The organism is Erythrobacter sp. JB1-15, assembly GCF_057365035.1.
Genome location: NZ_CP200295.1, coordinates 110,913 through 165,978, shown reverse-complemented (window position 1 = coordinate 165,978; position 55,066 = coordinate 110,913). Strand labels below are relative to the sequence as shown.

The 55,066-nt window shown below is 57.7% G+C and carries 59 protein-coding genes and 1 other RNA gene (2 of these 60 only partly in view); 30 read left to right on the top strand and 30 right to left on the bottom strand.

The window, feature by feature from the left end; genetic code table 11:
- The 5 genes from AC0V6L_RS00895 to AC0V6L_RS00875 form a co-directional block, all read left to right on the top strand.
- Positions 1-1,176, top strand: the 3' portion of a protein-coding gene (locus tag AC0V6L_RS00895) for a circularly permuted type 2 ATP-grasp protein (RefSeq protein ID WP_486152274.1). It extends 276 nt beyond the left edge of the window; 1,176 of the gene's 1,452 nt are visible here — the last part of the coding sequence; its start codon lies off the left edge, out of view; its stop codon occupies positions 1,174-1,176.
- 16 nt (positions 1,177-1,192) lie between these two features.
- Positions 1,193-2,137: an alpha-E domain-containing protein gene (locus tag AC0V6L_RS00890; protein ID WP_486152272.1), complete on the top strand. Its 945-nt coding sequence runs from the start codon at positions 1,193-1,195 to the stop codon at positions 2,135-2,137.
- A gap of 11 nt (positions 2,138-2,148) precedes the next feature.
- Positions 2,149-2,973: a transglutaminase family protein gene (locus AC0V6L_RS00885; protein WP_486152270.1), complete on the top strand. Its 825-nt coding sequence runs from the start codon at positions 2,149-2,151 to the stop codon at positions 2,971-2,973.
- Complete coding sequence (locus AC0V6L_RS00880) at positions 2,970-3,704, top strand: proteasome-type protease (RefSeq protein WP_486152268.1); 735 nt, start codon at positions 2,970-2,972, stop codon at positions 3,702-3,704. The genes AC0V6L_RS00885 and AC0V6L_RS00880 overlap by 4 nt, the downstream gene beginning before the upstream one ends.
- A 291-nt stretch (positions 3,705-3,995) precedes the next feature.
- Positions 3,996-4,499, top strand: a complete 504-nt coding sequence (locus tag AC0V6L_RS00875) for a response regulator transcription factor (protein ID WP_486152266.1) — start codon at positions 3,996-3,998, stop codon at positions 4,497-4,499.
- Between the two features lie 227 nt (positions 4,500-4,726).
- Here the strand turns inward: AC0V6L_RS00875 and AC0V6L_RS00870 are convergent, their stop codons facing one another.
- The 6 genes from AC0V6L_RS00870 to typA form a co-directional block, all read right to left on the bottom strand.
- A complete protein-coding gene (locus tag AC0V6L_RS00870) occupies positions 4,727-5,431 on the bottom strand; it encodes an extensin family protein (protein ID WP_486152264.1) in 705 nt (234 codons plus the stop codon).
- Between the two features lie 113 nt (positions 5,432-5,544).
- Positions 5,545-5,946: a VOC family protein gene (locus AC0V6L_RS00865; RefSeq protein WP_486147193.1), complete on the bottom strand. Its 402-nt coding sequence runs from the start codon at positions 5,944-5,946 to the stop codon at positions 5,545-5,547.
- Between the two features lie 58 nt (positions 5,947-6,004).
- Positions 6,005-6,724, bottom strand: coding sequence for a cytochrome c biogenesis CcdA family protein (locus tag AC0V6L_RS00860; RefSeq protein ID WP_486152262.1), 720 nt, complete (start codon positions 6,722-6,724; stop codon positions 6,005-6,007).
- Positions 6,725-6,747: 23 nt separating this feature from the next.
- Positions 6,748-7,149 (bottom strand): thioredoxin family protein, encoded by a 402-nt coding sequence (locus AC0V6L_RS00855; RefSeq protein ID WP_486152260.1) that lies wholly within the window; start codon positions 7,147-7,149, stop codon positions 6,748-6,750.
- Positions 7,150-7,256: 107 nt separating this feature from the next.
- Positions 7,257-9,074, bottom strand: a complete 1,818-nt coding sequence (locus AC0V6L_RS00850) for a gamma-glutamyltransferase family protein (protein ID WP_486152258.1) — start codon at positions 9,072-9,074, stop codon at positions 7,257-7,259.
- A gap of 109 nt (positions 9,075-9,183) precedes the next feature.
- Positions 9,184-11,019: a translational GTPase TypA gene (gene typA, locus AC0V6L_RS00845; RefSeq protein ID WP_486152256.1), complete on the bottom strand. Its 1,836-nt coding sequence runs from the start codon at positions 11,017-11,019 to the stop codon at positions 9,184-9,186.
- A 351-nt stretch (positions 11,020-11,370) separates the two neighbouring features.
- Here typA and AC0V6L_RS00840 point away from each other — a divergent pair, with 351 nt between their 5' ends.
- Together AC0V6L_RS00840 and AC0V6L_RS00835 are read left to right on the top strand one after the other, a co-directional pair.
- Entirely contained in the window at positions 11,371-13,977 is a 2,607-nt protein-coding gene (locus tag AC0V6L_RS00840) for a TonB-dependent receptor (protein ID WP_486152254.1), read from the top strand.
- A 227-nt stretch (positions 13,978-14,204) separates the two neighbouring features.
- Positions 14,205-14,612 carry a DUF805 domain-containing protein gene (locus AC0V6L_RS00835; RefSeq protein WP_486152252.1) on the top strand — a complete coding sequence of 136 codons (408 nt, stop codon included), beginning with the start codon at positions 14,205-14,207 and terminating at the stop codon, positions 14,610-14,612.
- Between the two features lie 69 nt (positions 14,613-14,681).
- Here AC0V6L_RS00835 and AC0V6L_RS00830 read toward each other — a convergent pair whose 3' ends face one another.
- Positions 14,682-17,219 (bottom strand): ABC transporter permease, encoded by a 2,538-nt coding sequence (locus AC0V6L_RS00830; RefSeq protein WP_486152250.1) that lies wholly within the window; start codon positions 17,217-17,219, stop codon positions 14,682-14,684.
- On the bottom strand, positions 17,216-17,962 hold the full coding sequence (locus AC0V6L_RS00825) for an ABC transporter ATP-binding protein (RefSeq protein WP_486152248.1): 747 nt from the start codon (positions 17,960-17,962) through the stop codon (positions 17,216-17,218). Before AC0V6L_RS00825 ends, AC0V6L_RS00830 begins: the two co-directional genes overlap by 4 nt.
- Before the next feature lie 63 nt (positions 17,963-18,025).
- Here AC0V6L_RS00825 and AC0V6L_RS00820 point away from each other — a divergent pair, with 63 nt between their 5' ends.
- Complete coding sequence (locus AC0V6L_RS00820) at positions 18,026-18,748, top strand: arylesterase (RefSeq protein WP_486152246.1); 723 nt, start codon at positions 18,026-18,028, stop codon at positions 18,746-18,748.
- On the opposite strand, the gene recF is transcribed toward AC0V6L_RS00820, so the two are convergent.
- Positions 18,745-19,845 carry a DNA replication/repair protein RecF gene (gene recF, locus AC0V6L_RS00815; RefSeq protein WP_486152244.1) on the bottom strand — a complete coding sequence of 367 codons (1,101 nt, stop codon included), beginning with the start codon at positions 19,843-19,845 and terminating at the stop codon, positions 18,745-18,747. The two genes, AC0V6L_RS00820 and recF, sit on opposite strands and share 4 nt — an antisense overlap.
- A 244-nt stretch (positions 19,846-20,089) precedes the next feature.
- Here recF and AC0V6L_RS00810 point away from each other — a divergent pair, with 244 nt between their 5' ends.
- From AC0V6L_RS00810 to AC0V6L_RS00795, 4 genes are read left to right on the top strand one after another with little or no spacing between them, the layout of a single operon-like run.
- Positions 20,090-20,203 carry an enoyl-CoA hydratase gene (locus AC0V6L_RS00810; RefSeq protein ID WP_486152242.1) on the top strand — a complete coding sequence of 38 codons (114 nt, stop codon included), beginning with the start codon at positions 20,090-20,092 and terminating at the stop codon, positions 20,201-20,203.
- 33 nt (positions 20,204-20,236) lie between these two features.
- Positions 20,237-20,350 carry an enoyl-CoA hydratase gene (locus AC0V6L_RS00805; RefSeq protein WP_486152241.1) on the top strand — a complete coding sequence of 38 codons (114 nt, stop codon included), beginning with the start codon at positions 20,237-20,239 and terminating at the stop codon, positions 20,348-20,350.
- A 40-nt stretch (positions 20,351-20,390) separates the two neighbouring features.
- Entirely contained in the window at positions 20,391-20,537 is a 147-nt protein-coding gene (locus tag AC0V6L_RS00800) for a hypothetical protein (RefSeq protein WP_486152239.1), read from the top strand.
- A complete protein-coding gene (locus tag AC0V6L_RS00795; RefSeq protein ID WP_486152237.1) occupies positions 20,534-20,740 on the top strand; it encodes a PspC domain-containing protein in 207 nt (68 codons plus the stop codon). Before AC0V6L_RS00800 ends, AC0V6L_RS00795 begins: the two co-directional genes overlap by 4 nt.
- A 116-nt stretch (positions 20,741-20,856) precedes the next feature.
- Here AC0V6L_RS00795 and AC0V6L_RS00790 read toward each other — a convergent pair whose 3' ends face one another.
- The 6 genes from AC0V6L_RS00790 to AC0V6L_RS00765 are packed head-to-tail and all read right to left on the bottom strand — an operon-like array spanning position 20,857 to position 24,938.
- Complete coding sequence (locus tag AC0V6L_RS00790; RefSeq protein ID WP_486152235.1) at positions 20,857-21,639, bottom strand: SDR family oxidoreductase; 783 nt, start codon at positions 21,637-21,639, stop codon at positions 20,857-20,859.
- Between the two features lie 20 nt (positions 21,640-21,659).
- Positions 21,660-22,226: an NUDIX hydrolase gene (locus AC0V6L_RS00785; protein ID WP_486152233.1), complete on the bottom strand. Its 567-nt coding sequence runs from the start codon at positions 22,224-22,226 to the stop codon at positions 21,660-21,662.
- A gap of 25 nt (positions 22,227-22,251) precedes the next feature.
- Entirely contained in the window at positions 22,252-22,926 is a 675-nt protein-coding gene (locus AC0V6L_RS00780) for a TPM domain-containing protein (protein WP_486147158.1), read from the bottom strand.
- 3 nt (positions 22,927-22,929) lie between these two features.
- Positions 22,930-23,817, bottom strand: coding sequence for a TPM domain-containing protein (locus AC0V6L_RS00775; protein ID WP_486152231.1), 888 nt, complete (start codon positions 23,815-23,817; stop codon positions 22,930-22,932).
- Complete coding sequence (locus AC0V6L_RS00770) at positions 23,814-24,329, bottom strand: TPM domain-containing protein (RefSeq protein WP_486152229.1); 516 nt, start codon at positions 24,327-24,329, stop codon at positions 23,814-23,816. Before AC0V6L_RS00770 ends, AC0V6L_RS00775 begins: the two co-directional genes overlap by 4 nt.
- 6 nt (positions 24,330-24,335) lie before the next feature.
- Positions 24,336-24,938 (bottom strand): LemA family protein, encoded by a 603-nt coding sequence (locus AC0V6L_RS00765; protein WP_486152227.1) that lies wholly within the window; start codon positions 24,936-24,938, stop codon positions 24,336-24,338.
- Between the two features lie 163 nt (positions 24,939-25,101).
- Here AC0V6L_RS00765 and mscL point away from each other — a divergent pair, with 163 nt between their 5' ends.
- From mscL to AC0V6L_RS00745, 4 genes are all read left to right on the top strand, one after another.
- Positions 25,102-25,527, top strand: coding sequence for a large conductance mechanosensitive channel protein MscL (gene mscL / locus AC0V6L_RS00760; protein WP_486147150.1), 426 nt, complete (start codon positions 25,102-25,104; stop codon positions 25,525-25,527).
- Between the two features lie 33 nt (positions 25,528-25,560).
- Positions 25,561-25,905, top strand: a transfer-messenger RNA (tmRNA) gene (gene ssrA / locus AC0V6L_RS00755).
- Positions 25,906-26,279: 374 nt separating this feature from the next.
- On the top strand, positions 26,280-26,858 hold the full coding sequence (locus AC0V6L_RS00750) for a hypothetical protein (protein ID WP_486152225.1): 579 nt from the start codon (positions 26,280-26,282) through the stop codon (positions 26,856-26,858).
- An 84-nt stretch (positions 26,859-26,942) separates the two neighbouring features.
- The gene (locus AC0V6L_RS00745; protein WP_486152223.1) at positions 26,943-27,371 is read left to right on the top strand and encodes a hypothetical protein; all 429 of its coding nucleotides are present in this window, start codon (positions 26,943-26,945) and stop codon (positions 27,369-27,371) included.
- Positions 27,372-27,402: 31 nt separating this feature from the next.
- Here the strand turns inward: AC0V6L_RS00745 and AC0V6L_RS00740 are convergent, their stop codons facing one another.
- The 4 genes from AC0V6L_RS00740 to AC0V6L_RS00725 form a co-directional block, all read right to left on the bottom strand.
- Positions 27,403-27,651: a hypothetical protein gene (locus AC0V6L_RS00740; protein ID WP_486152221.1), complete on the bottom strand. Its 249-nt coding sequence runs from the start codon at positions 27,649-27,651 to the stop codon at positions 27,403-27,405.
- A gap of 126 nt (positions 27,652-27,777) precedes the next feature.
- The gene (locus AC0V6L_RS00735; RefSeq protein ID WP_486152219.1) at positions 27,778-29,028 is read right to left on the bottom strand and encodes an N-succinylarginine dihydrolase; all 1,251 of its coding nucleotides are present in this window, start codon (positions 29,026-29,028) and stop codon (positions 27,778-27,780) included.
- Complete coding sequence (locus AC0V6L_RS00730) at positions 29,025-30,041, bottom strand: arginine N-succinyltransferase (protein WP_486152217.1); 1,017 nt, start codon at positions 30,039-30,041, stop codon at positions 29,025-29,027. Before AC0V6L_RS00730 ends, AC0V6L_RS00735 begins: the two co-directional genes overlap by 4 nt.
- Positions 30,038-31,243, bottom strand: coding sequence for a hydrolase (locus AC0V6L_RS00725; RefSeq protein ID WP_486152215.1), 1,206 nt, complete (start codon positions 31,241-31,243; stop codon positions 30,038-30,040). Before AC0V6L_RS00725 ends, AC0V6L_RS00730 begins: the two co-directional genes overlap by 4 nt.
- Before the next feature lie 127 nt (positions 31,244-31,370).
- Between AC0V6L_RS00725 and AC0V6L_RS00720 the strand changes: the two genes are divergently transcribed.
- Positions 31,371-33,479 (top strand): malate synthase G, encoded by a 2,109-nt coding sequence (locus tag AC0V6L_RS00720; RefSeq protein ID WP_486152213.1) that lies wholly within the window; start codon positions 31,371-31,373, stop codon positions 33,477-33,479.
- Here AC0V6L_RS00720 and rsmA read toward each other — a convergent pair.
- From rsmA to AC0V6L_RS00700, 4 genes are all read right to left on the bottom strand, one after another.
- Positions 33,476-34,303, bottom strand: coding sequence for a 16S rRNA (adenine(1518)-N(6)/adenine(1519)-N(6))-dimethyltransferase RsmA (rsmA, locus tag AC0V6L_RS00715; RefSeq protein ID WP_486152211.1), 828 nt, complete (start codon positions 34,301-34,303; stop codon positions 33,476-33,478). The two genes, AC0V6L_RS00720 and rsmA, sit on opposite strands and share 4 nt — an antisense overlap.
- Positions 34,296-35,327: a 4-hydroxythreonine-4-phosphate dehydrogenase PdxA gene (pdxA, locus tag AC0V6L_RS00710; RefSeq protein ID WP_486152209.1), complete on the bottom strand. Its 1,032-nt coding sequence runs from the start codon at positions 35,325-35,327 to the stop codon at positions 34,296-34,298. The genes rsmA and pdxA overlap by 8 nt, the downstream gene beginning before the upstream one ends.
- A gap of 2 nt (positions 35,328-35,329) precedes the next feature.
- Positions 35,330-36,658, bottom strand: a complete 1,329-nt coding sequence (locus AC0V6L_RS00705) for a peptidylprolyl isomerase (RefSeq protein ID WP_486152207.1) — start codon at positions 36,656-36,658, stop codon at positions 35,330-35,332.
- A gap of 248 nt (positions 36,659-36,906) precedes the next feature.
- On the bottom strand, positions 36,907-39,246 hold the full coding sequence (locus AC0V6L_RS00700; RefSeq protein ID WP_486152205.1) for an LPS-assembly protein LptD: 2,340 nt from the start codon (positions 39,244-39,246) through the stop codon (positions 36,907-36,909).
- A 144-nt stretch (positions 39,247-39,390) separates the two neighbouring features.
- Here AC0V6L_RS00700 and AC0V6L_RS00695 point away from each other — a divergent pair, with 144 nt between their 5' ends.
- From AC0V6L_RS00695 to ndk, 5 genes are all read left to right on the top strand, one after another.
- A complete protein-coding gene (locus tag AC0V6L_RS00695) occupies positions 39,391-40,848 on the top strand; it encodes a leucyl aminopeptidase (protein WP_486152203.1) in 1,458 nt (485 codons plus the stop codon).
- Between the two features lie 37 nt (positions 40,849-40,885).
- The gene (locus AC0V6L_RS00690; protein ID WP_486147130.1) at positions 40,886-41,020 is read left to right on the top strand and encodes a DUF2256 domain-containing protein; all 135 of its coding nucleotides are present in this window, start codon (positions 40,886-40,888) and stop codon (positions 41,018-41,020) included.
- On the top strand, positions 41,017-41,451 hold the full coding sequence (locus AC0V6L_RS00685; RefSeq protein WP_486152201.1) for a DNA polymerase III subunit chi: 435 nt from the start codon (positions 41,017-41,019) through the stop codon (positions 41,449-41,451). Before AC0V6L_RS00690 ends, AC0V6L_RS00685 begins: the two co-directional genes overlap by 4 nt.
- A 29-nt stretch (positions 41,452-41,480) precedes the next feature.
- Positions 41,481-41,987 carry a hypothetical protein gene (locus AC0V6L_RS00680; protein ID WP_486152199.1) on the top strand — a complete coding sequence of 169 codons (507 nt, stop codon included), beginning with the start codon at positions 41,481-41,483 and terminating at the stop codon, positions 41,985-41,987.
- Between the two features lie 172 nt (positions 41,988-42,159).
- A complete protein-coding gene (gene ndk / locus AC0V6L_RS00675; protein WP_486147124.1) occupies positions 42,160-42,582 on the top strand; it encodes a nucleoside-diphosphate kinase in 423 nt (140 codons plus the stop codon).
- Between the two features lie 130 nt (positions 42,583-42,712).
- Here the strand turns inward: ndk and AC0V6L_RS00670 are convergent, their stop codons facing one another.
- The 3 genes from AC0V6L_RS00670 to purM form a co-directional block, all read right to left on the bottom strand.
- Positions 42,713-43,960: a sulfotransferase gene (locus AC0V6L_RS00670; protein WP_486152197.1), complete on the bottom strand. Its 1,248-nt coding sequence runs from the start codon at positions 43,958-43,960 to the stop codon at positions 42,713-42,715.
- A 76-nt stretch (positions 43,961-44,036) separates the two neighbouring features.
- Positions 44,037-45,026 (bottom strand): phosphoribosylglycinamide formyltransferase, encoded by a 990-nt coding sequence (gene purN, locus AC0V6L_RS00665; protein ID WP_486152195.1) that lies wholly within the window; start codon positions 45,024-45,026, stop codon positions 44,037-44,039.
- Entirely contained in the window at positions 45,019-46,116 is a 1,098-nt protein-coding gene (gene purM, locus AC0V6L_RS00660; protein ID WP_486152193.1) for a phosphoribosylformylglycinamidine cyclo-ligase, read from the bottom strand. Before purM ends, purN begins: the two co-directional genes overlap by 8 nt.
- 69 nt (positions 46,117-46,185) lie before the next feature.
- Here purM and AC0V6L_RS00655 point away from each other — a divergent pair, with 69 nt between their 5' ends.
- The 4 genes from AC0V6L_RS00655 to AC0V6L_RS00640 all read left to right on the top strand — a co-directional run bounded on the left by AC0V6L_RS00655 (position 46,186) and on the right by AC0V6L_RS00640 (position 49,299).
- A complete protein-coding gene (locus AC0V6L_RS00655; RefSeq protein WP_486152191.1) occupies positions 46,186-47,493 on the top strand; it encodes a heavy-metal-associated domain-containing protein in 1,308 nt (435 codons plus the stop codon).
- 20 nt (positions 47,494-47,513) lie between these two features.
- Positions 47,514-48,161: a P-loop NTPase family protein gene (locus AC0V6L_RS00650; protein ID WP_486152189.1), complete on the top strand. Its 648-nt coding sequence runs from the start codon at positions 47,514-47,516 to the stop codon at positions 48,159-48,161.
- 65 nt (positions 48,162-48,226) lie between these two features.
- Positions 48,227-48,937 (top strand): serine O-acetyltransferase EpsC, encoded by a 711-nt coding sequence (gene epsC, locus AC0V6L_RS00645; RefSeq protein ID WP_486152187.1) that lies wholly within the window; start codon positions 48,227-48,229, stop codon positions 48,935-48,937.
- Positions 48,937-49,299 carry a DUF2794 domain-containing protein gene (locus AC0V6L_RS00640; protein ID WP_486152185.1) on the top strand — a complete coding sequence of 121 codons (363 nt, stop codon included), beginning with the start codon at positions 48,937-48,939 and terminating at the stop codon, positions 49,297-49,299. Before epsC ends, AC0V6L_RS00640 begins: the two co-directional genes overlap by 1 nt.
- Positions 49,300-49,324: 25 nt before the next feature.
- Here AC0V6L_RS00640 and AC0V6L_RS00635 read toward each other — a convergent pair whose 3' ends face one another.
- The 4 genes from AC0V6L_RS00635 to AC0V6L_RS00620 form a co-directional block, all read right to left on the bottom strand.
- The gene (locus AC0V6L_RS00635; RefSeq protein WP_486152183.1) at positions 49,325-49,990 is read right to left on the bottom strand and encodes a DUF4328 domain-containing protein; all 666 of its coding nucleotides are present in this window, start codon (positions 49,988-49,990) and stop codon (positions 49,325-49,327) included.
- 150 nt (positions 49,991-50,140) lie between these two features.
- The gene (locus AC0V6L_RS00630) at positions 50,141-50,563 is read right to left on the bottom strand and encodes a hypothetical protein (protein WP_486152181.1); all 423 of its coding nucleotides are present in this window, start codon (positions 50,561-50,563) and stop codon (positions 50,141-50,143) included.
- A gap of 34 nt (positions 50,564-50,597) precedes the next feature.
- The gene (locus AC0V6L_RS00625) at positions 50,598-51,527 is read right to left on the bottom strand and encodes an SDR family NAD(P)-dependent oxidoreductase (RefSeq protein WP_486147104.1); all 930 of its coding nucleotides are present in this window, start codon (positions 51,525-51,527) and stop codon (positions 50,598-50,600) included.
- 12 nt (positions 51,528-51,539) lie between these two features.
- Complete coding sequence (locus tag AC0V6L_RS00620) at positions 51,540-52,367, bottom strand: HAD-IA family hydrolase (RefSeq protein WP_486152179.1); 828 nt, start codon at positions 52,365-52,367, stop codon at positions 51,540-51,542.
- A 104-nt stretch (positions 52,368-52,471) separates the two neighbouring features.
- Here AC0V6L_RS00620 and glmU point away from each other — a divergent pair, with 104 nt between their 5' ends.
- The 4 genes from glmU to AC0V6L_RS00600 form a co-directional block, all read left to right on the top strand.
- Positions 52,472-53,824 (top strand): bifunctional UDP-N-acetylglucosamine diphosphorylase/glucosamine-1-phosphate N-acetyltransferase GlmU, encoded by a 1,353-nt coding sequence (glmU, locus tag AC0V6L_RS00615; RefSeq protein ID WP_486152177.1) that lies wholly within the window; start codon positions 52,472-52,474, stop codon positions 53,822-53,824.
- 9 nt (positions 53,825-53,833) lie between these two features.
- Positions 53,834-54,493 carry a hypothetical protein gene (locus AC0V6L_RS00610; RefSeq protein WP_486152175.1) on the top strand — a complete coding sequence of 220 codons (660 nt, stop codon included), beginning with the start codon at positions 53,834-53,836 and terminating at the stop codon, positions 54,491-54,493.
- Complete coding sequence (locus tag AC0V6L_RS00605; protein ID WP_486155027.1) at positions 54,477-54,770, top strand: HNH endonuclease; 294 nt, start codon at positions 54,477-54,479, stop codon at positions 54,768-54,770. Before AC0V6L_RS00610 ends, AC0V6L_RS00605 begins: the two co-directional genes overlap by 17 nt.
- Positions 54,771-54,839: 69 nt before the next feature.
- Positions 54,840-55,066 carry the start of an SOUL family heme-binding protein gene (locus AC0V6L_RS00600; RefSeq protein ID WP_486152173.1) on the top strand. The gene runs 424 nt beyond the window's last position, so only the first 227 of its 651 coding nucleotides appear in the window; its start codon is at positions 54,840-54,842; the stop codon falls past the right edge of the window.

The following is a 55,066-nucleotide window of genomic DNA, read 5'->3' as shown; positions in this document are numbered from 1 at the left end:
ATCGAACAGCGGGTGAGAGCGCTTAACTCGTTCCTTTACGACCTTTACCACCGGCAGGAAATCATTCGCGCGGGCCGCGTGCCCGAACGGCTGTTTCGCGATAACGATGCATGGCTGTCCAATATGGTCGGCTTTACCCCGCCCGGCGGGATCTACACGCATATTGTCGGAATAGATCTGGTGCGCACCGGGCCAGATGAATGGTTTGTGCTCGAAGACAATGCCCGCACGCCTTCGGGTGTGTCTTACATGCTGGAAAACCGTGAGACGATGATGGGGATGTTCCCCGATCTGTTCAGCCGGGTGCCGGTGGAAACGGTCTCAAATTATCCGCGCCGCCTTGCTCGCTCGCTTGCCGCATGCGCACCGCCGGGATGCGCGAATGGCAAAGGCGGCAAACCGCGCGTCGCTGTGCTGACGCCAGGCATTTACAATTCTGCTTATTTCGAACACGCTTTTCTGGCTGACCAGATGGGGGCAGAGCTGGTCGAAGGCAGCGATCTGCGCGTCGTCGATGGCAAAGTGCAAATGCGCACAACCCGCGGTTATCAGCCAATTGATGTGATCTATCGCCGCGTTGATGACGATTACCTTGATCCGCTGACGTTCGAACCTGACAGCGTGCTGGGCGTACCCGGCATTATGGATGTGTACCGCGCGGGCCAGATCACCATTGCCAATGCGCCGGGCACTGGCATCTGCGATGACAAGGCGATTTATTCCTTCATGCCGGAAATCGTTGAGTTTTATACAGGCGAAAAACCCCTGCTGCCCAATGTTCAGACTTGGCGCTGTGCGGATAAGGACAGTCTGGCCTATGTGCTCGACAATCTGGAAGAGCTGGTGGTCAAGGAAGTTCACGGTTCTGGTGGATATGGCATGCTGATCGGGCCAACCGCTTCCAAAAAGGAAGTCCGCGAATTTCGCGACAAGCTGACCGCCAATCCGCAAAACTACATCGCGCAGCCAACTTTGGCGCTGTCAACATGCCCAATTTACACCAAGAAAGGGCTCGCCCCGCGCCATGTCGATTTGCGTCCATTTGTGCTGGTGTCGCCCGATGGAATTGACATCACGCCGGGCGGTCTGACCCGTGTTGCTCTGAAAAAGGGATCGCTGGTGGTCAATTCCAGTCAGGGCGGCGGCACCAAAGATACATGGGTGCTCAAAGACTGATGGCTAAGGAAATGCCATGCTAGGCCGGACTGCAAACGGATCCTTCTGGATGTTCCGCTATCTGGAGCGGGCCGAGAACACTGCGCGCTTGATCGAGGCGGGCCTGCGTATGGCTTTGACCAGAGACAGCGCAACCGCGCAGGATGAATGGCGCTCTGTCATCACGACGCTTGGGCTTCGGGCGCAGTATGAGGCTGCGCATGACAGCTATGATGGGCAGCAGGCGTGGAATTTTGTCCTACGCGACAATGCCAACCCGGCCAATGTACGTGCCATGTTCGGCGCTGTGCGCACCAATGCGCGGCTGGCACGAACCAGTATCTCAGGCGATGTCTGGGAAGCGGTCAATGAAAGCTGGATGAAGCTGGATAAGCTGCTCTCGCGCCCCGTCAGCCAGAGCGCGGTGGGCGATGTGGTCGCCACTATCCGCCGCGCAGGGATGCTGGTGCATGGCGCATTGGATGGCACGATGCTGCGCGATGAGGCGTTTCATTTCGCCCGCGCGGGCACTTTCATCGAACGCGGAGAAAGCACGGCGCGCATTCTCGACATGAAGTATTTCCTGCTTTTGCCTTCGCTTTCTTATGTCGGATCAAGTCTCGATACAGGGCAATGGGATCAGGTTTTGCGCTCAGTCGCCGGATCGCGGGCATACAGCTGGCTAAATCCCGGCCAGATCGAAGCGCGCGGCATTGTCGAATTTCTGGTGCTGGATGATCGCTTCCCGCGAAGCCTTGCCTTTTGCCGGTCTGCGGTGAGCACGCATCTATCCGCTCTGTCGCGCCTGCATGGTAAATCGGGCCAATGTCAGGACTTGATGCAGAACGGTGATATCCATCTGGCCGATCACAACGTTGACGATATTTTCGAGCGGGGCCTGCACGAATTCCTCGTTGATTTCATGAACAACAACGCAGCGATCGCGGATGCCATTGCCGAAGATTACCGGTTCCTGGCCTAAGGAATGTTCCCATGAAATTGTCGATCCGCCATTCCACCCGCTATACATTTGGCCAGCCGGTTATCCATGCGCTCCAACGCCTGCGCCTGACGCCCAAGGAAACGCAGGGGCAAAACATCATCGATTGGACGATGACATACGAAAACGCGCATGCTGAACTGGAATATGACGATCAGCATTTCAACACAGTCACGCTGATAGCGGTAGAGCCGGGTGCTTCGGTTGTGAATGTGACGTGCAGCGGGATGGTCGAAACGCTCGACAAGGCAGGCGTGATCGGGCGTCATTCAGGCCATCTGCCGTTATGGACATTTCTGGGCCAGACCAAGCTGACCAAGCCGGGGCCGAAAATGCGCGCGTTGATGCGCGATGTTCCAGGGCCAGAAGCAGATGCGAAGCTTGATTATCTCCACGCTCTATCCGCCATGATCCGCGAACGCGTTGCTTATGAAACTGGTACCACGGGGGTTAAAACAACAGCCGAGGATGCTGTCGCGAATGAAACCGGTGTTTGTCAGGATCACACGCATATCTTTCTAGGCGCGGCGCGCGCTGCCGATATCCCTGCGCGCTATGTAAGCGGGTACCTGATGATGAATGACCGGGTCGAGCAAGACGCGACCCATGCCTGGGCCGAGGCGCATATTGATGGGCTGGGCTGGGTCGGGTTCGATATTTCCAACGGTATAAGTCCTGATCCGCGTTATGTCCGGGTTGCCACGGGCTGCGATTACCGCGATGCCGCGCCAGTGACGGGCATCAGCTTTGGCTCGATTGAGCAGATGCTGAGCGTCGATGTCACGGTTGAACAGCAGAAAGAACAGGACAAGCAATGACCTATTGCGTTGGGATGGTGGTCGAAAAGGGCCTCGTCCTTATGAGCGATACCCGCACCAATTCGGGCGTCGACAACATCTCCACTTTTCGCAAGATGTTTTCCTGGCAAGTGCCCGGTGACCGGATGATTGCGGTGATGACTGCGGGCAACCTTGCGACCACGCAGGCCGTGGTGAGCCAGCTGGAAGAGCGGACCAAACAGCCCGAAGATCGTGAGACGACGCTGTTGAACGGATCGACCATGTTCAACGTCGTCACCGAAATCGGGCGGCTCTTGCGCTCGACCATTTCCGACGTGCAACAAGCCAACAATTCAAAGCGTTTCACCGCATCCATGATCGTCGCAGGCCAGATCAAAGGGATGGAGCCGCGATTGTTCATGGTCTATCCCGAAGGCAATTTTATCGAAGCGAGCCTTGATACGCCTTTCTTCCAGATCGGAGAAACAAAGTACGGGCGGCCAATAATCCTGCGCGGTTATAATCGGGATATGAGCTTTGAAAGCGCGGTCAAACTGCTGATGGTGTCATTTGATTCCACATTGAAAGCAAACCTGTCTGTGGGCCTGCCTTTGGACCTGTTGGTGATTGGCAAAGATGAATTTGCACCTGTGCACGAACACCGCATCACAGCCGAAGACGAATATTTTGACACAATTTCATCGGGCTGGGGCGATGCTTTGCGCTCTGCATTCGATTCGCTTCCTGATTACGATTTGAACACGAAATAGGGGTTCTTGCGTCCGTTAGTATGCTGAGAAAATACTCGCAGCAAATAAAGGGTTCATTTTGGAGGTTTATTTGTCTCTAGATCGCGGGGGTTTGTTACTTAGTTAACGGGCCATCACTCGATATCGGTTGAGACGTCGCGTGTCTTGGAGTGAAACTCGGTTCATTCCAAATGCATGTCACGCAAAGCAACCCTCCATTTCATAGACTCCTCCAGTCGGCATCGCGCTGAACTGGCCAGGGTCGGGTTCTCGCTAGGTCACCACTCAGAGGTTTACGGTGATCTGTCTGAATTGTCGGTTCACCCCCCACGAGAAGGTATCATCATCGCCCGTGACACTCCCGAAGAAGGCGGGGTCGCGATGAGCCTGGATCGGTTAAGCCGATTGGGCATATGGCTTCCGCTGATCGCGGTCGATGCTCAGCCAAGACCAGGCCGCATCGTCGAAGCAATCAAAGCAGGCGCGCTCGATTACCTCTCGTTACCGCTGGAAACGGAACGATTTGGGCGCTGTCTTGATCGGATCTCAAAAGAAGCTGAATTGTTCGGAGTGGCCCGTCGCCGCATGATCGAAGCGCGTGACCGGATCTCCAGCCTTTCGGGCCGTGAACGCGAAGTGCTCGATTGGCTTGCTGAAGGGAGCAGCAACAAAGTCATCGCACGGCAACTCGATATCAGCCCGCGGACCGTGGAAATTCACCGCGCCAATATGATGAACAAGCTGGGTGCGCGTCATGCAGCGGAAGCTGTGCGGCTCAAACTCGAAGCCAAATTGGAGCCAATTGTGAAAGCGTGACCTGCACATTCGTGTAGGACAGGTTCAACGACAAGCAGACGACAGTTCACCAAACTGGGTCCCTCTCAAAAGGGCGATATGGCCTCGGCATCCTTCCCCCCTGTGGTGCCGGGGCCACTTTTTTGTCTGGCATTCTGACTTCATCTGACATTCGCTTTTCACCCGTCATTCGCTTTTTGTCTTACATTCGTAAGGCAAGTCAGGCCTAGGCGATCGGCGAGTTCCCACTAGCGGCAGAATTTCGGCCCGGTCCCTTCAAAATGGAAGTGATCGGCATGGGCTCGGTTGTATTCGGGGCCAAGCACTGTGCCAAAACGTTTGCAGGCGCTGCGGTGAACAATTCGCAGAAATTCGCGTTCCGCCGCCGTGCCGCTGTTCCAATCCTGGCGCAGCACGATCCGCCGCCCGTCCGCCAGCACAAAACCGGATACGTCAATCGCTTCTGCGCGCGCATGAGCAGACCGGCGATTGGTCCCCGCCACATTTCGGCACGAATAGCTTCCCATCGTTTCAATCCGGGCAAGCGGGCTGCCAAGGATCTGGCGCGCTGCCCGGTCCACACCGAACCGTGCCCAGGCAGAAAACGCCTTGGCCACATCGCATTTGACAGGGCCAAGTCCTGTTATCTCAAATTGTGATCCATCACCTGCCAGCGCATCGAGCCGCACGGCTCCCAATTGGTTGCAACCGGGCGCGGCGTAAGTGTCGGGCAGCGCGGAAAACCGTGCGCCCGTGGCGCTCAATTCTGAAATACAAGCAGGCGCGCTCGAAGGCCCTCTTGCGCTTGAACCTGAGCCTGCGCCGAGGCCAACACCGCTTCTGGCCGAGCCACTGTCAGAGCCGGGTCTTTGCGCTGCGCCCCCGCGATCAGAGCCGTCACCAAACGGGATAAACCCGCCGCATCCCTGCAACGTGATGAGCGCGGCGGCCATTATGCCTGCTTTGAAGGTCTGTCTAAAAGCCATCGCTAGGCACTATCACGCACAAATAGTTAACAGCGCGCTAACCACGTTCGCGATGACCACAATGCGTTCAGCATCTCGCCTCAGCCTTCATCGCCCGGTAATTCTTCGGCCACTTGCTCCCAAAGCTCGATCTTGATCCCATTGGGATCGAGCAGCCAGGCGAACTTGCCATAGCCTTCATCGGCGCTACCCAGCACATCGACGCCTTTGGCTTTCAGTTTTTCAACCATGCCATCGACATCGTTGACACGCAGATTGATCATGAACCCGCCTTTGCCCGGCTGGATATATTCATCATCGCTAAAATGGCTGATGAGCGAATAGGGGTTGGCTTTTGGCTCTTCGCTCCACGCCAGTTGCGGACCATAAGGGCCATCCACGCCCAGCACATCGCGATACCATTCGCGCGTCGCTGCCGTATCCTGCGCCACGTAAAACACACCGCCAAGCCCGGTTACACGCGGTTCTGCTGCATTGCTCATTGCCTGATCTCCCTCTTCCTGCGTTCAACTATGAACCAAACATCACAATTGGCAAAGTTTAGAAGCGGGTCGTAAAGGCAATTACGCTGTCCGGCAGCGCATCGAGCAACGCGGTCTCGATCACTTTGTCGAACCCTGTCATAACCATCACCCCAACCAGCAGCAGCGTGAGGCCGAATAGCGGCTTTCCATATCTTGCCAGGTTAAGCAGGGTGCTGCGCCGTTCTCCCAAGGCTTTGCGCGAACCATAGGCGAAGGCCAGAATGGATGTCGCAACGCCAAGGCCAAAGGTGAGGAAAATCGCAAAGCTAGAGGCAAGGTCTTCGCCAATGCTCGCCGCCGCAATCGCGGCGCCCAATGTCGGGCCAACGCACGGCGCCCACACTATGCCGAGCAGCAAGCCGGCGGCGAATTGTCCGTGCCAGCCATCACCGCTAATCTGCGCCAAACGCTGATTGCCGAAATTGGCGATGGGAGCAGCAGCAGCGCTGAGAGCGGCTTGCGCCCGCGGCACTAGCAGCACAGCGCCTGCGCCTGCAAGCAGCGCTCCTGCCATCAACCGCACAAACTGCTCATTGATGCCAAGCGAATAGCCGAACGCGATGACGGTAAAACCGAACAGCGTAAAGCTTGTCACCAATCCCCCCGCCAGCGCGAGCGGCCCGTACCGGCTTTTGCCCAGAGCCGAAGCGACAAGGATCGGGACAAGCGGCAGCACGCAGGGGTTAAGGATCGTCACAAGGCCCGCGGCGAAGGATAAGATGAGGCTGGAAAGCACGGCGCGCTAAGACTGCAAGAGGATCAAAGCGCGTCCAGAACCACTCGCCGAAGCTTGGCCCTGTCGGTTTGCGCGATGGAGCGAGCTTTTTCTGTCATCCCCTCAAACACCAGCACGGTTGATTGGCGGGGAACGCGATGCGCGCGCAAAAAGGCTTTCTCATCATCAAAGTTCACTTTGACAAACAGCACATCCTTGCTTTGTTTTTCAGTGCGAAGCTCTTCGAGGATGGGGGCCTGTGCCCGGCAAGTGGGGCACCAGTCGGCATACACATCGACCACAATGGTCTTGCCTTTCTTTTGCGCCATCATGAACTCGGCGGCATTATAGGTTTGCCAGCCATTGTTTGAAGCTTGCGCAGACAATTGCATAGCGCCAACCACAAGCGCCGCGATGGCTGCAATCAGCACGAAAAGACGAAACATATCAAAGACTCCAAACGGTAGAGGCCAGCATCAAGCCGGCGGGTTACTGTCTGGAGTTCGTCAGCCTCAAGGCGGCGGTTACAAAGCTAGGTGAAATGCTGTGAAGCTCAGTACCCTTGCGCTTGCCCGTCTTTGCGCATTTCGGTCGCGCCTTGCATTACGCCTGTTTCAGGGTCGCGCATGATCGCCTGATAGCCGCCAAACATGATGCCATTGGTGACCAGGCGGACATTATGCCCCATGGCGGACAGCGCCTCGCGCGTGGCCTTGGGTATGCCGGGTTCGACATTCAGTGTGCCCAGATCATCGTCAATCGGCCCTGAAAGACTGTCTGTTGGCTGGCGTCCGCCATCATGATTGATGCGCGCGGCATCGCCTGCTTCCTGCACATTCATCCCATAATCGGCGATGTTGATAAGCACCTGCACATGCCCCTGCGGCTGCATCCCGCCGCCCATCAGGCCAAGCGTCATATACGGCTTGCCGTCCTTTTTGACGAAAGCCGGGATGATCGTGTGAAAGGGCCGCTTTGACGGCGCATAGGCATTGGGATGCGCGGGATCGAGGCTGAACAACTCGCCGCGATCCTGAAGCATAAAGCCCAGCCCATCGGGCACCAACCCGCCGCCCATGCCGCGATAATTGGACTGGATCAGGCTGACCATCAATCCATCGCCATCAACGACTGTCATATAGGTTGTGTCCCCCGGACCTTCCAATTTGGGTTCAGGCGCCGGATCGCCGGGATCGAATTTCGCGGTCGCTTTATCAGGATCAATGAGGGCAAAGCGTTTTTTGCCGTATTCTTCGCTGAGCAGGTCCATGGGGAAGCCTGAAAAGTCAGGATCAGCGTAGAAGCGGGCGACATCCGCATGGGCCAGCCGTTTTGCCTCAGTGATGTAATGGATCACTTGCGGACTGCCGCGCTCCCACTGGGTAAGATCCACGTTTTTAAGGATATTGACCATTTGCAGCGCGGCGAAACCTTGGCCGTTGGGCGGCAATTCGCACAGCTCATAACCCTTGTGATAGGCGGCGCAGGCGACATCGACCCATTCGCTGGTGTGAGCGGCAAAGTCTGCACGGGTGTAAGCGCTGCCCTGACGTTGGAGGTAATCGACCATCACCTCGGCCAGAGGGCCATCATAGAACGCATCGCGGCCACTGCGCCCGATGGTTTCCAAGGTTGCGCCCAGATCGGGGTTGGTGAAGACATCGCCAGCTTTCGGTGCGCCGCCTGCAAAATAGGTCGCGCGGGCATTGTCGAACTCAAAATCCATGCTTTCCAACCGGCGTTCATAGGAGCGCAGCGATCTGCTGAGATACATCGCGATGACAGGTGCGACAGGGTGCCCTTCGCGCGCATAGCGGACCGTGGGGGCCAGAATTTCGCTCATCGGTTTGGAGCCGAACCGGGCGTGCATGGCGAACCAGGCATCAACGGTCCCCGGAATGGTAACAGGCAGTGCGCCCATGGGCGGAATGCTGCCCCGCGCACCCAGTTTTGCTTTTAATTGCTCCAATGTCTGCCCCGATGGCGACCGGCCAGACCCATTAAGACCGTAAAGCTCACCCGTTTTGGGGTCATAAATGATCGCAAACAGATCGCCGCCAATCCCGTTGCCAGTCGGTTCCATCAGGCCAAGCGCTGCGTTCGCTGCAATCGCTGCATCCACCGCATTGCCGCCATCCTTCAGGATATCGAGTGCAATTTGGGTAGCGAGCGGATGCGCTGTTGCGGCCATGCCGTTTTGCGCAATCACCGGACTGCGCGACCAAGGCGCGCCAACGGGGCGGCCGCCTGGTCCGATTTGTTCAGCGATTGGGGCGGGAGCCTTGGTTTCCTCAGCGTTATCTTGAGCGGCAGCAGGATGTGCTGTGACAGTGAGCGAAAGGCAGGCAAAAGCGGCAAGGGTGGTGCGCAACGCGTCTCTCCAAAAGAGTGTATGCGCAAGCGCTAAATCGAAGAGCGGCGGCTGGCAAGAGAGCCGCCGCCAATCCCCTTGCTCGGGCGATGAAGGCGGGGAGAGTGCCTTACCCTTCCTTTTTGCGTTTCGCTTTCTTGCGTTCGTGCGGGCACAGCAGCGTTTTGCGCAAGCGGATGCTTTCGGGCGTCACCTCGACCATTTCATCTGTGTCGATATAGGCGATGGATTGTTCCAACGTCATCCGGCGCGGCGGGGTCAGACGAATGGCGTCATCCTTGCCCGTGGAGCGAACATTGGAAAGCTGCTTGGCTTTCATCGGGTTCACTTCCAGATCATCGGGCTTGGCGTTCTCGCCGATAATCATGCCTTCATAGACTTTCTGCGATGGGCCAACGAACATCTCGCCGCGCTCTTCGAGCATGTTGAGCGCATAAGCGTTGGATTCGCCGTCTCCGTTGGAAATCAGCACGCCATTGCTGCGGCCCTCGATTGCGCCTTTATAGGGGCCGTATTTTTCGAACAGACGGTTCATGATGCCTGTGCCGCGCGTGTCAGACAGAAACTCGCCGTGATACCCGATCAGCCCGCGCGATGGGGCGGAAAAAGTGATGCGGGTTTTGCCCTGGCCAGAGGGGCGCATTTCAGCAAGGTCGGCTTTTCGCTTTTGCATTTTTTCGACAACGGTGCCGGAATGTTCGTCATCCACATCGATGACGACCGTTTCATAGGGTTCCATGCGCTGGCCGTCTTCTTCGCGGAACAGCACTTTGGGGCGGCTAATGCCAAGCTCGAACCCTTCGCGGCGCATTGTTTCAATAAGCACCCCCAGCTGCAATTCGCCCCGGCCAGCCACTTCAAAGCTGTCCTTATCGGTGCTTTCGGTGATGCGAATTGCCACATTGGTTTCCGCTTCGCGGTTCAAGCGGTCGCGGATCATGCGGCTGGTCACTTTGCTGCCTTCACGCCCTGCCAGCGGGCTGTCGTTCACCGTAAAGCTCATAGCGAGCGTTGGCGGATCGATGGGTTGGGCTGCGATGGGTTCTGTCACGCTGGGATCGCAGATGGTGTTGGCGACGGTCGCTTTCTCCAGCCCTGCAAGCGCGATGATATCGCCCGCGCTGGCGGTTTCGACCGGCACACGGTCGAGCCCGTCAAAGCTCATCAGCTTAGTCGCGCGCCCCACTTCGACCACATTTCCATCCATATCAATGGCATGGATCGGATCGTTCACATTGATTGTGCCCGATTGAACGCGCCCTGTCAGCACGCGGCCCATGAAGTTGTCGCGGTCAAGCAAGGTGGCAAGAAAGCTGAACTTGCCATCAGTATCGAGACCAGGGGCAGGAACGTGGCTAGTGATCAATTCAAACAAAGGCGCCAGCGTGCCATCACGAGCGGTTTCATCATCGCTGGCATAGCCATCGCGGCCCGAAGCCCACAGCGAGGGAAAATCGAGTTGTTCGTCATTGGCATCCAAAGAGGCAAACAGATCGAAAACTTCATCGAGCACTTCTTGCGGGCGGCCATCGGGGCGGTCGATTTTATTGACAACCACAATCGGGCGCAGGCCAAGGGCAAGCGCTTTACCAGTTACAAACTTGGTTTGCGGCATGGCGCCTTCTGCGCTGTCGACCAGCAGGATGACGCCATCGACCATGCTGAGAATGCGCTCCACCTCTGCGCCGAAATCAGCGTGACCGGGGGTGTCGACGATATTAATCCGGGTGGTGTTCCCATCTGCGCCTTCCCATTCGACGCTGGTGCATTTGGCAAGGATGGTGATCCCGCGCTCTTTTTCCAGATCGCCTGAATCCATCGCACGCTCTTCAACGCGCTGGTTCTCACGGAATGTGCCAGATTGGCGGAAAAGCTGATCGACCAAAGTGGTCTTGCCGTGGTCAACGTGCGCGATGATCGCGACATTGCGAAGGGATTGGGACATGACTGAATTGCTTTCGGGTGTAAGGGCGCTGATTGATGGTGCGCTGCAAAATATGCCGCGCGCCTAGCGCAGGGCGGCTTTGCTCGCAAGCATCACGTCGTTTGCACCCACCGAAAGCTTGGGGGGAACGCCAAATTGGGCCGGACCCGCCGAAACAGTAGCGTAAAGCTTCGAATTCGCGCGTTTCAGGGTGTGATAGACTTGCAACATCACGCGCCTTTGCCTTGTAAAGCCGCCGGTTTCGCGCTTGTTACATTTGTAACACTTGCCTATTAGATCTCGCAATCCATCCGGGGAAAACAGCATCTGGGGATGCACTCGGATTTTGTAGGATTGAGGAGAGGAGCTTCCATGCGTTCTATTTTCACCGGCTCTGCCGGGTCGTACCGTTTTGCCCTTTTGTCGGGTTCTGCCGCTCTTGCGATGCTAAGCCCGAGTGTGGCTTTTGCTCAGGATGCCGACGCTGATGAGCCGGAGCTTGAAGCGCCGGAAAGCAGCAACGTCATCATCGTGACCGCATCAAAGCGTGAGCAGACGCTCCAAGAAACGCCGATTTCGGTTTCCGTGACCAGCGGTGAAACGCTGGAAAACGCGCAAATTCGCGATGTTCTCGATCTTCAAACGGTTACCCCGTCGCTGCGAGTAAGCCAGCTGCAAACCTCGTCAGCATCTACCTTTATCATTCGCGGCTTTGGTAACGGTGATAACAATTTCGGCATCGAACCTTCGGTCGGTGTGTTTATTGACGGCGTATTCCGTTCGCGCTCTGCGGCTGCCTTGGGCGATCTTCCCAATGTGCAGCGCATCGAAGTGCTGAATGGTCCGCAATCAACTTTGTTCGGCAAAAACGCTTCGGCTGGTGTGATATCAGTTGTAACGCGTGAGCCGCAGTTCGAATTTGGCGGCAATGTCGAAGCTGTTTACGGCAACTTCAACACGGTCGTCCTGAAAGGCGACATCACTGGCCCGCTCACGGATAACATCGCCTTTTCGGTCGATGGAAACTACCAGCGCCGCGATGGTTACTCCACGATCGTCAACCTTGATGAAGAGCAAAACAACCGCGATCGCTGGGGCGTGCGCGGTCAGCTTTTGATTGAGCCTACACCCGATTTCAAGATCCGCGCGATTGTCGATTACTCTGAAATTGACGAGGTATGTTGCCAGGTCGGCACGCTTGTTTCTGGCCCTGTAACCGGCGCGATCAACGCGGTGGGCGGCCAAATCGGCACACCTGAAGAATTCTTCAATCGCGAAGCTTTTCTGAACTTTGTGCCCACCAACCAGGTGGAAAATTACGGCGCGTCGGTACAGATGGATTATCAGGCTGGCCCGATTTCGATCACTTCAATCACCGCCTATCGCGAACTGCGCAACTTCTTCCTGTCGGACATCGATTACACCAGCGCGTCGCTTGCAACCGAAACGCGCGATCAGGCGGTCGACACGTTCACGCAGGAATTCCGGATCACATCGGATTTTGATGGCCCCATCAACTTCCTTCTTGGCGGCTACTACTTCGATGAGACGATCACGCAGGACAGCGCAATCCAGAATGGCGAAGACATTCGCGATGTGTTCGAATTGCTGGCTGGCGGTAACCCTGCGGACGTTCTGAGCGGTGCGCCCAGCGTCTTTAACGGTGTCGAGGCAGGCCTTGGTCTGCCGCAGGAGAGTATTTTCCTCACTCCTCTGCTGAGCCAAGAAACATTCAGCATGGAGAACACGTCCTACTCAATCTTCGGTACGGTTGATTTTGAGCCTGTTGACGGGCTCGTGTTTACTGGCGGATTTAACTACACGGACGATTCAAAAGACTTCGCTTTGGCACAGCTCAGCCCTGATCCACTGGGTCAGGTCAATCTGGTTGATGCCTTTATCGTTGGCGCAACCATGGGCGGGGTTACCACGCGTGACCAATTCCAGGCATTGCCTCAGGCAAACCAGGATGCGTTGCTGGCCGCGGCGCTTGATCCAGCGATCAACCCGTTGATCGGTCTTCAGGGCTTTCAGTTCCAGCCGCCTTTCCTGACCATTCCCAACGCTGTTGAAGATGGGCGGACACGCGATGATGAGCTGACATATCTTCTGCGCGCATCCTATCAGGTGTCGAACGAGGTTAATGTCTACGCCAGCTATGCCACGGGCTTCAAAGCAAGCTCGGTGAACCTGTCGCGTGACAGCCGCCCTTCCAGCGCCGATTTTGTCGCAGGGCCGGGCGGGTCGACTTTTGCAGCACCATCATCGCCAATTCTTGATGCAGGGCTGGCCATTCCCAACCTGCGGTCTGGCTCGCGCTTTGCGGGGCCTGAAGAGGCAGAGGTCTATGAAATCGGCCTGAAAGCGCAGTGGGAAGGGGTTGGATTTAACCTCGCGCTGTTCGATCAGACGATTGAAGGCTTCCAAAGTCTCGCCTTTACCGGCACAGGCTTTGCGCTGCAAAATGCGGGTCAGCAATCGGTGTCTGGTTTTGAGTTCGATACTACGATCATCCCGACAGATGGCTTGGTGCTGACCTTTGCGCTCACCTATCTTGATCCGCTGTTTGATGATTTCCCCGGCAGCGTTCTGGGCGATCTGACCGGTGTGACCCCTGCTGGTATCCCTGAAATCGCGATTGCGACCAGTGCAACCTATACCCATGAATGGGACAGCGGCACGCAATTGATTACGCGCGTTGACTACAACCATGAAAGCAACACGCCGATCAATAACGGCCTGCCAACCTTTAACGCTGGCCTGGGCAACACCCAGATCTTCAGCCGCGAAGTTAATCTGGTGAACACATCCATGACGCTGAAGCTGAACAATGGTTTTGAAGTGGGTGCGTTTGCGCGCAACTTGCTTGATGACCAGTTCATCACGACCGTGTTTGATGGCGTTGCACAGGCAGGCACCGTGTCGGGTTATCCGAACCAGCCGCGCACTTATGGCGGCGTTGTGCGCTTCCGGTTCTGATCCGGACGTATAAATTACCAACTTATTCAGGAAGGCTCCGTGCAGCGATGCACGGGGCCTTTTTGTGTGTCTGGCGAGGATTGCTCGCTATTGGACCTTGTAATGCGCGTAATGCTGTGTTGGCTTAGGATCAGCTCACTAAGGGGGAGATTCTCATGGGTTGGATGATAATGCCGTTTCAGCGATATTTCGATTTCCAGGGGCGTTCGCGTCGCAAGGAATATTGGATGTTCTTTTTGTTGAACTTCATCATTGGTCTGGTGTTGGCCGGACCGTTCTATTTTTCAATGATGACCGCTACGTTTGACGCGGCTGCCAGCGGTGCGAGTGACGAGGCCGCAGCCGAAGCCATGCTTTCGTCTATGGGCGGGTTTTCTATGATAGGCATTGGGATTTACGGCCTTTATGCCTTGGCCACATTCATCCCGAATATCGCGGTAACTGTGCGGCGTTTGCATGACCGAGATATGTCGGGTTGGTGGCTTTTAGGACTTTTTGTAGGAGCTATCATTCCTTTCGTCGGATTCATCGCGAGCATCGCTTGGCTGGTTTTGATGGTTATGCCGGGCACCGATGGTGCCAACCGTTTTGGACCCGATCCGAAAAACCCGCATGATGCGGAAGTGTTCGCCTGATCTTTAGATCTAGATTTGATACACGAAGGGGCGGGGGCAGTGATGCTTCCGTCCTTTGCGCATATGGCGCTAAAGCTCGCGCAATGCCTGCGCTGGTTTCGCTCGCAGGAGCGGAAGTGATCCGCCTATTGCGAATGCCAGAACCATGGCGAGGCCAAGCCCGAGCACGCCCAGAACTTCGCCCCAATCCGGCAGCCAGTCAAATTCGAACATCTGCGTGATAACAACCCAGCCGAGCGCCGATCCAAGGCCAAGCGCGACCAGAGCCAGCAGCAATGCGAGCAGACCATATTCCGCCAGTTGCAGCGTCAATATTTGCCGCCGGCTCGCACCCAGAACGCGCAGGACCACGGTGTCGTAAGTACGCGCCGCCCGCGCTGCGGCGATTGCGCCCATCAACACGGCAAGCCCCGCAAGCACCGCCACAGAGGCTGCTGCAAGTGTCGCCAGCCCCACCTGACGCAGCAGATTGCGCGCTTCGACCAACACCTCGCCAACTTCGATGACTGAGGTTGAGGGAAGCTCCCGCACCAATTCGCGCAGCAATTCGCCTTTTCCGGCCGTGTCGGCATTTTCGGGCAGCATGATGGTCGCGGAGAGCTTGTGCGGCACATCGGAAATGGCGTTGGCGCTGAACACCATGGTGAAATTGAACCCCATGCTTTCCCAGTTAATTTCGCGGATATTGGCGATGCGCACATCGCGCTCTGTCCCAAGGATGCCGACGGTGAGCATATCGCCCACATCCAGATCCACCGCATCGGCGAATTGCTTGTCTATGGAAACCAGCGGATCACCCGAATGCCCTTCATCCCACCACTCGCCTTCAGCAAGAGTGTTGCCTACTGGCAGGGTATCGCTGTAAGTCACCCCGCGTTCGCCATTGAGCATCCATGCCCCTTCAGGCAATTCGTCAAGGTCAGCGACGCGCGTCATCGCATCGGCTGGTCCATAGGCAAGCACAGCGGCGCGCAATGTGGGCACAGTGCGAATGGTGCTTTCAGAAAAACGCGACCCGACGATTTTGGAAAAGCGTTCTTCCTCCTCAAGCGGCACATCGAGCACGAAGTAATCGGGCGCTTCTTGGGGCACGCGGCTTTCGATATTGCCGTCAATCGCGGTTTGAATGGCGGCCAAAAGGACAAATGCGGCAAGCCCAAAGCCAAGCGCTGTGACCAGCGATCCGGTCGGCGCACCGGGCCGGTGGATATTGGCAAGCGCGCTGCGTAAAATCGGATTGGCAGGGCTCGGCAATTTGCGCGCGAGATATTGAATGCCGAAACCCAGCCCCGCGAGAAGCGCCAAAGCGCCGCCTGCACCGACAAGAAAACTCGCCGACAGGATCGGTTGCTTGGTCGTCGCAATGGCAAGCGCACAGATCGCGCCAATTCCCACCGCAGTCGCCAGCAAAGCGCGCCGATCACGCGCCAAGGGAACAATGCGCGAGCGCATGAGCGCCATTGCTGGGAACGACCGCGCGCGCAACAAGGGGGCAGCTGCAAAGGCAAAAGCCACCAGCACGCCATAGGTGCCTGCGAGCAGCAGAGGTGCAGGCTCAACCACAAATCCGCTTTCGACCGGCAGCAAACCTTGCAAAGCGGTGCTGAGCAGCGGGGTGACAAGCACGCCGGCGGTGAGCCCCAACGCGCTGCCGACCAATGCGGCCACGCCGATTTGCAAAGCATAAATGCGCACAATATCGCGCGAAGATGCGCCAAGCACTTTCAAAGTGGCAATGCTGGCGCGGCGCTGATCGAGATAAGAGGACACCCCGCCTGCAATCCCGATCCCAGCAATCACCAAAGCAGCCAGCCCGACAAGAGTGAGAAAATCGCTCATCTGGCGCACAAATCGGTCCGCGCCGGGCGATGCGCGATCGCGGGTGCGAAAATCAAACCCGGCATTGGGAAACGCCTGTTCCAGCGCCTCTCGCACATCGTCGGGGTCGCTTGCAGCGTTGTCAAATGCGACGCGGTACTTGCTTTGATAAAGCGATCCGGGTGCGAGCAATCCGGCATTGCCGGGCACGCTTTCTGCCACAATCACACTGGGGCCAAGCTGGAAACCTTCGGACAGGCGATCAGGCTCTTCCTCGATCACGCCCGATGCGACCAGTGTGCTGGTGCCAATGGTGAAATTGTCGCCAACGGCCAGATCAAGCCGGTCCAGTACGCCTTGCGCGACCCAGGCGGCATTTCCAGTGGGTGCGCCAACCTTACGCCCGTCAGCCAAAGTCAGCGTGCCAAACATCGGCCATTTGTCATCGACCGCTTTCAGTTCAACCGGCGCTGCGCCATCTTCCGCGCTTGCCATGGCTTGCAGGCGAGTGCCGCCTGATACGGTCCCGTATTCAGCCAAAGCGGCCTTTTCCGCCGAATCCAGATCGCGCTGCCAGACTTCGACCTCGATGTCTCCGCCAAGGATAGTCTGGCCGCTCGACTGAAGTTCTCGCTCAATCGAGGCGGTAAGCGTACCAATCGCCGCAAGCGCGCCGGTGCCAAGAAAAATGCACACGACCAGCAGCCGCAGCCCCTTAAAACGCGCATTGAGATCGCGCCGGGCGATGCGCCATGCTTTTGCCCATGAAAGGCCCGCCGTGCCGCTCACTCAGCTGCCTCGTGCGCTGCGTTTGTTTTGGTGCGTTCATCCGATACGATCACGCCGTCTGCCATGGTCAGCACACGTTCGCATTTTTCAGCAAGGCTGCGATCATGCGTGATGATAAGCAAAGTCGCGCCTGTTTCAGAGCGGCGTGCAAACAGCAAGTCTACAATCTCCTCGCCCGTTGTGACGTCCAGATTGCCGGTGGGTTCATCGGCGAAAATCAGACTGGGGCGGGGCGCGGTGGCGCGGGCGATGGCGACGCGCTGTTGTTCGCCCCCTGATAGCTGCGTGGGATAATGTTCGATCCGGTGGCCAAGCCCGACGGCTTTAAGCTCAGCAACCGCGCGCGGCGTAGCGTCTTCGCTGCCGTAAAGTTCCATCGGGGTCGCGACATTTTCTGCCGCTGTCATCGTGGGCAGCAAGTGAAAGGCCTGAAGCACAATCCCGATCCGCCCGCGCCGCGCACGCGCAAGGCCATCTTCGTCCAATCGGGTGAAATCTTCACCAGCTACATTCAGCGTGCCGCCTGATGCGCGTTCCAACCCGGACAGCACGGCCATAAGCGAGCTTTTGCCCGATCCCGAAGGGCCCAGCAGCGCCACAACCTCGCCATGCGCAATGTCGAGATCGATCCCGCGCAGGATGTCCACCGGCGCGTCCGCGCTGCCGAGAGTTAATGTCAGGCCGCGCGCATGGATCGCGAATTCGGCATCAGAACGGGCGAGGGTGCTTGAAGGATTTGTCACAAAGACCAGATGGGTTAGGAAAGGTCTTGAAACAAGACCGGATAGGAAGGTTGGTAGACTGCAATGGCGTTTTGGCAGAAACGATTGAGCATGGGCTTTGGTTTCGCAGGGCTGTTGTTGCTTGCTGCATGTGGCGGGGAAACTGCCACGGCTCCCGCGGATGAGGCAGAAACGCTTGAAACCGCTGAATTGCCTGAAATCCCGGTTATGGGGCCAGAGCAGCACATCCTTGCCTTTGGTGACAGTCTGTTTGCGGGCTACGGGCTTGAGCCTGAGCAAAGCTATCCCGCAAAGCTGGAAAACGCGCTGCGACGCCGGGGGATCAATGCCATGATTGCCAATGCGGGCGTATCGGGCGACACCAGCGCAGCAGGGCTGGAAAGGCTCGAATTCACACTCGACAGTCAGGAGGAAAAGCCTGACCTGTTCATTCTGGAATTGGGCGGCAATGATCTTTTGCGCGGCCTATCGCCTGCCGAAACACGCGCCAATTTTGATGCAATGATGAACGAGCTTGCGGCCCGCGACATTCCCGTGCTGCTCATGGGAATGCGCGCGCCGCCCAATTATGGCCCGGAATATCAGGCCGAGTTTGACGCCATTTACGCCGATGTGGCGCAGGAATATGGGGCGGCGCTTATCCCGTTCTGGCTGAATGATATTTACGAGGATGCTAGCCTGTTCCAACGCGACCGTATCCATCCGACAGAAGAGGGGATTGAGGCATTAGTGACATCGACTTTGGACGAAGTCGCCGCCGCCTTGCCTGAAGCCGAGGACAGCTAAAGCCGTTCCAGCGCCCCGCCTGCCACTCGCCAAATCGCCGCTTCGTCTTTGATCGCGTCGAACGGCGCCATTTCGGTCCCTGTCATCCAGATCTGCGCTTTGCCTTGCCGCAGGCGTGCGAACAGCGCCGCGCGGCGCACCGGATCGAGATGCGCTGCCACTTCATCAAGCAGCAAAATGCTGGGCCGACCCGACGATGCCAAGACACCGTGAGCCAGAGTGATCGCAATCAGCATCGCTTTTTGTTCACCGGTTGAACACGATGCGGCGGCTTGCCCTGATGAGGCCATCACCACTTCGAGCTCGTCGCGGTGGGGCCCGGTCAAAGCGCGGCCAGCGGCGCGATCGCGCGGGCGGGCCCGGGCGAGCTCTGCGAGCAAATCTGCTGCATCCATAGGCCCGCCGGCACGGTAATGCAGAACGGGCCGGGCAAACGGTTCGGGCGGCAGCGCGGACAGTTCATCACCCAGCATCGCTACCAACCGAGCGCGTGCCGCTGTGACAAGCGCGCCATGCTGCGCGACTTGCGCCTCGATAGCATCAAGCCAGCGGGTATCGGTTCTCTCCTCCAACAAGCGATTGCGTTCGCGCAAGGCTGCCTCAAGGCTGGAGATCGCCTTTGCATGTCCCGGCTCAATCGCCAGTGCCATTCGGTCCATAAATCGCCGCCGCGCGCCTGCGCTGTCAGTGAACAGGCCGTCCATCGCCGGGGTCAGCCACGATACCGCATGCCACTCGGACAAGGCGCTGGCGCTCGCATCGGCGCCGTTGATCCGCACAAGGCGGCGATTGGGTTTGTCGGGCGTAGTGTAAGTGCCGATCCTTGCTGAGGTCTGCCCCTGTTCCACCAGGCTTGCCCCGATAGAAAAGTGGGAGGCGGCTTCTCCAGTATGATCACTTTCGCCGCGTTGCCTGGCAAAGTCTCCAATACTCGCCCGCCGCAAACCCCGGCCCGGACTGAGCAGCGAAAGCGCTTCGAGGACATTGGTTTTGCCTGCGCCATTTTCGCCGACAAGCAAATTGAAATGCGCAGTGTCATCCAGCTGGCTCGCCGCGTGATTGCGGAAGTTTTCAAGAGTGATTTTCTGCAAAGCCATAGCGCGCCTCTCGGTTAGCACGGCGCGGCAATTTGGCCAGCGCGCGCGAGATGCGAATCCCCAATCCCAATAGGTGGGAAAAATTCCCAACCTTTCGGAATCATGAACAATCTGTAAGTCTCGTAACAGGATGTAAACCGCAGAATTCTGCGGTTTTTCGAGTTTGGCACGGCTCCTGCAGAGTGTTGGGTGTCCCAAGCAAACAGCAACGGGGCATCAGATAACTTAAACAGGAGACCACGAAATGTACGCTGCCAACTCTTCCAACCGCTTCGTTAATGCCGCTCTTTCAGTGGTCATCTCGGCCAGCTTCTTTGCTTACGCCATCATCCCCGCCAGCCCGACCCTGATGGCCTGAGCCCAATTCAAACACCCCAATTGGAGACAATTTATGTTTAGCAATGACACCGGATTTCGCCTCGTCTCTGCCGCTTTGTCAGTGATCGTTTCAGCCTCGTTCTTTGCCTATGCGATCATCCCTGCAAGCCCGGCTTTGATGGCCTGAGCTAACCTCACTCACCCTCGCACTTAAGGAAATCAAACCCATGTATTCGTTTTTTAACTTCACCACTGAGGCAGGCGCAAAGATCGCCGCTTTGGGAAGCGCGGTGCTTTTGTCAGCTGTGTTGATGGCAACAGCAATTGTGCCTGCCAGCCCCGCCAACCCGTTTTTCACAGGAGTGATGGCATGAGCAATCTAACTCCCAAAAACAATCGTGGCGGTGGCCTTCGCCTTGATAAGCCCAACGGTAAGATTATGGGTGTGTGTTCTGGCATTGCCAATGCAACGGACATCGACACCGCGATCATCCGGGTCGGCTTTGTCCTTGGCGCATTGGTGAGCTTTGGAACCGCCGCGCTGATTTATCTCGCCATCGGCCTGATCGCTGATTGATGGACGCGGCATCCAAAAGCTGACCCCGGTTAGCGGGCCAGCCGCGTCCGACACATTCAAACAACCGGGAAGGGGCCATCACGGCCCCTTTTTCGTGGTTCGCATGCGTTTCGAACCTACATCGCCGATATGCCGCCATCCAGCTTGATCTCTGCACCGGTCATAAACCGGCTTTCATCGCTTGCGAGATAAACAACCGCATTGGCGATATCATTGGGTTCGCCCACAAATTTGAGCGGGATTTGGCGAGCGAGTTTTTCAAGCAACACATTCTTATCGAGCTGCGCTGCCTTGGCTGTGCCATCAAGGATCGGCGTATCGACAAAGGTCGGATGCACCGAATTGCAGCGGATCTGCATGTTCATTTTCGCACAATGCAGCGCAATGGATTTGGACAGCATCCAAACGCTCGCTTTGGAGGCGTTGTAAGCGGGCATTGTGTCGCTGGCGATCAGGCCTGCAATGCTGGAAATGTTCACAATGGAGCCCGGCGCATGTTCGCGCATCAGGGGTAGGGCCTTTTGACAGCCGTGAAAGATTGAGTTGACGTTGATGTCAAAGCAGCGGTTCCAGTCCTCGAACGTGCAGGTTTCGATATTGCCTGCAACACCGATGCCGGCATTGTTGACGAGCACATTGAGCCCGCCCAAATGCTCGCGCGCGGCATCCACTGCGGCTTCCCATGCGGCGGGATCGGTGACGTCATGGGCAATGCCAAACGCGGTGCCATCGCCCATTTCGGCATTGATGATCGCGGCGGTTTCTGCGGCCCCATAGCCATTGATATCGGTCGCAAGAACCCGCGCGCCTTCTTGCGCCAGGCGAATGCAATGTGCGCGGCCCAACCCCTGCGCGCCGCCTGTTACGAGTGCGAGCTTGCCTTTACAGCGTTCAGTCATTGGCCGTGTTCTCCCAAAATTCAGCAATTTAGATAATTCAAAAACAGCGCGATGCGCACATCGACCCCGTGCCCGGCGTTGCGCCATTCGGCCACAAATCGTGCCACATCGGTCAATGCGATGCGATGCACAACGATGTTCTCATCTTCCAACCCGCCGCCTTCGCTGACTTTTGAAAGGTTCGTGGCGCGCAGCAAGGTAAAGCATTCCGACACCATCCCAGGCGAGGAATAAAACTCGTCCAGCACCTCAATGGAGCCTGCACGGTATCCAGTTTCCTCTTCCAGCTCGCGCGCGGCGGCGGATAAAGCCTCTTCGCCCTCATGCCCCTCGGTATCGCCGACAAGGCCTGCGGGCACTTCCAGGCAAAATTTGGAAAGCGGTACCCGGTATTGGCTCACCAGAATGACATGGCGTGTGCCATCGTCATCTTCGTCAATCGCAAGAATGGCGGCGGCGCGAATGCCGCGCGCACGTCCGACATACTCCCACCGGCCGCGCGTTTTGGCGGTGATGAATTTGCCTTCCCACCGGGTTTCCTCCGGCAGGTCAGCGTCGCGGTCGCGGATCATTTGGGTGTTGTCCATGGGCGCCTTTCGTTTGAACGCGGCCCTATACCTCGATTAGGCGATCGGGAAGCTCGTTTTCGTCATCTTCCTCGCGCGGGAAATGCTGCGACAAGACAAAGCCGACATCGCGCACGCCCACGGCCATGCCTTGCGCAATCCGCCCAGCGCGAATTTCATCGAGCATTTCCGCCATCGCCTCACCCCACACTTCGGCTGGGACCAATGCTGCGATGGGTTCATCTGCGATAATCTCGGCCCGATGTTCGCGCATGGACAGGTAGATAAGCACGCCGGTTCGGCCATGCGTGCGCCGTTCTGCGCCGACTTTGAAATGCTTGATCGCCTGCGCATGCACACGCATCGTTTTGGCAGGGGCAGGGATGAGCGCGAATTTGAGCGGCTGCCACATTTGCACAGCCCAAGTGATGGCAAAGGTGATCAGGCCCAGCGCAATCGTCATGCTGGCAATTTCGCCCGTGCTCCAATCATGCGCCCAGCCGCCCCACAAGCCATCATAAAAACCGAGGAACGGCTGAGGAAAGGCTGCAAATACGCTCATCGCGGTAAAAGCGAGCGCTGCGGCCCACAGCAATGCGACATCGGTGTAGCCATCCGAGCGGTCAGCAAGAACAGTGAGGATTTCTCCCGAAGTACCCAGCTCCGCTTCGCCCACGGCATCGGAGACGATCTTGTGTTCAGCCTCATTCAAATAGGCCATGCGCTACCATCCCCCCGAGGCGCCGCCGCCCCCGAATGAGCCGCCACCACCGGAGAAACCGCCGCCTCCGCCAAAGCCGCCTCCGCCGCCCCAGCCGCCGCCGCGACCGCCGCCCATTGCGCCGCGAACGACTGCGCTGCCCACTTCCCAAAGGATAATGTCGCGCGCTGTTCGGCCCCAGCCATCATCATCGTCATCCCAATCATCATCGTCATCATCGCGTCTTTTGCCCCACGGCCCCTTGCGGCGTTTTCTGTATTTGCGCCGCCGCTTGCCACCGCGCATCATGGGCAGGATGATGAAAAAGAACATGAAGCCCAGCCAGATGAGGGCGCCAACCGGAACTCCGCCGGAACTTTCGCGCGACTGCTGCGAGGCGCTGGCTTCCTGAGCAATGCGCGCTGCCTCGTCCGGGGCAAGCTGCAATTGGGCGATGATCGCATCGGCGCCCGCCGCGATACCGCCGGGGTAGTCATCACTGCGAAAGCGCGGGAGAATCTCGTTTTGAATGATAAGCGAGGACACCGCATCAGTCAGCGTCCCTTCAAGACCATAGCCTGCCTCAATCCGCACGCGGCGTTCTGATGGTGCGACCAGCAGGATCGCGCCATCATTGCGGTCAGCATCACCAATCCCCCATTCGCGGCCCAATTGATAGGTGAAAGTCTGCTCGTCATACCCCTGCAAATCGGGCACAGTTACAACCACCAATTGGCGCTGCGTCTGGGTTTCAAGCGCTTCGAGCTGAGCGGTCAGCTGCGCTTCGAGGTCAGCAGGGATGATATCCGCATTATCAACCACGCGTCCGGTGAGCGGCGGGAAATCCTGCGCGGCAAGGGGCGCTGCGATGAGCGCAAATAGCGCGGCAAAGAGCAAAGCGATACGTTTCACGCAGCTTCTTTCAAACCGGCGGGTGTAACCTCTGTGATCAACAGATCGACCCCTTTATCAATCCCGGTTTCGTAATCACTTCTGCGAAAAGCTGGCAAAATACCGTCTTGGATAATCTGGCCTGCTTCTTCGTCTTTGATCGAAGCTCCCAATCCATTTCCCACTTCGATGCGCACGCGTCTTTCATTGGGAGCTACCAGCAAGAGCACGCCATCGTTTCGCTCTGCGCTGCCAACGCCCCAATCTCTCGCCAGTTCGAGCGAGTAGTCTTCGATTGTATGGCCTCTTAGATCGGGCGTTGTCGCGACAACCAATTGCACGAGCGTCTCTTTCTCCAATTGTTCAAGCTTATCGGTCAACTTGTCTTCGAATTCGGGAGACAAGATGCGCGCTTCATCAACAACGCGTCCTGAAAGCTTGAGCGCAGGCATTTCTTGCCCGCTTTCCGAATTGCCAACAGCGCAGGCGGTCAGAGCTAACGCTGAAAGCAGGGCAAAGATTGTGGCGTGCATGCGCGTTTAGTCTGATGTCAAATCAAGCTCCGGCGCCTCTTCCGCGCCTTCAGTCGTCGCTGTGTAGGGCGCAAGCGGCTCTGCGCCGTGGATGACATTTGCGCCAATTGTATCGGGGAAAGTGCGGATGGTGGTGTTATACTTGCGCACCGCCTCGTTATAGTCGCGCAACGCGACCGCAATCCGGTTTTCGGTACCCTCAAGCTGGCTTTGCAGCGTGATGTACCCTTGCGTTGACGTGATCTGCGGATAGGCTTCAAAGCTGGCGAGAAGACGGCCAATGCCCTGGCTCATTTGCGCTTGCGCTGCGGCATATTCCTCCATTTTCGCCTCATCGCCCAGATCATCAGCCGATACCTGAACGCTGGTCGCCTTGGCGCGCGCTTCGGTCACTTCGGTGAGGATGTTGCGCTCATTTTCCGCAGCACCTTTGGCAACTTCTGCGAGGTTGGGAATAAGGTTTGCCCGCCGTTGAAACTGCGCTTCGACATCGGCCCATTTCGCTTTCGCTTCTTCTTCGGCCGCGGGTACAGAGTTGATGCCGCAGGCAGCCAGACTGAGAGAGACAGCGGCGATCACGGCGCCGCGTCCGAATTTGCGCAAGTTCATGGTGGTTCCTCCAAATGGCGCGCCAGCATTCGGCACTGCCTGTAAATTCCTGTATTGTGGATATAGCACACCGCCGCGCCCTTTCAAGCGCGCTAGAAGCTTGGTAAGGGGACGTCACCGCGCAACAATTGCGCGAGCACGGGTATGCAATACGGGGATCACTATGCTTACAGAATTCAAGGATTTTATTGCCAAGGGCAATGTCATGGAATTGGCCGTCGCGGTTATCATCGCGGGCGCTTTTGCGGTTATCGTGGCTTCGCTGACAGACGATATGATTATGCCGATTGTGGGCATGATTTTTGGCGATGTGGACTTTTCCAGTAAATACACCGTGCTTTCGGGTGCGGAATTGATCGAGCCTGGCATGAGCCTTGAAGCGGCGCGCGAAGCGGGCGCGAATGTGCTGGCATGGGGCGCATTTGTCACTTCGATCATCAACTTTATCATCCTCGCTTTCATCATCTTCATGCTGGTGCGCTATGCGACGAAAATTCAGGAACGCTATGAAAAGCCTGCTGAAGAAGAGGATGCAGGCCCGACCGAAATCGAGCTGCTGACCGAAATTCGCGATGCGCTGAAAAAGTAACTGGTACGGGCGAAACTGCCCGGTGCACCGGTTTCACTTCACATTAAGCGGGCAGGGCCTATATAGGTCTTGCCCGCTTTTTTGTGGGCTATGGCGATAAAGTGCAGCGTTCAATAGGCACAACGGACCCGGGGGCAGTACCCGGCGTCTCCACCATAACTCCCGTTTTGCGGGGCTTTTGACGGGGGCGAACTAGGATCGACGTGGGCTGAAAAGCGGTGTTTTTGCCCGGGCTGAAAACCCCGTAAAACTGTTCAAAACCTATAAGTGCAAACGATAACGAAGCACTCGCAGTTGCAGCGTAATGTGACGGCCTAACGGCCTGAATTTACAAAGCTAAAGCGCGGTTGGACCCACCGGGCAACAGAAGCGGATTCCGGGGCTCCGGGGGTAGCTAGCAACAGAAACCCCCACTATCCTTGCTTTAAAATACCCATTTAGCATTTCTTCAATCAATTGTTTGAAAAACAGATGGCTGGCCCGTCCAGCGGCAAGGCTTATTCATCAATCGTACACAGGCATTTGATGATCGTGTGAACACTGGTGTATTTGGAGGGTGAAAAGTCTTGCGATTTATAACGTCTGCCTTGTCTGCTTGTGTCGCCGTCAGTCTTCCATTGGGTTCACCCGCGGCGGCTGAAACGTATGAATCGTACATCGCTCGCCTGAAGGACATTTGCGAGGTCGATTGCCTCCAGCCTCGCGACTTTCAGCGCAAGGCGCGCAAACAGGGCGCCAGGAATGAAAGCGACATGGCGATCATCATGGACGTTGCCTATGTGACCCGAGTGGGTGACACATATCAACTGCACAACCTCGACCGCGAAAGCTCCTATTTTGATGATCTTCAGCTGCTTGGCTCAGCCGGGATCAACACGTCGAGGCGCAATGGTATTGGCGGCCTGCCGCGAGGGCGTTCCAACCCGGTGCATCCTGATCTCATCATTATCGAAATGGATGAGGCAACCGTGCGCGAATTGTTAGGATTGCGGCCCACTCCTGCCAGCGAGACAAGTGGCAGCAAAGTGAGGATTGGCTCGGCCAAAGATGACGGCATCATTGTCGAAGGGGAAACCGGCAAAGATGGTAAGAAGGTCTCAAAAATAGATTTCCGCTCAATGATGCGGGGACGCCGCGTCGTTGTGCGCGGTACGCCCCGCTTACAAGCCGTCTGGCTAGGTGCGCGCTTGGATCAGCGCCGCAAACAAGTGACACTCGAATTGCGCGATGCCGATGATCTGGTTCTGCTGCCCCGATATGACGATGACGGCAAACCGCTGAAAGAAGACTTGGCGACCTTTGTCACAGACAGAACCGAACAGGCCGATTAGACGAAAACCCCGCGCGACGTGGGCAAGCACGTCCGCCGCATCCGCTTTAACAGATCCTTACCGAATACCACCTAAGCTCGCGACATGACTAAAAAGTGCCTCGCTTGCGGTGCCATTGTCACCAAAATCTTTGATCCGTGCTCAGAATGCGGAACGCGGCCAACTGAGCCAGATCTGCGCAAAGGCATGAGCCAGGAGCAGTACGATCGTATTTATGGTCGGCACGATCTGATGATGTCGATTGCTGACCGAGGCAAAGCCGCGCAGGGTCTAAAGCAGGATCTCGTTACAGAAGTCCCGATGCTATATGGCCAACCCTCGTGGGCCATGCCCGATGAAGTCATCAACAAAGCCCATCAGACCGATATGTTGAAAAAGAACGGCGGCGGCATTTCAAAGCAGCGCTTGTATGACAAGCCGCATCGGACAAAGACAGAAATTGCGTTTCTGTGGTACTTCATCATAGCGGTCGCATATTCGATGCTACAGCTTTTAGATTTAGCCCTGTCTTAGATGACGTCTTAGGCGACACAAAGGTGCAGTCCTAAGCTTTCGCCTTATCTGCCTTAAGCTGCGCCAGTTCTTTTTGTGCCTTGAGCCCATCCAAAATCGCCGCGCCGCCCAAAAACACGGCTCCGCTGGCAGCCCAGAACAGCAATTGCCCACCAATGCCTGGATATTCGGTAAGGTAGCTCGCCCCGCGGTTCATCGCGCCCAATGCAAGCGCAAAGATAATCACAAAGGCTTCGAACCTATTCTTGATTACGAACAGCCTTGAGATTTTGCGTAGCATAATGTCTCCGTTAGCATTTAACACAGCAAAGCCCATGCCAAGCGCGCAAATGCGCGGGGCCGAGTGGTTAACGATTTTACAAGTGTAAACCCAGGCGACGCCCGCGTGCAACCGGGTTAACCTTGATTAAGCAAGGCTGTGCAGATCGAGCGCTTCCAGAAGCGCCGCGCGTGCGGCAATAACGGACTTTGCCAGCGCCTCGGAACCCAAGTCGGCAGGGTCGATCTGTTCGGGCCAGGTCGCCGCGATGACAGCTTCGATCTGATCAGCCTTTGCCTCATCCAGCAAAAAGCGCGGATCAACCGTCGCAGGATCGCACACCACGCGCAAGCGCAGGCAGGCCGGCCCGCCGCCATTGGCCATGGATTGGCGGACATCGACAGGAATGACATCGCGAATGGGGCCGTTGGATGCCAGCATACTTTCGCACCATGCCCACACGCTGGCGCTTTCGTGGCATTCCTCGGGCACGATCAAGGCCATCGATCCATCAGGCAAAGTGAGCAATTGCGCGTTGAACAGATATGTCTTGATCGCCTCTTTCAGACTGACAGCGGCGCTGGGCACTTCGACCACTTCCAAGGCCGGAAAAGCAGCGCGCATGGCGTCATAAGCGCCTGATTGATCGGCAAACGCTTCGGCATGGGTGAACAGCACACGTTCATTGGCAACCGCGACCACATCATTGTGAAACGCGCCGGCTTCGATTGCTGCGGGGTTTTGCTCGATGAAGACACACCGCGCTGGATCAAGCCCGTGCGCGCGCGCAACAAGGCGGCTGGCCTGCTCGTGTTGGCGCGCGGGAAAAGCGCCGCCGGGCCGGCCATAGACGAACACTTCCACGCCTTTGCTGGCATGCCCATCGCAAAGGCGCATATGGTTTGCCGCGCCTTCATCGCCAAAGCTGGGCGGTGCTGCATCATGAACGGCGAAATGATCGGCATTGCCAAACGCAATGTCCAATTGCCGCTTGGTTTCGGGCCATTCCTGGGCGCGGTGAAGCATAGAGACGAGATTGGCCGGGGTCAGATGGCACTTCCCATCGCGCGTGTCAGGCGCGGGCGAAACTGTGGCGGCGTTGGCTGTCCACATGCTTGAGGCTGACCAAGGCGCTGCCTGCAATTGCGGCGGGGCCGATTCATCGAGAGCTAAACTGGATTGCAGGGCGCTGTTGGGACGAGGCAGCGGCAGGAGAAACCCTTGCACGCCCAGACGGTCCAGATTGCCGCGCATTTTCGCGACGCCCTGAAGCGCGGCGGCGCGGGGGTATGATGGATCGCCCTTGTGGCTCGCGCTTGCCAGATTGCCTAGGCTGAGGCCTGCGTAATTGTGGCTGGGTCCGACAATACCGTCGAAATTGATCTCCATGACGCTCATCGAGCCACACTCCACACAGTATCGCCTTTGCTGACATCGAGAATATCGGCGGACTGCGCATCAATCGCGACGCCGCCATCACCATCCAATGTGCGTGCGCCGAAGCAGGCTCTGAAATCGGCCAATTTCCCGGTTGCCAAAATAGCGCGTTCTCCCTCGCTTGCATCCATAGAAGTGAGGGTCGCCGAAACGCTGTTCTTGACGCTTGTCACATCGTCTGTGCGCGCGATCATGCTCGGCCCGCCATCAAAAATGTCGACATAGCCTTCATAGCGAAACCCTTCGTTCTCGAGCATCCGCATCGCGGCGCGTCCCGTGGGGTGGGGGACGCCGATAACGCTGCGGGCATCATCGCTTAGCATCGCGACATATACGGGATGTTTGGGCATCAGGTCAGCGATAAATTGGTTGCCATTGATGGCATTGAAGTAATCCGCTTCCTGAAAATTCATCCCGAAAAAGCGCCCGGCAACCCCGTCCCAAAAAGGCGACCCGCCGCGTTCATCTATAATGCCGCGCAGTTCTGCGAGGATTTTGTCAGCAAAGCGTTTGCGGTGCATCGCGACAAACAAATAGCGCGACCGGGCAAGCAGCAGGCCCAGACCCCCAGCACGCTCATTGGGGTGAAGGAACAACCCGCCCACTTCGCTCGATCCCTCAAGATCGGTCGTCAGGCTGAGCAATTCAGCGCGCACCGTTCGGTCCAGTTCCTGGCTGTATTGGGTGAGAGTGTTGAGCCTGTAGGAATAAAACGGCCATTGCTGTCCCACCATCGCCATCAACTGGCAGGTGCCGCGCACAACTCCTGTTTCACGGTTTTCCAGTACGAGCACAAATTGCTCATCGGCAAGGCCGTCTTCCTCGCGCGCAAATGCGTTTGCAGCGCGTTCCAGCTTTTCGCCCAAAGCTTTGCGATCGGCAGGCAGATTGGTGAAGCCGCCGCCTGTCAGCTTTGCCATTTCGTAAAGATGCTCAAGATCACCCGGTTGGGCTGCGCGCAGGCGAAAGCTCATATCTGATCCCCTTCAAGCGCCCCTAGCGCCAATTTTTCTATCACGCGCGCCGACAAAGCTGCACGTTCGGCAAGGCTGGGCACGATCATAAATTCTTGCGGGGAATGGATGGCGCCCCCACGCACGCCCATCGTGTCCACCACGGGCACCCCGCAAGCGGCGATATTGTTGCCATCGCACACACCGCCTGTTGATTTCCACTTGATGTCTTGTCCTAGTTCGGCCCCGCATTCCTTGACGAGATCGAACAGGCGCTGGGCCTGTGCATCGACGGGTTTGGGCGGGCGAGTGACGCCGCCGTGCCGGGCAATGGCTACATCATGCTCCGTTTCAATAGCGGCGATAAGGCTATTCAAATCGCTGTCAAACCCTTCCATTGCCGAGGTGCTTTTTGGGCGGATATTGAAACGCAAAACGGCATGGTCGGGCACGACATTGTTGGGCCCGCCACCTTCGAGTTTCGCCGGGTTGATGGTGATATCATCGCGCTCCATCTTTTTCAGCCTCACAATCATCTCGGCTGCTGCGACCAATGCGTTGCGCCCGTCTTGCGGATTGCGGCCTGCATGGGCGGATTGGCCAGTAAACGTGATTGCATAATTGCCCGTGCCCCCGCGCGCATGAGCCAAAGTGCCATCGGGCAGGGCTGCCGGTTCATAAGTGAGCGCAGCCAGTTTGCCGCGCGCCATATCGGCAATCAGCGCTGAACTGGCGAGCGATCCAGTCTCTTCGTCCGAGTTGATCAACACATCATAGCCCAGCGATTGTGACGCGCTGCTATTCTCGAACGCCATCAACGCGTGCAAGATCACCGCGATCCCGCCCTTCATATCGGCAACGCCGGGACCGTTCAGCGTCTCATCGTCGAGCCATTTCTGATCCTGAAACGCATGATCCTTGGGGAAAACCGTATCCATATGGCCAGTAAGGATGATCCGCCGATTGGCGCCCGGGCGAACGCGCAGCACCAGATGTTTGCCATTTTGCTTGGCAAATTCGCTGCCATCGCTTGCAATTGCGGTGACGGGGGCGGGCTCTACCAGCTCCACTTCGCCCGGAAGCATGGCAAAGGCATCGGTGAGAGCCTCAGCCTGTTGAGCGAGCCCTTCAATATGCCCGCTGCCCGTGTTGATCGCGCTCCATTGCTGGACCTGATCCAGCATTGCGCCTGCGTTAAAATCGTTTGCTGTCATGATTGTCATACGCACACCCGTCTAGCCGCGAGACAGCTTTGATCCAACCCATTGCATCGAATCAAAGCCTGTCTCATAGCGCGGCCAAGCTTTCTCCTCCCCAGGCTCTTTAATTTTGGACTGTATGAGGACCCCTATGACCAATATGATTTCGCGCGGCGGCCTTTCTGTTGACGAACGGCTCGCGGCTTTTCTGGATACTGAGGTTCTTGGACCGCTTGGCCGGGATAAGGATGCCTTCTGGCAAGGTTTTGGCGCGCTGGTTGCCCGGTTTGCACCGCGCAATGCTCAATTGCTTGCCAAGCGCGAAACTCTCCAGGCGCAAATCGATGATTGGCACATCGCAAGGGCCGGAAAGCCGCATGATGCTGCCGAATATCAGGCCTTTCTTCGGGAGATAGGCTATCTGGTGCCAGAGCCAGAGGCTTTTCAGATCGGTACGCAAAATGTCGATGCCGAGATTGCAACGATGGCTGGCCCGCAATTGGTGGTGCCGATCCTGAATGCGCGTTTCCTGCTTAACGCAGCCAATGCGCGCTGGGGCAGTTTGTACGATGCTTTTTATGGCACCGATGCGCTGGATGCTCCGCCGGCAAAGCCCGGCGGTTATGACACCGCACGCGGCAACGCTGTAATCGCGCGCGGGCGGCAATTCCTTGATGAGGCATTGCCTCTGGTCGATCAGAGCTGGGCTGATCTGGCGAATGAGAATGATGGCAAACTGCGTGATGAAAGCCAGTATGTCGGCAAGACTGCCAAGGGCTTAATGTTCAAGAACAACGGACTGCATCTCGAAGTGGTTTTCGACCGTGACCATCCCGTTGGCAAAGACGACAAAGCGGGCATTGCTGACATCATAGTAGAATCCGCGCTCACAACGATTGCCGATTGCGAAGATTCGGTCGCCGCTGTCGATGCAGAGGATAAACTGCTCGCTTACACCAATTGGCTCGGCATTATTCGCGGTGATCTCCAGGAGAGCTTTGAAAAGGGCGGAAAGACGCTCACTCGCCAATTGAACGGCGACAAGGCCTATACCGACCGCGATGGCGCCCCGCGCAGCCTCACAGGCCGCAGCGTGATGTTTGTGCGTAATGTCGGGCATTTGATGACCAATCCTGCAATCCTGCTGGCAGATGGTTCGGAAATCCCCGAAGGCATCATGGATGCGGTTTTCACCTCGGCGATCAGTACTCTCGACGTCGAAGGCCATGCCAAATACGGCAATTCCAACCCCAAAAGTGGTCAGCGCTCGATCTATATCGTGAAGCCCAAAATGCACGGGCCCGAAGAATGTGCGTTCACCAATGATCTGTTCGACGCGGTCGAAGATTTGCTCACCCTTCCTCGTCATACGATCAAAGTCGGCGTGATGGATGAAGAGCGCCGCACAAGCGCCAACCTTGCCGCTTGCATTCATGCCGTTCGCGACCGGATTGTGTTCATCAACACGGGCTTTCTTGATCGCACGGGCGATGAGATACACACCTCTATGCGGGCTGGCCCCATGATGCGCAAAGGCGCGATGAAGGGATCAGACTGGCTTGGCGCATATGAAGCGCGCAATGTCGCTATCGGTTTGGCGCATGGCCTGTCGGGCACCGCACAAATCGGCAAAGGCATGTGGGCCGCGCCCGATTTGATGGGCGATATGATGGAGCAGAAAATCGGCCATTTGCGCGCTGGGGCTAACACCGCATGGGTGCCGTCGCCAACGGCTGCGACTTTGCATGCATTGCACTATCACGCTGAAAATGTGTTTGATATTCAGTCCACTCTGCCCGAACCCGCCAGCCTTGATGCTCTATTGACCATACCTCTGGCTGAAAACACCAATTGGCCCGAGGATGAACTGCGCGATGAGCTTGATAACAACGCGCAAGGTCTGCTTGGATATGTGGTGCGCTGGATTGATGCCGGGGTTGGCTGTTCCAAAGTGCCGGATATCAACGATGTCGGCCTGATGGAGGACCGCGCGACCTTGCGGATATCCTCGCAACATATGGCCAATTGGTTGCTGCACGGTATCGTCACCGAAGCGCAAGTGATGGATGCACTCACGCGGATGGCGGCGAAGGTCGATGCGCAAAATGCAGGCGATTCGACCTATATCCCGCTGATTGGGAATGAAGACGGCCCTGCATTCAGCGCGGCCAAGGATCTGATTTTCAAGGGGGTGGAGCAGCCATCGGGCTATACCGAGCCGCTTTTGCACCAATGGCGGCAGGTTAAAAAGGCGGGCTAAACCGGCCCAAGCTTGCGCGCCAATTCGACAAATTCGGCAACGCTGACCGTTTCAGCGCGCCGGGTTTCGTCAATGCCAAGCTGCGCCATCGCATCAAGCGCTCCTGTCACCCCTTTCAGGCTTTGCCGCAGCATTTTTCGGCGCTGGCCGAATGCTGCCTGGGTCAGCCGCTCGAGCACTTTGGCTGAAACGCCTGAGGGTGCATCGGACGGGGTCACATGCACAATCGCGCTCATAACCTTGGGCGGCGGGGTAAAGGCGCTGCGATGCACTTTCATCGCAAGCGCAGCTTTCGCGCGCCACTGGGCCAGCACGGCAAGACGGCCATAGGCAGACGTATCGGGATGAGAGGTGATCCGCTGGGCAACCTCCTGCTGAAACATTAGCGTGAGCGAAAGCCATTGCGGCGGCCAGCTGTCTTCGCCCAGCCATTTCACGAACAGGGCCGTGCCCACATTATAGGGCAGGTTCGACGCAATATGGAACGGCTCTCCCTCCATGACGGTGCGATGATCGAGTGCCATCGCATCGCCTTCAATCACACTGAGCTGACCGGGAAAGGCATCGCCCAATTCGGCGAGGGCAGGCAGGCAGCGGGCATCCATCTCTATGGCCGTAACCCGCGCGCCCGCCCGCAACAAAGCGCGCGTCAGCCCGCCGGGACCGGGGCCGATTTCCAGCACCCGTTTGCCGGTAAGATCGCCTGGAATCGCAGCGATCCGGTCAAGCAATTGCTCATCAAGCAGAAAGTTTTGCCCCAGCTTTTTCGAAGCGGACAGGCCATGGCGTTTGATGACCTCGCGAATGGGCGGCAGATCATCCACGCGCGGTGAGGCCTGATCGTGCCGCAGCGCAGGCATCAGCCATACAGATTGCGGCCACCATGGCGCTAGGATCAGCTTTACCCGTGCCCGCAATGTCAAACGCGGTACCGTGATCGGGGGAGGTTCGCACAATCGGCAGGCCCAGCGTCACATTGACGCCTTCATCAAAATCGAGCGCTTTGACAGGGATCAATGCCTGATCGTGATACATGCAAAGCGCCGCATCATAGGTTTCGCGCGCGCGCGCGGTGAACAGCGCATCGCCGGGGACAGGGCCGGTGACATCCAGCCCGTCTGCTTTCAATGCGTCAATGGCGGGCGTGATGATGCGCACTTCCTCATCGCCAAACTGGCCGCTTTCGCCTGCATGGGGGTTCAGCCCTGCTACCGCCAGCCGGGGTTTTTCAATCGCAAAATCGCGCTGCAAAGCGGCGGCGACCACACGGGCTTTGTGGATGATCAATTCAGGTGAGAGCAAAGCGGGCACTTCGGCCAAAGCAACATGCACGGTTAGCGGCACCGCTTTCAGCTGCGGACCTGCCAGCATCATCACCGCATCGAGATACGGTTTACCGCAAGCCTCTGCGAGAAATTCGGTCTGCCCCGGACACGCAAACCCTTCCGACATCAATTGCGCCTTGGCCACAGGCGCGGTCACTATCCCGGATGCGAGGCCCGAGAGCGCAAATTTGGTCGCATAGGTAAGCGATGCCAGCGCAATCTTCGCGCCGCCCGAGACGGGCTTTCCGGGAGTGTAAGGCGCATCCAGCCCTGCCATCACTGGCAAACCAGCATGGATCGCCATGGGCGCTTCGGCTGGTTCTGCAATCGGCACAATCGGGCAATCGAGACCAACCTGCCTTGCTGCATCGCGCAGCACTTCGACCCCGCCAACCGCGAAGAATTCAGGGCAGGGCGCACCTGCTCCTTTCGCCTTTAAGCGCAAATACGCGCCAAGAATAATCTCTGGCCCGATCCCCGCCGGATCACCCAGAGTAATCGCAAGCGGGGGTGTGCCAGTCATACTCAGTTGTATTCGATATACGCATCATTGCGAAGATCACGCAGATAACGCTGCGCGCGCTTGTTGATGCGCTCTTCTTCGATCTGGTTCATCACCGTTTGGAACGTCGGTCCGCTGTTATCTTGCGGATCATCGCGTCCGCACAGCATCAAGACACGCACACCTTCTTCGGGGCTGCCAAAGGCCGGAGTGGTCTGTCCGACTTGCAAACCCAGAATGATGGCGCGCAATTGTTCTGGCAATCCGCCTGCCTTGATCTGGTCATTGGTGACAACGGTCGCGCCAATGGCTTCGCGCGCGCTGTCCGCATCGGCACATCCGCGTAAGGATTGGACAAAGGTGGAAAACTGGCTGATTTTGGCCTCGGCATCGGCTTGCGTGATGCCCGGTTCAAGATCGATTGAGATTTGCTTGAGGCTAAGCAGCGCATCATTGGGATTGGCCATCAGAACCTGCCGCTTGTTGCGCAGATACAGGATTGAGAAACCGCCGGGGATCTCAATCGGCCCGTTCAATTGGCCCGGCTGCATATTTTGCGCAGCATTGGCGAGCGATGCTGGTAGCAAACCAAGCCGTACCCAGCCCAGATCACCACCGACTGCGGCGGTAGACGCTTCGGAGAATTGCCGGGCATAAGCGACAAAGCTGCCCCCTTGCTGCAATTGCTGCATGATCTGCGTCATGTTTTGCAGCACCGCTTCGCGATTTTCGCGAGTGGCGTTCATATAGATTTCGCCGAGGTGATATTCATCGGTACCGCGCGATTCTTCGAGCCGTTTGAGATATTCCTCAACCTCTTCTTGGCTGACATTCACAAACGGCGTGACATTGCGGCGCAGCAGGTTTTCCCAAGCGATCTCGCCTTCGATCTGGCGTTTGAGCGCGTTAGCGGAAGACCCGATTGAGCTGAGATATTCAGCCATTTTCTCAGGTTCTGCGCCAAAGTTTTGCGCCGCAAGTTGGTCATAAGTTTGATTGACCTCTGCACGCTCCACTCGCATCTCAAGCGCTTCTGCAGCCTGAATTTTGAGCGTTTCATCAATCAGATTGCGCAAAACTTGCAGGCGCAGGCGCGCCATTTCCTGTTCAGACACCTGATTTTGCGCAGCCGAAGTGACGAGCGCGACGCGCTGCTCAATATCAGTTCCGGTGATGACATAGCCGTTCACCACAGCGGTTGCGCTGCGCTGATTGGGGTTTTCCGTTTCGAAAATCATCACATTTTCAGGAATACCCAGCGGATTGTCCATTGTAGGCACGCCGGCTGTTTGCGCGGCCAGCGGCGCTGGTGCAGCTGCCATCACCGCAAGGCCGAAAGCGGCACTGCTCAAAACACTGCGCGATAAAACCGACTTAAAAAACACATTCAAATTCACTGATACAATCCCGTCTGTTTCTCGTTTGCGCGCCGCTTTCCCTCATCGCGGCGCGCTTTCTTTGTATTCTTACCTCGCGCCGATAGCCAAGCATGCCTTAACCCGCGCTGAGTGCGCCTTTGGCCGCGTTAGTGGCTCCATTAACGGGTTTGAGCAAAAGTGCCAATTCGCGGTGGCGCACAATATGCGGATAGTGCGCCTGTTCAAAAGCCCAGATTGCGCAGGGCAAAGAACAGTTGGAACGTGTTGCCGCGCGCCGCATCGCCTGCGGTGATAAAATCGCGCCGCCATGTAAGGCCGAATTCAATGCAATCATCCTGATAAGCGACGCCAAGCCGAGTGCGGATCGGTTCAAAGCCATCAGGGGAAAAGGTGGGGTCTTCATCTGCGCTGGTAAGGTTGAACACGCCTGATCCAAACGCGGACCAATTGCGGCCAAAGGCCACGCGCACAGCGGCGCGAAATTCTTCGCGATCCTGCAAATCTTCGACAGTTTGAATGTCTCGATTGAGGCGAAGATAGCCAATTTCAGCATAGGTGCGTTGCGACCCGACAGTCGCGTCGATTTCATTGCGACGCACAGCGAAATTGTCCTTATCGAGGCGAAAACGGTGCGTGAATTTCACAAAGTCGCGGTACCGGACCTGCGTGCGGCCAACGAAATCAGACACCCGCTCTGACAGCCCGGTGCCATCAGGGAAGATCTCGCGCGCGGCTTTCACCCGGTACGATTGGCCAATCGTGGTATCAACCCGCCAGCCCGGTTTTTGCAAGCGCCAATCCACTCCCCATGTGATGCGCGATCCATCTTCAACCCGGTCATATCCGTTAAAGCGATTGAGCGCGAAGAGGTTGGAATCCTCCAGATCAATCGCGCGCGCATCTTCGTTGGGCACGGCTAGATTTTCGATCGGCGGGCTTGCCACCACTTGAATTCGAGGGGTGAGAACCTGTGTCCCGCCAAATGCCTCGCCCACAAAAGGCCATTCGATATCAATCGCGGCGATACCAATGGCGCGACCTGTCCACCCTTCATTGCCGCGATAAATCTCGGTCGTTGTCGAAAGCGTGTCGCTGGTGTGATAGACATCGCCGCGCACCAGGCCGCTGACAGTGATAACCTGGCCGAGCCCTGTGAGCCTGCGCAAATCCCAGCGGGCGCCAGCAAATGCGCGCTGTGTATCCTGACCATCGGTGCGCAGCAGGCTGAGAGTGTTGGCTTGCAATTCTATCCGGCCGCCCAAAAGCGGGTCTCTTATCTGGCGGCGATAATCAATTGCAGGGATAGCGACAGGGATCTGGCCTTGATCAGCGTTGATCCGCAGCGTTTGCGTCGCCCATCCAGCGATGGAGAGATACGAATTCTCATCAATCCGCTCCACATTGACGGTGGATCGCAGCCGGTCATCGCGGCTGATGTCATAACGGCGCAGGAATGTGCGATCGCTGGTTAGCCGCACCGATCCGGTCGCGCTCCATTCGGGAGAGAACTGGTACCGGCCATTGGCAAACAGATAGCCGCGCGGATCGCTTTGCGTGTCCGGCACTCCGGTGAAATCGGTGACGCGGCTGCTTTCAGTAAGGTAGCCCGTGATCTGATAAGCGCCATCATCGGTCAAATGCCGCCACTGCGCAGAGACCATCGGCGCAACTTGCGAAAAGACATAGCCACGAACGGTCAGATCCTGATTGTCGGCCAGCCGCCAGTAATACCGCCCGGAAAGCTCAACCCCGTTCACTTGGGTGACGCGGACGTCGGGCACCAGAAAGCCGGAAACCGCGCTGCCATCTGTGCGGATCGAAAGGCCGGGTAGCGGCAGGATGCGCGCGCCGAACAATTCGAGCATCGCCCCGCGAAAGCGCACTTTGCTATCAGCGGGGTCATACGTCACTCGGTCGGCGGTGATGCGCCAGCTGGGGTCTTTGTCGCATCCATCCTCGCCCGTGACAGCGCAGGCTGTGTACGCGGCATCGGTGAGGACAATCGTCTCATCCTCGCCGCGCTCACCGGATCGCGCAGCCAGCCGCCCGCCAGCGCGCAAAGCGAGTAACAGATCCGACATCGCGCCCGCTTCGAAAGTGTCGGTTAATTCGAGCGCTTCGGTAAACAGCTGATTGCCGCGATCATCGACAAGCCGGATTGAACCCTTGGCGAAAATTTGTCCGCTTGTGCGGTTCCACACGACTTCATCTGCGCGCACGGATCGGTCTTCGCTCCGCAACACCACATCGCCGCGCGCAGTGACGGTGTTTGCGACATTGTCATAAGCAAGCTGGTCAGCCTCAAACGCGATAACGCGCGCGGTTTGGTCTTGCGTTGGTGTGGCCGCAGGGGCGGTTGTTGCGGGATCATTGATAGTCAGCGTCTGGCGCGCGCTATCGCTGACCTTTGCATCATCTGCGGGTGCCAAATCCTGCGCGAATGCCGGTACTGGCCAGGCGCACATAAGCGCCAAGGAAGCGGCGATCCCCCCGCGATTGCCTATGCAATGCAGATTGCGGTGCAGCTTTGGCTTGGCAGCGACCTTGGAACCTCCCGACATCCCTTGCCTATTGCACCGCTGGTGCGTAATCGCAACGGCAATACTAAGGCCCTCATCACAAGGCTCAATTTGGCGCTCTATTGCGTTCAATACGAACGCTCGGTTGAGATACACGGCCTCTTTGATCCAATGGCAGGAGCATTCATGCGCATTCACTTCACCCAATCCCCTCCGCAGCAGGTTCGTTTGACCGCGCGGATCGTCAATTCCGGCTCGTCTTTGTCGGGGCTTGATGCCGCGATCATTGATGGCGCGAAAGCATCCCGGTTCAAAGGCGGCGCGGGTCAGGTGTTTGAAGCGTTTGCCATGCAATCGGATGCTTTGCGCCGAATCGCACTCGCCGGCGCGGGAGAAGTGGACGCGGAAAAGCGCCGTTTGAATGTTGAGCGGGCGGGCGCTGCGCTAACGGCAAAATATCTGACATCGGGCGAAACCGAAATGGCGCTTGACCTCAGCCATGCGGACCTTTCGGGCGAAGAGGCAGCGGCAGTTCTTCTCGGCCTGCGCCTGCGCGCGTTTCGCCATGATATGTACCGCACCAAACTTGCCAAGGATAAACGCGCCACTCTTGAAAATGTGCATGTGACAGGCGCGCCAGAAGGCACCCAGCAGGCCTGGGCCGAAAACGAGGCAATCGCCAAAGGCGTCGAGCTGACCAAAATGCTTGTGACTGAGCCTGCCAATGTCATTTACCCGGAAACTTTTGTCAGCGTTTGCAAAACCGCATTCGAAGGCACGGGCGCCGAAATCACTGTGCTTGACGATGCGCAGATGGAAGAGCTGGGCATGGGCGCTTTGCTCGGCGTGGGTCAGGGATCAGAGCGCCCCTCGCGTCTTCTGGCAATCCGCTGGAATGGCGGCGCAGACGGAGAGAAACCGACCGCGCTGGTGGGCAAAGGAGTTACCTTTGACACAGGCGGTATCTCGCTGAAACCGCCGCCCGGCATGGAAGATATGAAGTGGGACATGGGCGGTGCCGGTGCGGTCGCTGGCGGGATGCTGGCAATTGTTGGGCGCAAGGCAAAGGCCAATGTCGTGGCCGTCATGGGTCTCGTCGAAAACATGCCCGATGGCAAAGCGATGCGCCCCGGCGATGTCGTCACTACGATGAGCGGTCAAACAGTCGAAGTGCTGAACACCGATGCAGAGGGGCGGCTGGTGCTGTGCGATGCGCTGCATTGGACACAGGAGGAATATGACCCGGCGCGCATTGTTGATCTTGCGACTTTGACCGGCGCAATGATTATCGCGCTTGGCCACGAGCACGGCGGGCTTTTTGCCAATGATGACACATTGGCCGAGCAATTGCTGAGCGCTGGCGCGGGCACGGGGGACAAGCTGTGGCGGCTTCCGCTGGGGCCGGCCTATGACAAGCTGATCGATTCTCCGATTGCTGACATCAAAAATGTTGGCCCGCGTCCGGCTGGGTCAATCACGGCGGCGCAATTCCTCCAGCGCTTTATCAAGAAAGGCACGCCGTGGGCGCATCTTGATATTGCTGGCATGGTGTGGGCGGACAAGCCCGGACACAGCTGGGACAAGGGCGCAACCGGATATGGCGCGCGGCTGCTTGACCGGTTTGTCGCCGGTTTTGAAAAGTGACCGCCTAGCTGGATAAGGAGACCCCGCTATCCCCAAAATGCGCAAGAAATCTGATTTGCCAAGCAAGATTTGCGCGGCCTGCGGGTTGCCTTTTACCTGGCGCAAAAAGTGGGAGCGCGATTGGGATAATGTGCTTTATTGCTCTGAACGGTGTAAGCGGAATAAATCATGAAGCTCGATTTCTGGCAGCTTTCGCGCGATCCCGCTGACAAGGTCACCGCCCTGATCGCGGGCCGGGTGCTTGGTCAGGATGAGCGGCTGCTGGTCGTCAGCACAGATGCGGCCCAGCGCGCGGCCATTTCGCGCAGTCTGTGGAGTGCGGGGGCCGACAGCTTCCTTGCCAATGGCGAGGCGGGTGATCCGGGAAGTGACCGCCAGCCCATCTTGCTTTCGGACAAAACCGAGGCGGCGAACGGGGCGAGCCATGTCATTTTCGCCGATGGCACTTACCGCGAAACAACCGGTTTCGCCCGCGCATTTCTGCTGTTTGATGAGGCGAGTTTGCAAGCTGCCCGGCAGACCTGGAAAGCTTTGCAAGATCGCGACCAATTAGAGCGCGCCTTTTTCCGGCAGGACGGCGCAAAATGGGTTAAGGTCGCCTGATTTGGCCGTTAGTTCAGTTGAGGAAATACATGCGTAGCACAGCGATAATGAACCTGGTGGTGGGGGGCGCGATTTTGGCTTCTTGCGGCACGGAGACCTCGGGCACATTAAAAGATGGTAATGGGGGCGAGGGCGAATACACTATCGACCGGGAAACCGGCGAAACCTCGGCGACGATTGAAACCGAGGAGGGCACCACCACTCTTCGCACGGGCGAAAATGTCCCGGTTGAATTGCCCGATGGCTTTTCGCTCTATCCTGATGCCAAAGTCGTCCAGAACACCCGGATCGAACAGGCCGAAGGGCTGGTTGTCGGCATCACCATGCAGATCGAGGACAAAGCTGCCAAAGTTGCTGAGCATTACAAACAGCAGGCGCAGGCGGCGGGATATGCCATCGAAATGGAGATGACAGCAGATCAAACCGTCATGATCGGCGGCACCAAGGATGGGGGCGCGCAATTCACTTTGAACGCAACCGAAGCGGGCGGTGCAACCACCGCCATGCTCAGTTTGGCAGACGGGGTCGCTGAATAACTGCGAAAACACGCTCTAACGCGTCCACTATGCATTACCAGAGCATGGGCCCCGGCTCCGAATGCGCAAAGGGGCCGCGCCGCTCGGCTGCGCTTAAGGCTTGCCGTAAGGCGCGCTGGCGACTAGGTGCGCGCGCAACCTCATCGTTCCCTCTCAATCCAAGGAATTTTCTATGGCGGTCACCCGCACTTTTTCGATCATCAAACCCGATGCCACTCGCCGCAATCTCACAGGCGCTGTCACTGCAAAGCTTGAAGAAGCAGGCCTGCGCGTGGTTGCATCAAAGCGTATTCACATGAGCAAAGAGCAAGCCGAAGGGTTCTATGCCGTGCATAAAGAGCGCCCTTTCTTTGGCGAGCTGGTTGAATTCATGATGAGCGAGCCTGTGGTTGTGCAGGTTCTCGAAGGCGAAGACGCGGTAAAGCGCAATCGCGACATCATGGGCGCAACCAATCCCGAAGAAGCCGATGCCGGCACCATCCGCAAGGAATTTGCGCTCTCCATCGGTGAGAACACCGTCCACGGTTCGGACAGCGAAGAAAACGCTGCAATCGAAATCGCTTATTTCTTCAGCGATGACGAAATCGTCGGCTAATCTGCCCGCGGCTAACCTGCCCGCGCTTCTCAGCGTCTGTCCAAAGGGGCAGCGTTGTGGGGCGGGGCAGGCGGCCTGTTAAACCGGCAGCGGCCCGGTTCTTTAAGCGGCACTATTTACGCAGCACTATCTAAGCAGCACTGCGGCGCGCTTCGGACATTTCCGCGCCAAATCCTTCAAGCTGGCGCGCATGGCCAAGATGCGCGCCGCTCGCGCTTGATTGCATCGCGGTGTGCATTGCGGCTTTCGCTTCTTTGGTAAGAGTGATGCCCAAATCCTTGTAAGCGCTTGCAATTGCGCTTTCCCAATCATCAGACAGATCATCGAAATTTAGCCGCGTAACCGGCCCGTCAAATTGCGCCAGCGCCTCTTCCCGGCGAGTGTCGCGCAGCGCGATCTTGTGTTCGTACAGCTCAGTGATCCGCGCAATATCGCAGCTGTCTGACTGGATCGCCATCTGGTTCGCCACCAAAGAGACCGCGCTGCGCAGCACCGCATCACGGTCTCTGTCGGCAACCACCACCCGCGCACCGGGAAACAGTTTAAGCAGGCATGCCAGATCTTCGGAAAATTGCGGCGCTTTCATCACGCGCGGGCGCTCTGCGCAATCGCGGTGGGCGGCATCGGTGCGCAAAATCCGTTCAAATTCCCGGTAGACAGGGGCGGGATCGGCAAGCTCGCTAAAGGCGGAAAAGCTGGGAATGTGCCATTGCGATTCGTAAATCGAATGGTTGAGAGCGCCCGCCAGCCACGCCAGTTCTTCTTCCACTTCGCCGCTGGCCATCGGGTGAATGGATTGCAGCCACGGGTTCAGCGCCTCCATCATCATCAGTTCCGCTTTGCTTTTGACCCGGCGCAGATCAAATTTCTGCGGAACCGGGTGCCACGCATCGCAATACCGGGTGTGCGAATGGGCCGGGTCTGCGGCCAGCAATTTGTGAATGCGCGTGGTGCCTGATCGCATATGGCCGATCACCAGAATGGGCGGTGCAAGCTTTGTTTTGAGCAGATCAGGTTCGCGCCGCCACAGATCGCCCAGCGACAACCTTTGCCCGATGGCGCGGGTCAACTGGCCATAAGCCATTGCGCGGCCCAGCGGGTTCAGGTCTGCTTCTGCGCTGACCGCTTCGCACAATTTTTCCAGCCGCAGGCGGAAATCGTCAATGTCCTCAGGCGAACGTTTGCCCGTTTCTGCATCGGCGGCAAATTCGCTGACATCCTTGCTTGCCGCTTTTACCGCAGCGGCCCACAGCGCGCCGGGTTCCAGATCAGGCGCAGGCAGCCAGCCGCGATCCCATGCCTTGCCCAGGAAATCGCTTACCTTCTCGGCCAATTTGCCGCGCGCCAGCAAATGTTCCCGCGTCGATGGCTTGCCCATGATTGCGCCCTTTATCGCGGCCATTGCCAAATGATTGAACGCTGGCCGGGTATTTCCCTCAATGGCCAGCAACTCATCAGAACATGTCAGCCGCATCAAGCAGTTTTGTCATCCGTTTTGGAGCAATCGCGCGCCAGCTGCGTCTAAGCCATTGTTCCACATGGTCCCAATCGATCCCGGCGGCGGGGCCAGAGCTGTTGAGAACTATCCCGACCCAGCCGCTCGCCCCGTAAAAGGCTGGCTTGAAATAAGTCTCGGGCTGGTTTTCGATAAGGTTCATCAGCTCATCCATACCGCTGGTTTTGACCAGCACCGCGATATGATCGCTGCCGTGGTGGCGATCTGCGAAATAGGCAAAGAATTTGCCGGATTTCTCTCCGCCGACGCGGAAACCGGGGGAGCCATGGCTTTCGCGCTCGGATGTTTCGGGCAGCGACAGCGCAAGTTTGCGCACCTTATCCAGCAGAAATGCCGGATCATTGCCGCGCGACAGGTAATCATTGACCGCGCGCGGATAAAGCTGGTGTTCCGCGAGTTGCACCCGGCGCGCCAGAGTTTCGGGCGTGTCATCAGAGGCAATGGCCACGCGGGCCTGAGCAATCACTTCGCCCGCATCCAGCTGCGGCGTGACGACATGCACGCTCGCCCCTGCATGCGTATCGCCTGCCTCTATCGCGCGTTTGTGGGTGTCCAGCCCCTTATATTTGGGCAGCAGCGATGGGTGGATGTTGAGGATCCGCCCCTGCCAGCGCTCGGTAAATTCAGGCGAGAGGATGCGCATATATCCGGCAAGCACAATCGCCTGCGCGCCCGCCTTGATCGCGGCGGCTTCCATCGCGGCATCCTGCTGTGCGCGGCTGCAGCCTTTGTGTGAATGGACAAAGGTGTCGATCCCTTCAAGCTGGGCAAATGCCAGCCCGCCTGCATCAGCGATGTTGCTGGCGACCAGCACAATCTCAAACGCGGCTCCCGGCTGGCGGCTGGCATAAAGGAGCGCAGCCATATTGGTGCCGGTACCCGATATGAACACCGCGACCGGCACAGGTGGCACCGGAGAATTAGCCATGATGAACCGCTTCGAACGCGGCGCGCGCAGACCATGTGCCTGCCGATCCGCGCACGCTGCAGCCGGTTTGGCCCGGTTCAATCACGCCGATCCGGTGGACGGTTTCGCCTGCTTTTTCCAAGCGCTCCGTGACGGTGCCTGCAGAGCTGGCTTCGACAGCCAGAACCATGCCGACCCCGCAATTGAATGTGCGCGCCATCTCCTCCGGCTCAATCCCGCCTTGCCCTTGCAGGAATGCCATCAGACGCGGCTGTTCCCAGCTATCGGCATCGACAACCGCATGCGCGCCGTCAGGCAGAATGCGCGGAATATTCTCAAGCAGCCCGCCGCCCGTAATATGCGCCAGACCATGGACAAGGCCTTCGCGGATCAGCGGCAGCAGGCTGGCGACATAGATTCGCGTCGGTTCAATCAGAGCATCGATCAGCAGCCTGTCCGCATCAAACAAAGCAGGGCGGTCCATTTTCCACGCGAAATCCTCAGCCAATCGGCGCACCAGCGAATAGCCGTTCGAATGCACACCAGACGAAGCAAGGCCCAGCAGCACATCGCCCGGCCTCACCTGTTCGCCCGTCAATTGCTCCCCGCGTTCAACCGCGCCGACGCAAAACCCTGCAAGGTCGTAATCACCAGAGGCATACATGCCGGGCATTTCAGCCGTTTCCCCGCCGATGAGCGCGCATCCGGCCTGTTTGCACCCCGCCGCAATGCCTGCAATCACCCGCTCAGCAATACCATTTTCCAGCTTTCCGGTGGCAAAATAATCGAGGAAAAACAAAGGCTCTGCGCCCTGAACGATCAGATCATTGACGCACATCGCAACCAGATCAATCCCGACGCTGCCGTGCCGGTCATGCTCAATCGCCAGTTTAAGTTTGGTCCCCACACCGTCATTCGCCGCGACCAGCAGCGGATCGGTGTAGCCTGCTGCTTTGGGATCGAAAAAGCCGCCAAATCCGCCCAGTTCGCTGGTGGCGCCGGGGCGCGCTGTGGCTTTCACCAGCGGCCCGATCGCTTTGACCAAAGCATTGCCCGCAGCGATTGAAACGCCTGCATCTTCGTAGGTGTATCCGGTTTTTGTATCAGCCATCCGCAAGGCTTTACCCCTTTGCGCTTGGAATTCCACTTCGCATTGGGCAATAGGGCCGTGGTTTCCCCAATGACGTCGCAATTCACCTTGTCTGCACCTGATGCACCGGCCTCCAAAGCCGCTTTGCGCCTGCCGCGCTGGTTGATGGGCGCGCTGGCGGCGCTCGCCTTGATGGGCGGGGGCTATGCTGCCGTGCTGGCGCAAGTGGGCGGAGAGCGCGGGATTGCACCCACTGCCTCCAGCTCCGATATCGAAGTCCGCAATATCAAAGTCGATGAACGCGGCGATGATGCTGAGGATGCGCGCGACAATGCCTGGCGCGATGCGCAAAGGCAGGCGTGGAAGCGCGTCAATGGCCCGCCGCTTTCCGATGGGCAGCTGTCATCGCTGGTGTCCTCCATCGTGATCCAGCGCGAGCGGGTGGGCCCGCGCCGCTATATCGCGACATTGGGCGTGATTTTTGATCGTCAGCGCGCCGGGCGATATCTGGGCCGCGGATCGCGCGCGCGCGCTTCTGCGCCCATGCTGCTGATCCCCGTCACTGCGACCGCTGGCACCTACACCGCGTTTGAAACGCGCAATCCCTGGCAGCGCGCCTGGGCTGATTTCAACCCGGGCACCAGCCGCATCGATTATGTCCGGCCATCGGGAGCAGGGGGCGATTCGCTGCTGCTGAACTTTGGCCAGACCGGCAGACGCAGCCGCGCATGGTGGCGCTCCACGCTTGATCAATATTCCGCCGCCGATGCGCTGATGGCCTATGCCCGGTTGGAGCATGAATATCCCGGCGGCCCGATCGCGGGCACATTTACCGCGCGTTACGGGCCTAACAACACCATGCTCGAAAGCTTTGAGCTGACCGCTGACAGCCCCGATGCACTGGGCGATATGCTGGGCGAGGCGGTTGAGCGGATGGACGGCATTTTCGAAGAAGCCCTGACAGGCGGCAAGCTCCAACCCGATCCCACATTGAACCTGGGAGGTGGCGGCAGCGCTGACCCTGCGATTGCGCGCCTCATAGAAATCGGCCGCGCCATCCGCGCGCGCGATGCCGCCTCAAGGGCGAGCGCGCAAAGCGGCGACGAGAATACAGGCGAAAGCGGTGACGGAACCGAAACCCCCACGCCGCCGCCTGCTGCCGCTTCCAGCTATACCGTACAGTTTGCCTCGCCCGATGCTGCCAGCTTTGATGCCGCTTTGTCCGCTGTGCGCGCCAGCCCAGGCGTTGGCGGGGTAAGCGTCACCAGCACCGCCATGGGCGGCACCTCTGTCATGAGCGTCCGGTTTACCGGCAGCCTCGATCAATTGGCCGCAGCTCTGCGCGCGCGCGGGTTCACCGTTACCCAAGGCGCAAACGCGCTCGCCATTAGCCGCTAATCCGCAGGACGGATCACGCGATGGCAAAAACGGCCCCATCTTCTGCCCAAATAGCGCTGCCGCTCGAATGGAGCGGCAATGGCAAAGACGCAGCGCGCGCAATCGTGATCGGCAATGCCAATTCGCATGTGATTGATGCTTTGCGCGATCCGGCAAGCTGGCCGTTCAACACCGCCATCCTGTCCGGCCCGCCGCGATCCGGCAAAAGCCTGCTGGGCCGCTGGATGGCGGGGCAGGGAGTGCATGTTGTGGACCCCGCTGAGCGCGAAGATGAGACCGAATTGTTCCACCTGTGGAATGCCAGCCAGCAGGGCGGATCAAAAGCGGGCGAGCCGCTGCTGCTGATCGCGGATAGCATGCCGTGGCATATTGCTTTGCCCGATCTTGCATCGCGGCTGGGCGGATCGCTGCACCTTGAACTGGGCGAGCCTGATGACGCCATGGCGGCAGACTTGATCCACGCTTTTGCCCATGCCCGCGCGCTGACTTTACCGCCGGGGGCGGCGGAATATCTGGTGCCGCGCGCGGACCGCAGTTTTGCAAGCCTTGAACATCTGGTTGCGACGATTGATCGCATCAGCCTTGAACGGGCGGTGCCTGCCACCATGTCTGTATGGCGCGCCGCCTTGGAAGCGCTGCAAGGACCAGAGCAAAAGCGCCTGTTTTAGAGCGCAAATTTGCGTTTTGGCCGAAATGGTGAAAAGTAGCGGCGAAGGGTGAAAAGGTATCGGTGATGTTTGACCGGCTCAAAAGCTATCTGGATTCCATCCATTCGCGCGATCCCGCGCCGCGTTCGCGGTGGGAAATTCTGCTCTATCCCGGTGTCTGGGCCTTGGGCATGCACCGCATTGCGCATTGGCTGTTTGAAGCGGGCATGTTTTTCCTTGCCCGCGCGGTCAATCACACCGCGCGCTTTTTAACCGGGATTGATATCCATCCCGGCGCAAGCATTGGCCGCAATTTCTTTATCGATCACGGCTTTACAGTGATCGGGGAAACCGCCGAAATTGGCGACAATGTCACGATTTACCAATGCGTTACTCTTGGCGGGACCAATCCCGCCAATGGCAAAGGCGGCAAACGCCATCCCACGCTCGAAGACAATGTGATCGTGGGTTCGGGCGCGCAGATCATCGGCCCTGTCACTGTGGGCGAACGCGCGCGCATCGGGGCAAGCGCGGTGGTGATGGACAATGTGCCAGCCGGCGCGACCATGATCGGGTTGAAAGCGCGTTCAACGCTCGTCCCGGCAGAGGAATGGATCAAGGATTTCATCCCCTACGGCACGCCCAATTGCGAAGATGCAGAAGGCAACCGCGTGGATTGCATCGAAAAACTGGAAAGCGAACTCGCCGCGATGAAAGCAGAGATCGCCGCGCTGAAAGATGCGGGCCAGGCGGGCATTGATGTGGCCGCTGTCAAGAAAAGCGGGACCAGTGATTGATGGACCCGCATCAGGGCGCAGCAGGTCAAATTGTCGCTTTTCCAAACCGCCGCGCAGGCCAGGTTGGGTTTGAACGCAAGGAATTGCAGCGCATTCTCGATCTGTATGGCCGCATGGTCGCAGCGGGCGAATGGCGCGATTATGCGATGGATTTTGACCGGAACGTGGCGGTCTTTGCCGCTTTTCGCCGCGCATCAGAGCGTCCGCAAGCCCGCGTGGAAAAACGCCCATCCCTGCGCAACAAACAAGGCATGTGGACCCTGTTTGGTGAACACGGCCAAGTGCTGAAACGCGGATCAGACCTCGCCAATGTCCTCGCGCCGATAGAACGCCGCCTGGTCAAAGCCGTGGATCAGGACTGAGCGGGATTCCACAGGGGCCAAGCGATCATTCAAACACGCTGGCTGCATTCACATTGGATATCAATGCCTGCGTGATGGTTCCGATAATTTGATAAATCAGCAAAGCTGCCGCGATCAAGAATACGCTTGAGGCCACACTTAAGAGAACTGCGATCTGCATGTTGCCGCTTCCATCAGCCATCAGGGTAAGACGTGTACTAACATTGCTGAGAATGCCGCCGATTATCCATGCCCCCCACCACTGGCCCAGATTGCCAGGGGATTCGCTGCCATAACTGTCGGCTGTGAGGTGGCTTTCATTCCATAATTCGCGCATCGCGCCCAGCGGCTTGAATAGGTTCATGATCGGGACGAAGAACCACCCCACGGCCCAGCCGGGCGTGTATTCCAAATCGTCCCGGCCTGCCTCACGCAGGCTGGAATGGGCGCGGTAAATCCACATCGAAATCGCCACCGCCGAAACCAGAAAGGTAACACTCGATGCGATCAGTATGAAGGAGTAGATCACTTCGGCGGTGCCCAATTCTACGGTGTTCAAATTGATGAACCCAGCCAATTCTCCCAATTCACCCAGAAGGACAACGGCGAAAAATCCCAGCGCCACCAAAGTTGCGATGCTCGCAAATTTGGCGCGGGCTAGTAGGAGGTCAGTGTCAAAGCCGGCTGCTGCGTGGGTGCTTGCTTCGTTCATCGGCTCAGATATCCTGTTGGTGATGTATGCAATCACAGCTGCGACGAAAATCTGATTATGATCAGTTATACGCCCTGCCGCAAGAACCTGAAAAGAAAGTGCAATATTTAGCCCGGCATCGCAAGCAGCCGAAAGTCTGCTCGTCCCGTTCTAATACGCCGCTATTCGGCTTGATCTCTCAAGCCGTTCCTTGTGGGTCAGCATCCCGATCAGGCCCGCGCCCACGATCAGATCAAATCCTGCGCAAAGCGGCGGGTACCATTCGGCAACGCCGGTATGCGGGCCGATAATCGCATCATAGGCGCCGTGCAGCAGGATCGCGGCACCGATAGAAGGAAGCCAGCGGCGCATCGCCAGCAAAGCTCCGCCGCCAAACAGCAGCGCGACAATCGTTTCAAACACGATATCGGTGATCGATCCATCAGCCAGCTGCACGCCGACATAGATCCACAACATGGCCGTAAGGGCGAGCATGCCTTGCGCCGCAAGGATCCTGGATGACAGCCGGGCGCTTATGGCGAGCATCACTGCCCCCATCACCACGCCTATTATGGCTGCCAACCAGTAATCCATCGGGCTGTTCCCGCGTTTGCGTTTTCGGTTTCGCTTATCCGCGCGCGCTGGACGGGCCTGTGCCTGTCACTTCTTGCATGGCTTTCAGGATTGCGCCTGATTGCTCGCTGCCCGATTGCGGTGCGACCAGATTGGTGAACGAATTGATATCATCCCAGCGCGCTGCGAAACCTTCAACGGTGCGTTCGCCATCGGGCAGCCACACGGCATCGTTCATGACGACCCATGACGAATGGAAACCGCCAGCGCCTGCGCCAACGATAGCATTGGTGGGGCCATCTTCGCTGACCAGATAAAGCGCTGCGGGCACCACGTTTTCAGGTGCGAACAGTTTGAATGCTTCTTCGGGGAAGAGATCTTCGGTCATGCGCGTGCCAGCAACCGGTGACAGCGAGTTCACACGGATATTGTATTTCGCGCCTTCCAGCTGAAGCGTCTTGGTAAGGCCGGCAAGGCCCAGTTTCGCCGCGCCATAATTGGCCTGGCCAAAATTGCCGAACAGGCCCGTGGACGATGCTGTCATCAATACGCGGCCATAGCTTTGCTCGCGGAAGGTTTCCCAGCATGCCTTGGTGACAAAGGCGGATCCGGTAAGGTGGACTTTGAGCACAAATTCAAAATCAGCCGGCGTCATTTTGACAAAGGTCTTGTCGCGCAGCACGCCTGCATTGTTGATGAGGATATGGACGCCGCCCCATTTCTGCTTGGCATCGGCGACCATTTTTTCCATCTGCTCATATTCAGTGACAGAGCCGCCATTGGCCATCGCTTCGCCGCCAGCCGCTTCAATCTCGGCAACCACTTCGGCGGCGGCATCAGAAGTGCCCGTACCATCGCGCGATCCGCCAAGGTCATTGACGACGACTTTCGCGCCGCGCTTGGCCAGTTCCAGCGCATAGGCTTTGCCCAAACCGCCGCCAGCGCCGGTAACGATTGCGACCTTATCCTTGAAATCGATGCTCATTCTATGATCCTCTCAAAATGTTTCTCGTGGGAGAGCACGCTTTACGCGCGCGTAAACTTTGCAGTGCGCTGCGTGGCACTTTTGCTTTGGCGATGCAACAGGGGACATGCGCACCGTCCCATGCCGTAGGGTTAGGCCGGTTCGCCAAGCTTTGAAGCGGCTCCGATCAGCTGATCGAGCGAGATCGATAACCGCATCCGCGCCCAGATCATCAGGCGCTTTGTCGCAATACCCATAGGCGGCTGCAATAACGGGAACACCTGCGGCGCGCGCGGCGGCCACGTCATAGGTGGAATCGCCGATAAACAGCATGGAGCCGCCGCCCATACGCTTTTGCGCTTCGATCACGGGGTCGCCATGCGGTTTGGAGATGAATTTGCCATCCGCCCCTTTGCCCATCGTGTCGCCGCCTATCACGGTTTCAAACGGGGTGATAAAGTCTAACTGCGTAAGGATTGAACGGGCGAATTTCTCAAACTTATTGGTGACAACAGCGACTTTGACCCCGCGCGCGGTAAGATCGGCGATCACTTCGCGTGCATGGGGGTAGGGGGCGGAATGCACCGCATTGTTGTCCGCGTAATAGCGCAGCATCGCCTTATACAGCGCATGGAAATCATCGCCTTCCAGCCCGCCTGCAATGCCGCCTTGTGATTGCACTGCCTGAGCCAGCATCGCTTTTGCTCCGCCGCCGATCAGGTCTTTGGAGCTTTCAACAGGCACCGGATGATACGCGCCCAGCGACAACGCATAATTCACCGCCTCGCCCAGATCGCGGAACGTATCGAGCAGCGTGCCATCAAGGTCAAAACCAACACTATCGTAAGGGAAATCTGTCATGCCCCCACGCGTGGTCCAACAGACTTCAAACCGCAAGCATTTGCTGGCAGGAGCGCTGCGCGATAGAGTGCAGTTTAAGTTACAATCGACGGAAACCCATCTGAATGACTGATTTTGCCGCCATCATCCTCGCCGCTGGCAAAGGCACACGCATGAAAAGCGAGCTTCACAAAGTGCTCCACCCCATCGCGGGCAAGCCGATGCTGCTGCATTTGCTCGATAGTTTTGACGCGCTGTCGCCCAGCCGCACCGTTGTGGTGGTGGGCGACAGGCGCGAGCAGATCGATGCCGCTTTGGAAGGGCGCGAAGTTGTAACCGCTTTGCAAGACCCCCAGCACGGCACCGCGCACGCCGCATTGCAGGCGAGGGAGGCATTGGCGGGATTTTCGGGCAATATCCTGGTGACATTTGGCGATGTGCCGATGGTGACGGGAGCGACGGTTCAAAAGCTGCTCGATGCGTTATCGGGCGGTGCTAAGGTCGCTGTCCTCGGGTTCAGGCCGGATGATCCGCTCGCCTATGGCCGGATTATTGCGGATGAAGCGGGCGCTGTTTCCAAAATGGTCGAATTCAAAGATGCTTCGCCAGAAGAGCGCAGCGTCAATCTGTGCAATTCGGGCCTGCTGGTCGCGCATTCTGACGATATGTGGCCGCTGCTCGACGCGGTGGATAACAACAACGCCCAATCCGAATATTACCTCCCCGATGTCGCCACAGGCGCGATTGCGCGCGGGGACAAGGTCGTCGTGGTCGAATGCGATGCGGATGAAGTCGCCGGGATCAACAGCCGCGCAGAACTCGCCGAGGTTGAAGCCCGCTGGCAAGCCGCCCGCCGCATTGAGGCCATGGCCGAGGGCGCGAGCCTGCGCGCGCCAGACACCGTGTTTTTCAGCCACGACACGGTGCTTGGCCGCGATGTGACCATCGATCCGCATGTGGTGTTTGGCCCCGGCGTAAGCGTGGCCGATGGCGTCCATATCAAAGCGTATTCGCACATCGAAGGCGCGCAGCTTGGCAAAGGCGCACAGGCCGGCCCCTTTGCCCGCCTGCGCCCCGGCGCGGTGATGGAAGAGGGCAGCTTTGTCGGCAATTTCGTCGAGATGAAGAAAGCCACTCTCGGCCCCGGCGCAAAGGCCAGCCATTTGTCCTATATTGGCGATGCGAGCGTCGGCGCGAATGCCAATATCGGCGCGGGCACGATCACGTGCAATTATGATGGCTATTTCAAATACCAGACCGTGATCGGCGAACGCGCTTTCATCGGCTCAAATTCAGCCTTGGTCGCGCCTGTCAATATCGGTGCTGATTCCATTGTCGCAGCGGGCTCCACCGTCAGCCGCGATGTGGCCGCTGGCGAGCTGCGCATGGTGCGCGCGGAACAATTGGTCAAAGACGGCTGGGCGGACCGTTTCCACGACACGATGAAAAAGAAGAAAGCGGCGGCAAAGAAAGGGTGAGACTGTAGCGTGATCTGGGACTTTACCCCAACGACTATTGAGGTTGAAGGCAGGACTGTCACTGCGAAAGCAACACAGGCGCATATTTGCATTGCGACCCACGTTTGGGCTCCAAAAAAGTGGGGGCCGTTTTTGCGCAGGCATTGGGATTATGGACCTGAGCACTCTACCGCGACTTTTGAAGTCGATATCAAAGTGGACAAGGAATCGGGTGGTGACGGCGCGCTGTATCCAACGCTGCGCATTGTTTTTACACCTAGTGGTTGGAGCGCGACGAGTTTCGCCGATCTTGCGGGGCAAACTTTTGTTGAGGGCGAAGACCCGGTTGAATTTGAGTGCTTTTATGGAAACGATGCGCCGCATTTTGAGAACAACCGCGTGTCGTTTCAAGCGGGTGAGAACCCCGGCCAATTGGTTGTCGATTGGCACGCGCAATATCGCTGGTATAAAAATGATGAGCCTGAACCTTTCCATTTTTCAGGACCGATCCGCATTCAAGGGCTTTGGACTAAGGTGAAACGCGACAAGGACGTTGCACCGATTGTGGCGGCCACGATGCCCGGCTTTGATCTGGCATCGCTAAGCGCTCCAGAGATTAGAGACGAGAACCGCTCCTCGCACTTCCCCAGGAAGTTCCGCCATTGGAGGGTTCATTGGTTTGCGGCTTGACGCTGACGATATCCAGTCCTTGTCATGCTGGCTGTGCGGGCGCCCGTTTGAGACGCTGATCCAGTGGCATCATCCTGTGCCCAAATCGAAAAAGGGAAGGGCGACTGTTCCCGTCCACCCGATCTGTCACAAGGCGATCCACACCAATTTCACCAATGCTGAACTGGCGCGGATTGGTGATGATCCAGATGCCATTCGCGCGCATTCCGCGCTGGCGAAATTCATCAATTGGGTCGCGAGCAAACCGCCCGATTTTCACGCGCCCACGCGGCGATAGGAACCCATCCGGGAACCAAAGCGCTGCCTGACTGCTGATAGAGCAACAGCAGCAAAAGGGTTTCGCACGGTGAGTTTCAAAAAGTGGATCGGTTTGGGATTGAGCGCTGCCGCATTGGGCGGGGCGGTCGCTTACGCACAATATCGCGACATTGAAAAGCCGGCATATACCGTCGTGACCGCGCAGGATGCATTCGAGCTGCGCGAATACGAACCCATGATCGTGGCCGAGGTTACCCATTCAGGCACGCGGCGCGAGGCAAGCTCGCGCAGTTTCAGGAGGCTGGCGGCTTACAT

What these genes read in the sequence shown, in the direction of transcription:
- AC0V6L_RS00840 (WP_486152254.1), top strand. Translation starts at nt 11,371, where the DNA reads ATGCGTTCTATTTTCACCGGCTCTGCCGGGTCGTACCGTTTTGCCCTT.
- AC0V6L_RS00790 (WP_486152235.1), bottom strand. Translation starts at nt 21,639, where the DNA reads ATGACTGAACGCTGTAAAGGCAAGCTCGCACTCGTAACAGGCGGCGCG.
- recF (WP_486152244.1), bottom strand. Translation starts at nt 19,845, where the DNA reads ATGGCTTTGCAGAAAATCACTCTTGAAAACTTCCGCAATCACGCGGCG.
- AC0V6L_RS00770 (WP_486152229.1), bottom strand. Translation starts at nt 24,329, where the DNA reads ATGCACGCCACAATCTTTGCCCTGCTTTCAGCGTTAGCTCTGACCGCC.
- typA (WP_486152256.1), bottom strand. Translation starts at nt 11,019, where the DNA reads ATGTCCCAATCCCTTCGCAATGTCGCGATCATCGCGCACGTTGACCAC.
- AC0V6L_RS00870 (WP_486152264.1), bottom strand. Translation starts at nt 5,431, where the DNA reads ATGGCCGCCGCGCTCATCACGTTGCAGGGATGCGGCGGGTTTATCCCG.
- AC0V6L_RS00880 (WP_486152268.1), top strand. Translation starts at nt 2,970, where the DNA reads ATGACCTATTGCGTTGGGATGGTGGTCGAAAAGGGCCTCGTCCTTATG.
- AC0V6L_RS00680 (WP_486152199.1), top strand. Translation starts at nt 41,481, where the DNA reads ATGCGTAGCACAGCGATAATGAACCTGGTGGTGGGGGGCGCGATTTTG.
- AC0V6L_RS00650 (WP_486152189.1), top strand. Translation starts at nt 47,514, where the DNA reads ATGGCAAAAACGGCCCCATCTTCTGCCCAAATAGCGCTGCCGCTCGAA.
- AC0V6L_RS00685 (WP_486152201.1), top strand. Translation starts at nt 41,017, where the DNA reads ATGAAGCTCGATTTCTGGCAGCTTTCGCGCGATCCCGCTGACAAGGTC.
- purN (WP_486152195.1), bottom strand. Translation starts at nt 45,026, where the DNA reads ATGGCTAATTCTCCGGTGCCACCTGTGCCGGTCGCGGTGTTCATATCG.
- epsC (WP_486152187.1), top strand. Translation starts at nt 48,227, where the DNA reads ATGTTTGACCGGCTCAAAAGCTATCTGGATTCCATCCATTCGCGCGAT.
- AC0V6L_RS00655 (WP_486152191.1), top strand. Translation starts at nt 46,186, where the DNA reads ATGACGTCGCAATTCACCTTGTCTGCACCTGATGCACCGGCCTCCAAA.
- AC0V6L_RS00735 (WP_486152219.1), bottom strand. Translation starts at nt 29,028, where the DNA reads ATGAGCGTCATGGAGATCAATTTCGACGGTATTGTCGGACCCAGCCAC.
- AC0V6L_RS00725 (WP_486152215.1), bottom strand. Translation starts at nt 31,243, where the DNA reads ATGACAATCATGACAGCAAACGATTTTAACGCAGGCGCAATGCTGGAT.
- AC0V6L_RS00865 (WP_486147193.1), bottom strand. Translation starts at nt 5,946, where the DNA reads ATGAGCAATGCAGCAGAACCGCGTGTAACCGGGCTTGGCGGTGTGTTT.
- AC0V6L_RS00855 (WP_486152260.1), bottom strand. Translation starts at nt 7,149, where the DNA reads ATGTTTCGTCTTTTCGTGCTGATTGCAGCCATCGCGGCGCTTGTGGTT.
- AC0V6L_RS00820 (WP_486152246.1), top strand. Translation starts at nt 18,026, where the DNA reads ATGGCGTTTTGGCAGAAACGATTGAGCATGGGCTTTGGTTTCGCAGGG.
- AC0V6L_RS00635 (WP_486152183.1), bottom strand. Translation starts at nt 49,990, where the DNA reads ATGAACGAAGCAAGCACCCACGCAGCAGCCGGCTTTGACACTGACCTC.
- AC0V6L_RS00695 (WP_486152203.1), top strand. Translation starts at nt 39,391, where the DNA reads ATGCGCATTCACTTCACCCAATCCCCTCCGCAGCAGGTTCGTTTGACC.
- AC0V6L_RS00765 (WP_486152227.1), bottom strand. Translation starts at nt 24,938, where the DNA reads ATGAACTTGCGCAAATTCGGACGCGGCGCCGTGATCGCCGCTGTCTCT.
- glmU (WP_486152177.1), top strand. Translation starts at nt 52,472, where the DNA reads ATGACTGATTTTGCCGCCATCATCCTCGCCGCTGGCAAAGGCACACGC.
- AC0V6L_RS00700 (WP_486152205.1), bottom strand. Translation starts at nt 39,246, where the DNA reads ATGTCGGGAGGTTCCAAGGTCGCTGCCAAGCCAAAGCTGCACCGCAAT.
- AC0V6L_RS00785 (WP_486152233.1), bottom strand. Translation starts at nt 22,226, where the DNA reads ATGGACAACACCCAAATGATCCGCGACCGCGACGCTGACCTGCCGGAG.
- ndk (WP_486147124.1), top strand. Translation starts at nt 42,160, where the DNA reads ATGGCGGTCACCCGCACTTTTTCGATCATCAAACCCGATGCCACTCGC.
- AC0V6L_RS00890 (WP_486152272.1), top strand. Translation starts at nt 1,193, where the DNA reads ATGCTAGGCCGGACTGCAAACGGATCCTTCTGGATGTTCCGCTATCTG.
- pdxA (WP_486152209.1), bottom strand. Translation starts at nt 35,327, where the DNA reads ATGACTGGCACACCCCCGCTTGCGATTACTCTGGGTGATCCGGCGGGG.
- AC0V6L_RS00630 (WP_486152181.1), bottom strand. Translation starts at nt 50,563, where the DNA reads ATGGATTACTGGTTGGCAGCCATAATAGGCGTGGTGATGGGGGCAGTG.
- AC0V6L_RS00750 (WP_486152225.1), top strand. Translation starts at nt 26,280, where the DNA reads ATGGCGATCATCATGGACGTTGCCTATGTGACCCGAGTGGGTGACACA.
- AC0V6L_RS00620 (WP_486152179.1), bottom strand. Translation starts at nt 52,367, where the DNA reads ATGACAGATTTCCCTTACGATAGTGTTGGTTTTGACCTTGATGGCACG.
- AC0V6L_RS00690 (WP_486147130.1), top strand. Translation starts at nt 40,886, where the DNA reads ATGCGCAAGAAATCTGATTTGCCAAGCAAGATTTGCGCGGCCTGCGGG.
- AC0V6L_RS00795 (WP_486152237.1), top strand. Translation starts at nt 20,534, where the DNA reads ATGAGCAATCTAACTCCCAAAAACAATCGTGGCGGTGGCCTTCGCCTT.
- AC0V6L_RS00745 (WP_486152223.1), top strand. Translation starts at nt 26,943, where the DNA reads ATGACTAAAAAGTGCCTCGCTTGCGGTGCCATTGTCACCAAAATCTTT.
- AC0V6L_RS00640 (WP_486152185.1), top strand. Translation starts at nt 48,937, where the DNA reads ATGGACCCGCATCAGGGCGCAGCAGGTCAAATTGTCGCTTTTCCAAAC.
- AC0V6L_RS00720 (WP_486152213.1), top strand. Translation starts at nt 31,371, where the DNA reads ATGACCAATATGATTTCGCGCGGCGGCCTTTCTGTTGACGAACGGCTC.
- AC0V6L_RS00885 (WP_486152270.1), top strand. Translation starts at nt 2,149, where the DNA reads ATGAAATTGTCGATCCGCCATTCCACCCGCTATACATTTGGCCAGCCG.
- purM (WP_486152193.1), bottom strand. Translation starts at nt 46,116, where the DNA reads ATGGCTGATACAAAAACCGGATACACCTACGAAGATGCAGGCGTTTCA.
- AC0V6L_RS00805 (WP_486152241.1), top strand. Translation starts at nt 20,237, where the DNA reads ATGTTTAGCAATGACACCGGATTTCGCCTCGTCTCTGCCGCTTTGTCA.
- AC0V6L_RS00800 (WP_486152239.1), top strand. Translation starts at nt 20,391, where the DNA reads ATGTATTCGTTTTTTAACTTCACCACTGAGGCAGGCGCAAAGATCGCC.
- AC0V6L_RS00835 (WP_486152252.1), top strand. Translation starts at nt 14,205, where the DNA reads ATGTTCTTTTTGTTGAACTTCATCATTGGTCTGGTGTTGGCCGGACCG.
- AC0V6L_RS00625 (WP_486147104.1), bottom strand. Translation starts at nt 51,527, where the DNA reads ATGAGCATCGATTTCAAGGATAAGGTCGCAATCGTTACCGGCGCTGGC.
- AC0V6L_RS00780 (WP_486147158.1), bottom strand. Translation starts at nt 22,926, where the DNA reads ATGGCCTATTTGAATGAGGCTGAACACAAGATCGTCTCCGATGCCGTG.
- AC0V6L_RS00740 (WP_486152221.1), bottom strand. Translation starts at nt 27,651, where the DNA reads ATGCTACGCAAAATCTCAAGGCTGTTCGTAATCAAGAATAGGTTCGAA.
- AC0V6L_RS00730 (WP_486152217.1), bottom strand. Translation starts at nt 30,041, where the DNA reads ATGAGCTTTCGCCTGCGCGCAGCCCAACCGGGTGATCTTGAGCATCTT.
- AC0V6L_RS00670 (WP_486152197.1), bottom strand. Translation starts at nt 43,960, where the DNA reads ATGGGCAAGCCATCGACGCGGGAACATTTGCTGGCGCGCGGCAAATTG.
- mscL (WP_486147150.1), top strand. Translation starts at nt 25,102, where the DNA reads ATGCTTACAGAATTCAAGGATTTTATTGCCAAGGGCAATGTCATGGAA.
- AC0V6L_RS00810 (WP_486152242.1), top strand. Translation starts at nt 20,090, where the DNA reads ATGTACGCTGCCAACTCTTCCAACCGCTTCGTTAATGCCGCTCTTTCA.